Raw genomic sequence first — 57,671 nt, 5'->3', positions numbered from 1 at the left:
CACGCTCGCGTCAACCGGCTAGTGTACGGTGCCACCGAGCCCCGGGCGGGCGTGGTGGAGAGCCAGTTAAAGTTAGGGGAGGCAGGTTTTTTCAATCATAAGATCGCCGTGGAGTCTGGAGTGATGGCGGAGGAAGCTGGAAAACTGGTGCGCGAGTTTTTTCATGGTCGACGCTGAACTGGCTTTTGCATTCCTGGTGAACAGCATCATTGTGGCAATTGTCGTGCTGATTCACCATGAGGTCCTCAACGCTCTGGTCCACTTAGGGCGCTGGTTGCCTGTCCGGCATAATTTCGCCATAGTAATTGGCGTATTTGGAGCCCTCCTGGCTCATGTAGCAGAAATCTGGCTGTTTGCTTACGGTTACTACTTTATGGTGAATTCGCCTTATTTTGGGACTTTAGTGGGCAATTTTAATGGCAGCCTGCTCGACTGTGCTTACTTCTCTTTTACCACATATACCTCGTTAGGCTTTGGGGATATCGAACCCCTGGGGCACTTGCGCTTTACTGCAGGGCTGGAAGCGCTGACAGGGTTGGTTATGATCACATGGACGGCTTCATTTATGTTCCTGAAAATGCAAAGAGTCTGGGATATTTAAACTGATTACAACTTCATTCTCGCAGTGCGACCAGGCCTCTGTTTCGGTTTTTGTGCAGGATAGAAGGCCTGGTAATGCCGCAGTAAATAAATATGTCTCTCGACACTGCGCCACAATTTGCCAAATGGATGTACCCAGTAGAGCCAGCGCGCAACTTTTGCTCGTCCCACATTCGACTTTACGATGCTTGAGGTGTGCGCTGTTTCCCAAAGCAAATGAGGCTCTACACCATACAGTTTCAGATCAAACTGCCAGAAGTGATCAAAGACTTTATCAATCGGCTCGAAAATACGATTGGCATGGCCCAGGATCTTTTCCATACCCTTACGGTTGAGCAAATACCCTTGGGCACCGCACCAGCCGCGTTCAGGGCGAACCAGCTTGTGAATGCCGTCATTCAGTGTCTTGATAATCTTGCGTTTGCGTACTTTAAGCCCCATCAGCCGGATCATTTCAATTTCTTCCGGTAGGCGCTCAAGCTCGGCCAGTATTTTGCCAAAATCCGGCTCCAACTGTACATCATCTTCCAGGATGCAAACCCGGTTGAGACCGGTTTGGTAGGCGAGACGGATAGCGCGCAAGTGGGCTAAGTAGCAGCCAACTTCAGAGTTTTTAAGTGCGCATAGGTGGCGCCAACGGGTTGTACGATTGCAAAGGACTTCATCACCTTCAAACCTGGGAAGGGCAGAGCGTCCATCGACACCGCTGACTAAAGCGGTTCGCAGTCTTTGGGACTTGAGGGTTTCCAGAAGGTTATAGACGGTTCCTCCCTCTGGGTGGAGGCTGATAATCCAGCAGGGAGTTTGGGCTATAAAAAGAGGGATCTTCTGCGGTTTGCGCTGCAGCCTGGGGCGAAGACTAAGCGGAAGGCGCCGTTTTAGGCGGTGTTGGGGGAATAGAGGTTGTCGTAAGCGGACAGGCTTGGTCACAACTACAGCAGGGCTCTCAATTTCGGGGTACACATAGACTCCCAACCCCCAGAGGGAGAAAAGTGACCGTAACTAGAAAGCTTCTGCATAACGTTAACCTCAGTCACTGCAAGCAAACTGGTAGTGTTGGCAAAGCCTTACTTCCATTTAGGCGATCAAGTGGAGAATGGTTTTCTCAATGGATATTAGTGATCGACTAAAAAGTCAGAGCATTACATGCACCGTTACAGCTGGATGGTGCTAGGCCTAAAATAAGTTGCCTTCTAGTCTGAGTGGGTGATTGATTTTCCTCAAAGTGCAAGGGAGGCTTTGGAATGAAAACAGAGCAACAAAAGTGCTAAAGGGAATATGCAAACCGATTTGATATTGGCCAAAAACTATTGGCAATAATTGTTTGATACCACATAAGAATTTTATAGGTACTACGGAAATTTATATGAAGTCAGATTTAATTAAGATGGCGCTGATTCTTGGGCTATTGAGCTGCGTTGGCCCAGTCGCTATCGATATGTATTTGCCGGCATTGCCGGATATTGCAGCAAGTTTTGGTGCCCCTATTGAGGCAGCACAGTACACCCTGATGTCTTATTTCATTGCTTTTGGAGTTTGCCAGCTTATTTATGGGCCGGCTTCGGATATGTTTGGGCGCAAGCCCCCCCTGTACTTCGGGCTACTTCTTTTTACCCTTGCATCAGTTGGCTGCGCTGTGGCCCCGACCATTGAATCGCTAATAGCTTTGCGCTTTTTGCAGGGAGTAGGTGCTGCTTCAGTAATGTCTATTCCACGAGCGGTTATACGTGATCATTATACCGGTGCCCGTGCGACCCGCTTGATGACTACCGTAATGCTGGTAATTTCTATCTCCCCGATGCTGGCGCCGCTGATTGGCAGTATCTTAATAGTACCCTTTGGCTGGCGCAGTGTTTTTATCCTGATTGCCCTGTTAACCCTCGCCAGTCTACTTTTGGCTGTAAGCAGTTTACCGGAGACGCTTGAGCGAAAGCATCGTGTTCCATTCCAGTTCAGTGCCATGTTGGGGGCTTTTTCTACACTTTTCCGCGATCCGGTTTACATGGGATTGACTTGCATAGGTGGCTTGGGCATTGCCAGTTTCTTTTCCTTTCTTGCCACGGCTTCTTTTTTGTATACAGGGTTTTACGGTCTTACTCCGACAGAGTTCAGCCTGGCGTTTGCTTTAAATGCCCTTGGTTTTTTTGTTTCAAGTCAATTTGCTGCAAATCTTGGAATGCGTTTTGGTTCAGTAGCAGTGGTGAAGTGGGCCACTGCCGGTTTTGCCATAAGTTCTCTTGTGATGTGCGCTGTGACTTTTGCCGGTTTTGATGAGTTTGTTTTATTAGTGGCAATGCTACTGGCGACCAACGTGTTTCTCGGCCTGGTAATCCCCACTTCAATGGTGCTTTCCCTTGAGGAGCATGGGCCTATTGCAGGCACCGCTGCAGCGTTGGGCGGAGCCCTGCAAATGTTACTGGGTGCATTGTCGATTGTGTTAACCAGTCTGGTATTTGATGGAACTCCCCAGCCTCTGACTGCTGCCATCGCAACTTGTGGTGTGGCCGCATTGGTAATATCTCGGTTGACCCTACGCGGTATTGCGCACCTGGCGGTACCCTCAAGCTGAGGAGCTCATTAATCCGATAGATTTTTTAGTGGCTCAATGGAGTTATGTAACAATGGAAAATGTATTGGTTTACTCTGACAGTGTTTCCTGGGGCGTCATCCCTGATACCAGGAAGCGTATGGCTTTTCACTTGCGTTGGCCTGGAGTACTTGAGCGAAGCTTGAATGAAAAAGGCTGTGACGTGCGGGTGATAGAAAACTGCCTGAATGGTCGTAAAACAGTGTGGGATGATCCGTTCCGGGAGGGGCGGAAGGGGGTTGATGGCCTGGCGCAAGTGATAGAAATGCACTCACCACTAAAGTGTGTTCTGTTGATGTTGGGAACCAATGATTTCCAGGATACTCATGATAATAAAGCCTGGATGGCCGCTCAGGGGGTGGCAAAGTTGGTGTCAGTAATCAGACAAGCACCCATTGAGCCCGGCATGTCGATTCCTAAAATATTGATTATTGCTCCATTGGCTATCAATAACCCCAAAGGTATTATCGGCCATAAATTTGCGGGGGCTGAGCAGCGCTGTAAGGACTTTCCAGCAGAACTGGAAAAAGTATCCCGGGAGCTAGGCACCCACTACCTGGATGCGAACACTTTAGTCAAGGTTAGTGATATTGATGGTATTCATCTCGATGAAGACCAGCATTCCATTCTTGGCCAGGAAGTTGCTGATTACCTGCGGAAAATAAAAGTCTTAAGTTGGCCCTAGAGGTATACTTCCCAAATAGAAAAGGGCACCGGAAAATCTCTGGTGCCCTTTTCTAACCCAAGCTTTTAAGATGTAAAGTATCAGGTGTAGGCACCGCTACTATAGATCAGCTCGTAGCTATGGCTGTAGAGTTCCAGGATGTTTCCGAAGGGGTCTTCCATATAAATCATGCGATAGGGTTTCTCTCCCGGGTAGTAATACCTGGGCTTGGGCATGCGCTTTTTACCACCGGCGGCGACTATCCTTTCAGCCAGCTCTTCAAGGTTTGGGTCCTGCACGCAAAAATGGAATATACCAGTCTTCCAGTATTCAAAATTATCTTTTGGGTTTTCCTGGTTAGGAAACTGGAATAGTTCTACTCCGATACGGTCACCGGTTGACAGGTGGGCAATGCGAAAGCTACCCCATTTGGCCCCAAAAACATCGGTGCACATCTCGCCAATAGCGCTATGATCTTCATTGATTTCCGTTGGCGGCATAATCAGATACCACCCCATGACCTCTGTGTAAAACTTAACAGCCGCCTCCAGGTCTGGCACCGATATGCCGATGTGAGAAAAATTTCTCGGATAAACATTCTTCATTGGTGGTTCTCCAAAAGTTACGTCCGTTTCTAAGTTACTGTGGATTATCCATTACGTATAATTATGATTTGTGATTATTTTGAGTAATTTTTGTAATGATAAATCCTGTGTGGCTGCGCAGTTTCTGTGCATTGGTAGAATTGGGCAGCTTTACCAGAACGGCGCAGCACCTGCACATGACCCAGTCTGGCGTCAGTCAGCACTTGCGTCGGTTAGAGGACTTTCTAGGGCTATCTCTGATCCAGAGGAATGGAAAGCAATTCACCCTTACCCAGGCGGGTGAAAAGTTATATATCGAAGCCCAAGATATCGTCGATTCTCTCTCTACACTGGGTCAACGCCTTAGTGAAGATCCGGCTTATGAAGGGCAAGTGAGAATCCAGTCTCCCGGTAGTGTCGGGCTAAAGCTATACCCCAAATTACTGAATTTGCAGAAGACATACCCGAAACTCACCATAGACTATCGCTTCGCCCCTAATAGTGGCGTAGAGGAATCCATACTTGGATACAAGGCGGATATCGGGTTTATGACCACCCCCTCGACGCTGACGGAAATATCAAGCCAGCCCGTGGGGAGGGAGGAGCTACTTTTGGTGACCCCTGCGTCAGTTAAGAGGTTGAGTTGGCACTCATTGGTACAGCTGGGATACATCGGCCACCCAGATGGCGCCCATCAGGCGGGCTTGTTGCTGGGCGCTAATTATCCCGACTTTCAACATGTGGATATGTTTGCTCTTAAGGGATTTTCGAACCAAATTAGCTTGATTCTAGAACCTGTCAGTATGGGCTTGGGTTTTACTGTACTGCCTGCCCATGCAGTAAATGCATTTAAGAATTTCGGGCAGATTAAACCCCATCGCTTGGAGCACTCTATTAGTGAGACTTTGTTTCTGGTTACCCGCCGCCACAAAGTGATGCCGGCGCGGATAGAAACTGTGATTGCGCTAACCAAGGAATGGCTTTAATCAATTGGAACGCCTCGGGTATTGTATGTTGCGTTTTATCTCATATTTGTTTTTCGGAATGCTTGCCTTGAGTGCGAAAGCTGAGTTAATACCCAATTCACCTGTCCAGCAGGAAAAAGACGAGATATTGATGTTGCTCGCCTATTCGGTTGCTTACTTGGATTGGGTGGATCCAAAAGAAAAGCAAAAGCGAGGGTACAATATTGCAGCGGTCCTGTATGACAATAAGCAGGACAAAATTTTAGGAGTGCAGCGCAATGCTGTTGGCTTGTGTCGAGATAAAACCCAACATGCTGAAGTGCGAGTAATGCAGCAGTGTATTGGTAGTAAGTGCAGGGGTAAAGAGACTGATTACCTGGCTGATACTACGATTTATAGCACTCTGGAGCCCTGTATGATGTGTGGAGGTATGATGATTTTTCTTGAAGTTTCCAGAGTTGTTTATGGTCAGTCAGATCCGAATTTTGGGAAAAATATAGAAAGACTAAAGCAGGATTTTAAATCCAACTGTGAATATAAAATTGAGTCGAAGCAGCATGTGGAAAATATCTGTAAGATAGATATTCCCGCAACCTATAGAGCCAGGAATATTTCTTCTGGGCCATCTACTTTGCTACAGAGAGCACAGCTTGAAGGGGCATTTTTCAGTTATCGCTTGTTATTTGGTAGTGTAATGACAGATTTTCTGATGAGTGCAGAAGCGAAGAATATTTATCGCACTGCCCACCAGCGTTTGGTGGAGTTCAAACCTAAATATCAAGCAAATAATATTGTACTGTCTGAGAGCCAAAAACAGTTGAAGCAATTAAAAAATACTCAGGGAGATATTGATCGATGTATAGTGGGGGAGCTGCGCTAACACTAATATTATATAATTTTATCTGAAAAATATTGGAGTGTTTACTCCAGAACAATCAGCTAAACTGTTAAGGGAGCGAGTGATATAAGCCAAGCCATAGCTATATACTCGCTAATAGTATTTGAACTCACTGTAATATTAACGGCCAGATCTTTAGAGTTTAAATAAGCTCATCTTGGTGGAAAACATATTGATTTACTTATTGCCTGGCTTGTTTGAACATTGACTTATTTGATCAAGTATTTCTCCAGCGTTTATAGGATTCTTCATATGCAACAACCGTTGAGAATCCCAATGCTTTTGCAATTTGCATTTTATCCATGGATTGGATATCCAGTGAATTCAACTTCTCCCTCCGAGCTAAATCCAGTATACGCCTGAAAGAAGTATTTTGTGCATTTAGGCGAATCTGCAAGGAGCGCTTATTAACTTGTAGTATATCTGCCAAAAAATCCAGACTGGCCGCACCCTCAGGTAAGTAATCTTTGATAATATCTTTGCATCGATTAGGTAGAGACTCATCTGATTTCATCTTCTGGAGCTGTTTTTTGGCAGTCAGTTTATTGAAGTCAAGAGAGGGTTTCCCTGGACTGCATAATTGTTTATCAAGTATAGAGTTGTCAAAACTGATACAGTTTTTGTGATGTCCAAATTCAATGGGAACATTAATCAATGATGCTGCATTGTTCATCAATTCGGAATTATGATGAGTGAAGTGGATGACCGGGTGGCAGCTTTCATAATCGACAACAATATCTGAAATTAGTTTGAAGATGATTCCAATATTCAATTCGACTTGTTGTGTGGTGAATGGTGAAAAGCTGGGAATTAAAATATCAAAGCTGGAGCGCTCAGCCCCCTCACTGAATAATCCCTGATAGCCTTGCGTGCCAAGTTGCTGGAATTGCGTGCCAAGGCTAACAAGATGGCGAACGGTAGGGCAAGCCATTAAGACATGCGCAAATGCCTGAATGCTGGAAATTGATACATCTAGACCGGTACGAAACGCTATGGTGTTATCACTGAAGTAGTTGGATACTTCTTGAAGTGCTTGCCCGGTCAACCTTACTGGTACACGATGTTGTAGGTTCTGTAACTTAGAGTAATGATCATCATATATATTCTTTAACTTATCTCTTGGAAACCCCAAGTTTTGCCAGTATTGTACGTGACGATAAGTGGATGTTGCCAACCCTGTTGGCTCAGAAGCATAAAGTTCCTGGATGTTGGTAGTCATACTGAATTTTTGTACTGCTAATAATCTATTGAACCAGTCATTAAATGATAAATAGATTGTTTTGTGAGTTTCTTAAGCCAATGTATAAAGTAATGCTATTGTAGTATGAATTTAACACTCAAAGTGTGAAATTGAACCATTTTTTTGACCAGTAATTTGGATTTAACAAGACAAGGTTCTTTCTCGGCTTACGAGTGATAACCTTTTGCTGTACTGGTGGGAATGTTCCCAGTTTCAGTGATTATTAGGGAACAATTGATGTCTCAATTTGTCTCATCAGCGGAGATATAACTAACAGAGGGTATTCTTATATTTCCGAAGCATGGGAATAGCTTCTCTATTAGAATATCACTCAAAAGCTTTTAATGATATCCGAAACTCTGAATTATCGGGATATGTCACCATCGCTGTCGAAACGGATAGCTTTTTCAGTGAGCTTATATTTTAAGTGAAACATAGCACCGTCCAGGGATTTGTTAGTATTTATTATCTCTATTTGGCACCTGAATGTTCCTAGATGGATCACTTCATTTTTAGAACGATAATATAAGTCTATAGCTAAGTTTTATCTGTTTGAATTAGTCCTGTTGTAAGTGATATCTCAATTACAAAATTAAATTTTCTTATATTAAGCTGGTAAGTAAGTATATTCTGGATATCTAAGTGGAAGATTATTGCTTTCGAATATTTATCTGGTGTGTTTTCTGTGTAATAGAGATAACCTAACGGCCTAATAATATTTTTTATTTTTTTTTACCATTTTGGCTTGTCGAAACTAGTGGAGTCGTTAGTTCTATTCAGAATTTTTTGTCGACTTTTTAATCTCTTTAGGGTTTCAGTAGGGGTAATCCGGATATTAGTAAAATAGAGGCAGTTCAAAATTTCCTTACTAGAAAATACGAAAAAAATTACTCTTTTTCGTCAATCTATAAGCTGTGGAACTAGTCCTGACTGCATGTGACTGAATTCACGGTCGGTATGTATCTGTGCGATTTAGTATCTGGCCAGTGCTGCATGTTGCAGCCGATTTCTATATGCCCATTAAATTCTGTAATTAGTAAATAATTGTTTGCTTCTAAAGTAGAGAATACTAAAAATGAATAACAGTAGCTTGCCTCTGGCACTTCTGATTAGCGTCGCATTAGCTGGTTGTGGTGGCGGTTCGTCATCAGGCGAATCCGACGATGAGACCACGCCCCCTCCGGCAAATTCTGATATACCTAACCCTGGAAACGGATTAGTAATATCGTCTTTCACCTTGGTCAATTCGCAGGGCAACTCGGATATTGTTTCACTAACCGATGGTACAGACATATATCTAAGTCAGGTTGGAAGTCAATTAAATATTAGAGCAAATAGTGATCAGGCAGAGAGTGTGGTATTTGAGTTAACAGGGGCTCAGACACACAATATGATTGAAAACGTCTCGCCATATGCTCTATTTGGTGATGATCAGGGTGATTTCAATCATTGGACCCCCGTAGTTGGAACTTACACCCTTACCGCTACACCTTACTCCCAGGATGATGGGGCAGGTTCTGCCGGAACCAGTGCCTCAATTACATTCACTGTAAAGCAGAACGATGGAACCGACCCGACAGATCCGGACCCAGATCCGACGGATCCTCCGGGGCCAGTCGACCCGGATGATATTGGCCATAGTGAACATTGTACTGTTTCCGGTACGCTGGAAAAGTGGCACCGTATAACGATTACTTGTGATGATTTGTACGCATCTGAAAATAATGATGCTACGTTTACCGATTATCGATATAACGTGACATTTACACAAGGTGACTTGTCTTACACAGTGCCTGGTCATTTCGCTGCTGATGGCAATTCAGCAAATACGGGTGCTACTGAAGGAACAAAATGGCGTGCCTACTTTTCACCGCCAACTTCAGGTAAATGGTTCTTCGATGTATCTATGAGACAAGGGAGCCAAGTTGCGGTTAATCTAGATACAAATGCAGGCAATGCTATTTCATTTGATGGTGAAAATGGTTATTTCCCGGTATTGCAATCCACGGCGCCTGAGCTTGATATGAGGAGTAAGGGGTTACTGGTACATAAAAAAGGAACCCGCTACTTACAGCATTTGGGGGATAAGTCAGTATATATAGAAGGTGGAATGGATAGTCCTGAAAACATTTTTGGTTATTCAGGCTTTGATAATACAGAAAAACACTACAACGTAAATTCCTGCAAAGGCATATTACACAGTTTTGAGCCCCACCTTGGTGATTGGAATAATGGAGATCCCACCTGGAAAGATGGTAAAGGAAAAAGCCTTATTGGTTTGGTTAACTATATAGCCGAAAAAAATGTCAATGCAATTTATATCATGGCAAATACCGAAAGTGGTGATGGCTGCGATGCCCACCCCTGGACAGTATACGATGGTAACCATCGGGCTTTTGATGTCAGTAAATTAGACCAGTGGGAGGTCGTGATGGATCACATGACCAGTAAGGGCATGTTGATTCATTTTATGACACAGGAAACAGAGAATAATAAAATCCTGAATAACGGTAACTTAGGGCTTGAACGCAAATTATATTATCGGGAGATGATTTCCCGCTTTGGTCATCACCCGGCGCTTCAATGGAATATGGGTGAGGAGACAACTCTTAGTCAAGAGCAACACAAGGCAATCGCTCAATACTTAAAAGACGTGGATCCCTACGATCATCCCACTCTACTCCATACTTATGGTGGCCAATGGGATCAGCACTATCGACCATTGTTGGGAAATAGTAATTTTGATGGACCGAGCATTCAGATTGATAATATTCCTAGCGATGCGAACCATCGCAACGCGCCTTATCAGATGAGTAGAAAGTGGCTGACTGAATCCCAGAATAATAACCATCTTTGGTATGTTACCTTCACTGAAGCTTCCGGCGGGCAAGCGCCTGTACCCTATTCTGAGGTTACCCAAGTTCAGAGGGTCAATTGGATGTGGGGCAGTGTGATGGGAGGCGGTGCAGGATTTGAGTGGTACTTAAAAAATCCTAATTCTGGTCACGCCTATGACTTAGCAGTAGAGAACCTGAGAGAGTTTGATAACCATTGGGAGCAAACAGGCCACTTCGTTAAATTTTTTAACGATATTATGCAAAACCAACTTGAAGTTAATTTACACAGTTTAAATGTGGATAATGAAGTAACTTCAACCAATAACGATTGGGTACTTTCAGATAGCGGTAATGTCTATTTAATTTACTTGCGAGAAGGTGGTACGACCAATATTGAGATTCCAAATGAGGATACCTATAAGGTTTACTGGTTCAATCCAAGAAGCGGCCAGTTGACTCCGGGTAATCAACTTGACGGAATGGGGACTCATAATATTGGCACTGCCCCAACAGAAGCTAATCAGGACTGGGCAGTAGTAATCAAAGCGGAAGGTATAAACAGTAATGTTCACCCGGATATTGTAAAAGTTATACCAATTAACCCTGATGATGTTTTACTCGAACCTCAAACTAGTTGGATGGATAGCTACTCTATTGGTGATCAATGTTTTTGTGAGTCAAATTTTGACCACAATGTTGCCGATATTATGGTTTCGACCGACCATGGAACAATGACGGTTAAAGAAGCTTGTGACCTAATAGGCCCGGGTCCAGGATCGGCTGGCCGTCCCAAGTACAATGATATTCAGTGCGGTAACGGCCCGGCAAATGATGCTGGTGATGAAAACTACTGTCCTGGCCGTGTGGATATAGGTAAAGAAGGATGTGGTCATATCGGTCCGATTTGGAATTTTGATAAGTTAAATCCAGATCAACCTGAAGGTGACTACACAGAACAAAATGGTCTGGTAATTATGGAGGCTGAAAATACCTACTCAAATCTAGATGAATGGATCAAGAAAAATGATATTGGCGGCCATGCAGGGAGCGGTTATCTTGAATTTAATGGCAATACACCACTAAATGGTCCACCTAAATCTCCCCTAGAATATACTTTCAATATTACAAGAAGTGGTTTGTATTATTTGCATCTGCACGCTGCAAAGGAAAACTTAGTGTATGAAGGTGAATTTCGTACAGACCTGGCAAATGACGCTTACTTTCGACTTGAAGGGGATTATGAAGCGGGACCTAATGCCGGGAATAGTCATGGTAAAGATGCCCCTCTGGAGCTATTGAAAAAAGATACAAAGTTCTTTGGTGGAGAACACAATAAATTTGTCTGGGAATCTGGCAATCATTTAGATCCAGGCGGTCATGACAATAAACGTGTTGCTGTTTATAAGCTAAAAGCAGGCGAAACGTATAAACTGGTGATGTCAGGTCGTTCGCAGAAATTTAAGGTGGATAGAATAGTCTTTCGGCATATTGATGTACCTGAATCTGATGCAGAGAATATAAATAATCCAGAAACCGTTGAGTAGTAACTGTTGCAGTGAGAGCCATGGATGGCTCTTTCGGCTGGGATAGTATCGTCATTCAATCGCGACTATTTCATTGCTAAAGGCTGGAAATAAGGCTGTATGAGGTTTGGGGCCTCATGAATTATTGGGTTTCTAAAGTACACTGTTGGTGAATAATGAATTTTCAAATAATAAAAAGTTTATTTTGGTTGTCGATTGCTTTTAATTCTGCCCACACTCAAGGTTTTGAGCCAAAATCGGATTTTTCGGTGAATTTGGAGCGGGTTCGGTATTGCCAGGAATTTTGGTGCCTAAACCAAGACACTCTATCTGAGTATCGCGCCTGGGAGGTAGAGGGCGTCAGTAATAGTCGCCAGCTTCATACTCAGATTGCTAGAGTGCAAGACCCAGTACGTGATAATGTAAAAAACTTGGTATTTATTGCTGCGGGACAACAGCCTCCAGGAAATGGTGCGGAAAGTTCTGTGACAGGCCAGAAGGCTAGCTATAAAAAAGACTGTGGGGTATTAAAGCAATCTTGCTCTCGCAGTATCGATGGCCGCTCGCTTGCTCGGCAGTTGCTAGATTCAGAGCATTTCCCAACAGATGAGACCTTTTTGGCGATTGCTTTTGATACGCAATTTAATCAGATGATTAGTAGTAATGAGAAGTCTCGTATAGAAAGGGCATACCTCAGCTGGCTAAAGTCAAAGGCTTATGCCTCCAATCTTGAGACTATTTACTTGGCGGGTTCTTCTCGTGGTGGTTGTCTCGTGATGAGACTGGCGAAAGCTATGCGAGCTGATCCAGATTTTCGTAATATCCGAACTGTTGTCCACAGTTTTGATGGTGTTTGTAAATGGACTCAAAATGAGTTGGGATTAACTTCTTCATTTTATCGTAATCCCATGAATTCTAGTTACTTAAGCTATTATACTGATCTCCATACACAATTTCCTTATAAAGATAATTTATACCTTCGGCAATTGACTGGCGGGGCTGAGGTCATTGAATTATCTGGGGTTCACTCTTTTGCTTATACAGCTCAAGATACTGACTTGGGGTGGTATTCACAGAGATGGGTAAATTTGGATCATACTACTATCGGTCGGGACATGAGTCAGGACGTGAGGAATCAAACAATAGTACCCTTTTTACAGCACTTAGATGATGTGCTTTAGTTTTAGAATATTTTTTATCCACTTATCTTTAGGCGTTGGTAGCTACTAAGCCACGGCCATGATAACTACATTGAGTAGTTATCATGGTGGCTACACTCTTTTTCTAATCTCCAGCAGTGGATTTTCTTATTTGAAAGTATATTTTGTATGCTTTTCATTCCTATTGCTAAAAAATTTGTACTCACGTATGGAGTGATCTAAGCAGAAATTAAAGCATTGTTAGCATGAAGATATTGGAAGTAATTGAGTCACTTCTAAATAATGTTTATGTCAATCAGGCCCTTTTTGCTTAGGGCTTGGTAGTTTTCTATTGAGAAAGTGCGCTTATAAACCGGGTTTTCAAGCCCTTTAGGGGATGGCGATTGCATCTACTTATGGGTGTACTCTTAGTAGTTCAGTTTCTAAATGAAAATGGATGACACTACTCGATACATACCAAACAATAGGCACAGTAGAGATACATTAAATTGAGGTTGAATTAAGTGACTTTTTTCTAAGATGCATATTACACAATATTGTATGATTGGGTTTTCTCTGTAATATTACACAAAAAAATAAATAGGGACTATTGTCGTAATATTCACTATGTATCAGTTTACTTATGAGCCCACTCCAAAAAATGTTCTGTTGGATCTAATGGGTGTTAATAAACGACATGAGCTGGCGACTAGCCAGCTGGGTTATATATCTGATGCATTTGATATTTCTATCAATAATCTGCGGGTAACATTAAATAGATTGGTCGGTGCCGGTCTGATTACTCAGAATGGGCGAGGCATGTACCGTTTAACGGAAAAGGCTCTGGCCAAACGTGCTTTTATTAACCGTTGGCAGCAAAATACCTTTCACTATGATAATTGGGATTATCGCTGGCTCGCCTGCCATTTGCCCAAAGGTGTATCGCGTGCGGTCCGCGCAAAATCAATACTGGTACTTGAATGGTATGGCTTTGCCGCTGGTCTAGATCACCTATGGGTGCGCCCGAACAATTTAATCATCAATCATGCGGAATTGACCGTAACCCTGATAAGGCTTGGTCTCGAAGAGAGTGCCCATTGCTTTGTGTTGCAGGACGTACCGGACATATTAGTTAGTCACTGGGCGCACCACTTATGGGATATCGAACGGCTCGATAGTGAATATGATGCTCTTATACATTCGCTTGAAAGCAGCCTTACATCCCTGGCAGCAAAGTCTGTTAGTGCTTCGTTGTATGAAACATGTCGCTTGGGTGGTGAGGCGATCCACCGTTTAGCGGTCGATCCTTTACTACCAAAAGTTATTAGACCACAAAAGAAGTATCAGCAACTAAAGAAAATTGTACGTAAATATGATCGTGTAGGCCGCAATATTTGGCTGGAGCAACTGCAGAAATTAGGTGTTGACACATAATCAAAAAAGGTACCCCGCGATGAATATTCCTGTGAGTAAAGAAGAGGTAAAGCCATTTCTGGAGCGCAGTGATGCCAAAGCCTGGTGGGTGGTAGTCAGCACTTGGCTCGGAATAATAGGTATTTTCGTCGTGGCAGCACTACTGCCACACTGGTCAACTTACATTATTGCAGTATTCTTACTAGCGGGGCGGCAGCAAGCTTTGGCGGCTATTATGCATGAAGCGGGTCACAAAACACTTTTCGCAACTCGCTCCTATAATAAATTTGTTGCCAAATGGTTGTCTTCACCATTTTTATTGATGGATGGTGAAACTTATATAAAAAGCCACATGCTTCATCACCGGAGAGCAGGGACAGATCAAGATCCAGATCTACAGAACTATAAAGATTACCCCGTGACCAAATTGAGCTTGGTGAGAAAGTTTACCAGGGATTTTTTGGGGATTACTGGTTTAAAGGCTAATTTATACTTATTTCTAAGTGGACGAGATCTATTAAGCAGAAAAAAGCGGATTAATTTTCAGTTAACACGTGGTTTATTTGTTAACGGTGTTATGTTTTCGATGTTATGGGCTTTTGGCTTTCCACAGCTTTATATATTATGGGTTATAGCCTACCTCACCGTATATATGGCTATTATACGGATGCGCCAGATCGCCGAACACGCAGGTGTTAAAGACCTCTACCATCTGGAACCTAAATATAATACACGTTCGGTTCCAAGGGGTATCTTGGGATTACTGTTTGTTAGCCCCACTGATGGTCTGAGTTACCACTGTGAACATCATGCATTTATGGCGGTCCCCACATATAACCTCAAAGCGCTGCATAAATTGCTGAAGGAGCGCGGTTATTACGATGATGTTGAGTTGGCCGATAATTACCTACGTGTTTTGAAGCAGGTGGTAAGGTAAGGACTAGCGACAGTTAAATTTTCACTTGTACGTTGTTTCTCACCAATTGTATTCCCCTTAGAGCTGACTAAAGGCCATAGTATTGATGATAGTTACCTCGATAAAGCCCGGCACCGGTCTCTCACTGGTGCAGGGCCTTGTGAGCAAACTTTGCAAGGGTATTGGTAATTTGCTTGATCAGAGAGGATTTTAGATTCCATACATGCCAGTACAGCGGAATTTTCAGATGTTGATCTGGGGTGAGCTTTATCAGGGTGCCCCTTTTCAGTAAATCGGCAACTTGAATATCCGGTGCCATTCCCCATCCAAGTCCTAAAGTCAGGAAGTTGAGAAAGCCCTTTGAGGATGGGATTTCGTGTGAGGGATACTGTCCTGCCTCAATTCCCCAAAACTGCTTAAGATAACGGCTCTGTAACTGGTCTTTGTAATTGAACTCGACGGCAGGAGCATAGCGAAATTCATCCACATCTACCGGATCGGAGAAGTACTGCTCCTTGAAGGCCTGAGTGCATACCGGGTAGTAGGCCATATGTCCCAGTAGCAGGGACTGGCATCCCTGCAGATTACTGGTTACAGAACTAACACAGCCGATAACTTCACCGTTCTTCAGTAATTCATGGGTGGCATCCTGGTCATCTACCTTCAGGTCTACGAGCAGGTGCTGTGAGCGGATCAAGGGTGTGATGGCTTTTAAAAACCAGGTATCCAGACTGTCCGAATTGAGGGCAATACGCACCTTGTTTTGGTTGCTATAGCGGGTCTTGCTACCCTCTGGATCGATATCCTCCAGCAGCTCATGTTGCAGCAGGTTCATCTGTTGGTAGTAGCCCATTACTTTCAGGCCGGCTTCCGTTGGACGTAGGGGGGTAGACCTGATCAGCAGGGCCTGACCAACCTGTCCCTCCAGGGCTTTGATACGCTGGGACACCGCAGATTGGCTTACATGAAGCAGTGATGCGGCCTTGTCAAAGCTCTGCTCCTCCACCACAAAGGCGAACGCCTGTAGTTGCTTAAGATCTAGCATAAGATTTTCTTATGATGGCTCAAAATAATTAAATTTACTTATTCTAGCGCCCCTCTTAATCTCTCGCCACTTCCCAGGTCCGCAGGCCCGCGGACAAGACTCAATAGCTACAGGAGGCACCGTGGTTTCGGGTTTGTTACTGGCCCCTATGACAAAGGGCTTTATCACCACTATCAGTTTGATCATGGCGATTGGCGCGCAGAATGCGTATCTACTAACGCAGAGTATTCGTCGCCAGTATCACTACAGTATCGCCGCGCTGTGCGTCTTGATGGACATTGTTCTGATCACCTGTGGTGTTTACCTCGTATCACACCTGGCCCAAGCGGAAGGCAACTGGATGGTCTGGTTGACCTGGTTGGGAGTGGCCTTCCTGGTTGGCTACGGCGCTATGGCATTTCGCTCCGCTTTAACCAATAAAGGGCTTGAGGACAAGAAGGAATGGGTTAAATCGAGACGCTCGGCTCTGATCACCGCGGTAGCGCTGACCCTGCTAAACCCCCATGCCTATGTGGATACCGTAGTGCTGATCGGGTCGGTCGGTGCCCAGTATGCCGGGGAAGGTACTCTGTTCTTCGTGATTGGTGCCTGCAGTGCCTCGGTACTCTGGTTCGCGCTGTTATCAGTAGGTGGCAGTATGATGCAACCGCTGTTTAAGAATCCGAAGACCTGGCGTGTACTGGATGTTCTGGTGGGTATTATGATGTGGTCGATTGCGGCAAGTCTGCTTTGGGCTAGCTAATTTTACAAAAAGTTATCAATCGATGTGAAATTGGGGTCTACCGATTTATCTCGTAGGCCCCTGTATAGGCCCTTATAGAAGCTAGACCAGTTTCAACTCCAGTGAAGGGGCACAGTTGTATGGGCCTTCACTAAATATACGGTTTTTCAGAGTATTGGTGAATGGGTTACGTTCTTATGGCAACCTTCTCACTTTCTTGTTGTTGGGCACTCTCCGCATCTTGAGCACTGGTACTTAAAGAGCGCCCCAACTTGACAAATGGCCTTTCAATAAGCCAGTAAATCAAGGTTGCCAGCGCTATACTGGCCAATGTTGTTACAGACAGATAAACGGATAAAGGGAAGCCTGAAAAAACTTGGCCCCAAGGCTGGGATATAGACCATTTCATCACGTATATCATGCATAAGTGAAATAAATAAATGGAATAGCTGATTGTTCCCAGGGTGGCGAAATGTCGTATGGAATTTAAAGGTAATGATATTACTGAGAGGAAAATACCCAGAGCAATCAGGTGCGACAGTCCAAAGCGAACGGGCTCACTACTAATGGAATTACCGAAAAGGTGCAAGCTTAGCACCAGTATAGGGATAGAGAACGTTGAAGCTATAGCCAATACAGCATAGCGATGAAACCTCTTGGTCTCAAAACAGTAACGGAGTAAGGCTCCACAGCACATTACGGCTATACCATAAGGGATATAAGTGATTGTTACTGGTAGTTGTAGCTGTAAAGCTGGTGAGTGTTCGAAAAGCTGTAGACAGATAAATAAAGACAGCGTCGCCCAACAAAGCAATAAAAGGTTCTTTGGATTCCCTAGTAGTTTAAGGGCAAACATCATTGCACATAGTAAGTAGAAAATAAGCTCTGCAGTAAGGGTCCAGTATAACTTCTGCACATTTTCAAAGCCCAGGAGTCCTTGCAGCATAGTGGTATTTGCCAGGACAGCTACTGGCGAGAAAATGTGACCAGCAAATAACCATGTAAAGCTAACTGCGATAATGAGAGAAACCCAGTACGTAGGGTAAAGTCGAAAGAAGCGTCGTATAGCAAAGCACTTTAGAGGGCGATTCGCTTCAAGCAGACTATGAGGAATTACATAGCCAGATAACAAAAAGAAGCAGAGAACACCTATTCTGCCAAAATCCAACTGGCTAATAAAATTAGCGAGGTCTGTCCCATGCAGGGCAATATTAGGTACTTGAATGAATACTTCGCTACTATGCTGCCAAACAACCAAAAGAGCTGCCAGTCCACGTAGGGTATCAAGATTAAGTAAGCGCTTACTCATGGTTGACAGCCTCTATCCCTGGCCAATCGTAAGAAGTTGAACACTTCTTGTTACTACTCTATTACTATTGCCATAAAATGAATTGACTAAAAGCCAATCAAAAGGCTTATTTTGGTAACTACTTTCCTTTGATACTACCATAAATCAACAAGATGTAGCTCTGTCCAATTTTTTCTTATTGAATGATTATGAGGTTCTCCGATGACTCTTTTTTGCGAAAGAGTTAGTGATAAGAATCAAACTCCTAATCTGATGAATATATTGATAAGTATGTCTCTGACGAATCAAAATTTTCCTTTCGAAATTAAAAAAGAGAAAGTGATGTATGGAAAGAGATCATTTCTTATAACAATATCTTTTCAGCCAAATTTTTAAGAAATTTGAGCCTTTGTTAATCAAAATCGTAGGGGTACAAACTGATTCGTTATTAGAATTGTAAATAGAAGAAAAATAAGGGTACACGCTACCCAAGTGATTGCAATTGAAAGAGGCAGGGTGCGCATTGTCATACCATGTTCTTTATGGTTCTTATCGGTGGGATAGCTTTCAAGCGAGCAGTGTCCTAAATGAGGTGCAGGCCCATCCCGCCCTGGTAAAGTCATACACCCATGTTTCAAGTGGTTTTTAACCAGGTAATAGTTAATAGGGTAAGCGATTATTCCACCGACGATAGTTGCAAGGCTCATTCGGAACCAAAATGTGGCATTTGTGGGTTCTTCTGATCAGGGCCATAGCGAAGCGAGTATTACCATAGTTGGAATCATTCCTCCCATCACCATATTCATAGAAACAGTCTCTGCGAAGAATGTTTTACGTACAGCTTTTAGATAGCTTCCCTGATACATACCACGCATCATCAGTGCTTGGAAAATAAAGAGCCCGCAGATAAAACCGGCAATGTATTCAATAGTGGCATCCCAGCCATTAGTGAGTCCGAAAATAGGAACTATTGATGCTGCAATCACGATTCCAGTTGCATCGCCAGCCAGGCAATGCATCTCACTGTTTACGCTTTGCTTCCATGTTGCCCGAGTAAAAGCATCGTGGGCGCCAGGGAGAGGCCGACGACAAGTAAGAAGATAGAGTATTAATCCGACAACACCGGTATATACCACCACCAATATCCATGCCATACGTTGTACCCAGCTGGTCGGCGCGTTAGTGATGGAATCCCAAACGACAAAGACCACACTTATAGCCGTGAAAATAAACCAGACAAGCATAGCGCCATTTAGCATGCCAGATTCTCTTTAAGGATTAGGCTGATATCTAGTAGTTTAATTGATAGTTACCGGTTTTTGAGAATTTGGATGGGTATTGGCTGTATCCATTCGAAGTTACATATTTATATATCGCACTTACTTTTTCAGGACTATAGTGCAGCAAGATAATCTTGGAAGATATTAGGGTAATACTTGAAGTACTTCATTTGATATAGAGTTATATTTACCTAATTGATCCACCAAATGATTTGGCTTAAGCTTGATCTATTGAAGTTACGTAAGATTAGCTGCTTTTACACTTTGATTTGACCTGGGCTCGTATATTGTTGCTTGGATTATGTTTAGAGAAATTTGATGGTGAGTTATGTGAACAACGCAATAACAGGTCAAAAAAATTGTTTGGACGCTAAGCGGCGATGTAAAAAGCAATCGAAAAACTGCTGTTAATTTCTAAATTAATTGCAGTTTGTAAGTACATAAGTGCTATTTATGTGCTCTACAATTGGTACTAAATGGAGAATAAATGTCTAAAGATCCTAAACTGGTCGCGGAACAGCTAAGGAAGCCATCTGGTGCTTTAGCTTCAGATACTGCACTGCAGATGAACAAGGCTAATAAAGCAACGAACCTGGCTGCACTAGAATTGCTTAATGTGGTAGATCATGACCATATTCTTGAGATTGGGCCCGGCAATGGCAAGTTTGCAGTAGATGTGCTTCGTAAAGGCTCCAGTATTCGCTATACGGGAATCGATTGGTCCAGTGAAATGGTTGCGAGCGCGAAAACTCTCAATTCTAAACACATTGAATCGGGACAAATGGACTTTAAAGTTGGAACCTCGGAGAGGTTGCCGTTTGCCGACAGCCAATTCGAGAAGGCGATTACTGTCCACACCGTCTACTTTTGGGAATCTCTCAAAAAACATTTATCTGAAATACGCAGAGTACTGGTACCTGAAGGAAAATTTTGTTTAGCTTTTGGTGATAAGTCTTTTATGCAGAGTTTGTCATTCACACCGTTTGGGTTTCAGCTTTTTGATGAAAGCGACATTCGAACTCAATTAATTGAAGCTGGCTTTAGGGTTATATGTAGTGAAAAGCATATTGAATATGGAGAGAGCAATACTGGTGATCGAGTAGAAAAATTAATAAATATTATTTTATGTGAGGCTTGAGCCGAAAATTATATAGGGTTACCAAAAAACTTGGTGTTGCTGCTGATTGTTTCGGGTATGATTTCAATGAAAATTTGGCAATGAAGCCTCAAGCACAGAGTTGGTATGTTTTGAGCAGTGGTAAAGTCCATGAAAAGGTTGTTAACGCTTGGTCTCTATTTGATAGAGTACTTGAATGATTACTTATTGGCTTAGCTAATTTTGTGTTGATAGGTATCAGTATCCTTGCTTATATTGATGAATATCTTGTGTGTTCAGCAATGTCCGAGTAATGTCATCCAGTAATTTATCATAGTGCTTTGCATTTCTTTCACCAGACCTCTTCAATTCTTTCAAGTTTTTGGGGGATGCATCATCCAATGCGGGATTAGCATCATATAGATCTGGCTGAATTCGGAAGTACTTTGTATTTTCTACAGTAGATGAAATTTGTTTCAGATAATAATGCGTCATTTGGGCTCCGCCACTCAGTGCGATATCTATCGCTGGTCTCGCCCAGTTAAAAATTCCCCAATTTTTGACTTCTTTGTATTTGTAGCTTATTAGCTGTTTACCAGTGCCAAGAGATACAATAATCATATCCTTAATACCACCCACACCGCTAAACTTAATGGCCTCTGAGTAGGCGCATAATGCAGGGTCACTGGCTACCATACCGCCGTCTACCAGGATATATTTTTTGTTAAGTGGCGGCAGCGAATAAATACGTGCAGGTTCAAAGTAGGTTGGTGCGGCAGTACTGCCTCTTAGTAAATCTCTTACCAAAAAATCTTCATCTCTTATTATGGCGCAGTGTTGCCTAAAGATAACTTGCTCGCGCTTTTTAATATCATAAGAAATGAAACAGGTGGGTTTTAATAGTTTGCTTAGCTTTGTTTTACCAAAATACTTCTTTAATATCTTTTCCAGTTCATGTGTAGAGTATTTTTCTTCCTTAAGTAGTCTCAGCTTGTTCAGGTAAGGCCAGATTCCAGTATCAAACACCTTACCTCCTTCTTTAAGGTAAATATTTACCGCTTCCCGGGCTGAAAATTTGGGCCTTCCCTCCTTGTTTGGACAAATATAGGCTGCGCCTAATATAGCGCCAGTGCTTGTTCCTGCAACCAGATCAAAAAAATCTCCTATTCTGGCGTCGGGATTGCCTGATTTCACTCTCAGCTTATGTTCAAGAGAAACCAATATCTCACCAGGCAGTATGCCTCTTATCCCCCCTCCATCAATAGATAGGATTCTGATCGCCACTGTTCACTCTCCTCGTCTTTACTAATTGTGTGCGATTCTAGAAAGATAGCACTAGGATCAACAGTTAATGCTTTAAATATCAGAGGTGACTACTGCATATCGAAAGAGAATGTCGGTACAAAAAATCTTCTTTTTAGCAGTATTTCTGTATGAATAAAAGGAATGTATAAATTTTAAAGAAGGTTGGTGTATGCACATAAACGGGTTGGTGGGCAACTATCAGCTTCTTTAAAAGCAAAAAATTTACGCTGACTTTTATAGTTACAGTAAAAATCTTAATAGTTCCTTATTGTCCTCAAGGAATGTACAGCCACAGATTTATCCACAAAACGTGAGGCTGTTGGATATGATCACTTGTTTCTTAAAAGACAAATACAAAAGACCATTATTCATGGCAGGTTTGGAATAGCGCGTTTTCCTATTTTTTGAGGCTTAAGGTTATTGGTCCCGTCGCTTAATTAACCATGCAAGTACAGAAGGGCATTTAGACACACATAGTAACTATCTTGGGTCGGACTACAATGATCAGGGCTAAGAAGCGCCGCAGGTGGAGCTTCCCAGATTAAGGAAGGGTACCCATTATGGCTATGAACCTCGCACAGAAACTGATCAAGAGCCATCTCGTGAGCGGTTCATTGGAACCCGGTAGTCCAATAGAGATAAAGATTGACCAGACGTTGGCTCAAGATGGCACCGGCACTCTGGTAATGTTAGAGCTAGAGGCGCTTGGTTTATCGCAAATCAAGACTGAGCTTTCCGCACAGTATGTAGACCATAACCTCCTACAGACGGACTTCAAAAACGCTGATGATCACCTGTTCCTGCAAAGCGCCTGTCGCAAGTTTGGACTTTGGTTCTCACGTCCCGGTAACGGTGTAAGCCACCCGGTACATATGGCTTGCTTTGATATCCCCGGAAAGACGTTACTTGGCGCCGATAGCCATACATGTGCAGCCGGCTCTATGGGCATGCTGGCCATTGGTGCTGGTGGCCTACAGGTGGCCATGGCTATAGCTGGCGTTCCCTTCGCGCTGAAAATGCCGAAAGTGCTCGGCGTAAAGCTTGAGGGTGAATTACCGCCATGGGTCAGTGCCAAAGACATAATCCTGGAAATGTTACGCCGGCAAACAGTGAAGGGCTGTGTGAATAAGATTGTCGAGTATCACGGCCCAGGCCTCGCCAATCTGACCGCGATGGACCGCCATGTGATCGCCAATATGGGGCAGGAGATGGGTACCACTGCCAGTGTCTTTCCTGCCGATGAAGCTGTGAAAGCTTTTCTCAAACAGCAGCACCGAGAAAGCGATTATGTAGAAATGAAAGCCGATGAGGGTGCGAGCTATGACGAAGAGGATACTATCAATTTATCTGATCTTGAGCCGCTAATCGCCTGCCCATCCAGTCCAGATAAAGTGGTAACCGTACGTGAGGTGGCGGGGCGCCCTATTTACCAGAGCTATATTGGCTCTTCCGCTAACCCGGGGCTGCGGGATTTCGCCATACCAGCGCGTATTGTCGCAGGTCGTCGTTTAGCCGACGATGTCTCTTTTGATATCAACCCAACCTCGCGCCAATTGCTCGAAGAGCTTAGCCGGAGTGGCGATCTCACAAAACTACTTGAAGTTGGTGCGCGCTTGCACCAAACAGGCTGTGGCGGCTGTATTGGTATGGGGCAAGCTCCCGCCACTGGCCGTATCAGCCTACGAACTGTGCCACGTAATTTCCCCGGTCGATCCGGCACAGCAGATGACCAAGTCTATTTATGCAGCCCTGAAACTGCCACTGCCAGTGCACTGAAGGGCGTGATCACCGATCCTCGTGACCTGGACATGGACTATCCCAGCTTTAGTGAGCCGGAATATCTGCCAGATATAAGACCATTACTTCAACCACCCCAAGAAATCCCTGTAGCAGTTGAGCTGATTAAAGGTCCGAATATCAAACCGTTACCAAACTTTGATAAGCTTCCGAACATCTTAACGGGCCCGCTATTACTGAAAGCGGGTGACAACGTCTCTACGGATGAAATACTGCCTGCCGGAGCGGAGATTTTACCTTTGCGCTCAAACATACCCGCCATTAGTCGCTATACATTTTCCCGTATCGATGAAAACTTTTACCAGCGGGCAATGAAATTGAATGGTGATTGTTTTGTTGTTGGTGGTGAAAATTATGGGCAAGGCTCCAGCCGTGAACATGCAGCGGTATCTTCACGGTTTCTTGGCGTAAGGTGCATAATCGCAAAAAGCATGGCTCGTATCCATCGCCGTAACCTCATTAACTTTGGTGTGCTGCCACTGCTTTTTGAGAACTTTGATGATTACGACCGACTTGAGCAAGATTCAATTCTTGAGATTGACAAGCCAATAGCACAATTGAAGTCAAACAATTCTGTAAAGCTTTTGATTAAGTCATCTGGCGAGACTATTAATCTGCGCAGTGACCTGTCAGCGGATGAAATCGAGGTGCTAGAGGCTGGTGGCATGATTAATCAAGTACGAGAAAAGTATCTGAGTAACGGGAAGTCGTAGATTTTACTACATCCATAAATTACTCAGATAATTTCAGAGATATTTTTTATATCAAATGGGCTTTTGCGCTAAGTGGCATCCTGTTGTTCTAGCCACTTTAAAATTATCTGATTTGTTTCTTCAGGTTTCTCCTGTTGAATCCAATGGCCGCAGTCGAGGCTGATTATATCAACATTGGGAACGAACTCTTTTAGGTTTTGGGCTTTGGGAATCAAGTCTCGATCGCCGTAAATCATGAGTGCTGGCTTTTTAATGATTGGGTCTACATCTGCCAAGATCTGCCAATTGCGGTCAAGATTTCTGTACCAATTTATACTGCTCATGAACCCTGTTTTCTCAAATGCGGAAATAAAAACAGCCAGTTCGCTATCACTCATTAAGGGCTCGCCAAGTGGCGCTTCTGCTCTGGCGAGATCGATCATCATCATTCCAGGCTCTGGTGGTGCTGGAGGTACGTTCTTGCGGAATATATTGCGAAGGAACTGTGAAGTATTTGCGTCTAACACAGTGTCCGCGATGCCTGGCTGTCGGTTAAAGTGAACGATGTAATAGTCGCTTCCTAGAAATTCCTCCATAAACTCGACCCAAGGCTTTTCTGTGCGAGCCTGGTAGGGTAAGGCCATGTTTATAACTTTATTTACCCGGGTTGGATGTAATAGCGCAAGCCCCCAAACCACCATTGCCCCCCAATCATGGCCGATAAAGGTAGCATCTTTGTATCCATAGTGGTCAAGCAGTGCGACGAGGTCATCCGACAAGTTTTTAATGTCATAGTCAGTTACGTCGGCAGGACGGGATGAATTGCCATAACCACGCTGGTTTGGAACGATAACGTGGTAGCCGGCTGCGGCAAGTACTGGCACCTGATGGCGCCAAGAATAGGCATGCTCTGGCCAGCCGTGACAAAGTACAATTGGGTTTTCCGTACTCTGCTGGCCTGCTTCAAAGACTTCTAACTCAACGCCGTTGATTGAAATAAGAGTGGGCTTAGGGAAATCGGTTAGATTAAACAATTTATTTCTCCTTTCTTGGATGGCTCAAGTAACGCCGCATATACCGGATGGACCCTTTCTTTCCCTTGGGATTACGGGTGTGCGTTGCAATTTCAGAACTCCTTTGCTGAAATGAACGGCCATAGATTAAAATCCAATGGTGCCAAATAATGTCACCATTTAATCATATTCTTACAAAATGAGTGTTCGCCTTCGACAAGACGCCATCGTGCGCAGCCTTCGCCGAAATGGTACTTCTACGATTGCTGACCTAGCAGAAGAGGTTGGTGTATCCAGGCGTACAGTGTTGCGTGACATTAGCGCACTGCGCGATGAGGGCTTTGTTATTCATTCTGAACCCGGTCCTGGGGGCGGCCTGCAACTAGACCCGCAATCGGTTCAAACCACAGCGCGTCTCTCGGTTGCCGAAGTCTTTGCTCTTCTTATCAGTGTTGCATCAATGCGTGCGGCTGGGAATTTACCTTTTTCAGGTCTTGCAGATGCTGGCCTTGCCAAAATAGAGAAAGCTTTGCCGCCGGACAAGGTACGTGACTTACGCCGGTTTTTGGACTGCTTATATATCGGTAAGCTTTCACCGCAGGTAGACATCTCAAATATCCAAGAGATGGAGCCCGCCCTGCTACCCACTTTTGAGGCAGCTTTTCTCCAACGGCTACAACTAAGTTTCCAGTACTGTGATGCAAAGGGGGCTGTAACCAGCAGGGTTGTTGAGCCACAAGCTATGCTCATTTTACCACCACTATGGTATTTGGTAGCTTGGGATCCCGCACGCAAAGACTTCCGTCATTTTCGAATGGACAGAATCAGTAAGCCGGAATATCTTGAAGGCAAAACATTTCGGCGCCGACATGTTTTATTCGAAGATAGTGTCTCCCCAATTCGCCATTTACCTCGCTAATCTTATTCGTTATGAAAGACAAAATGGTGTCTTAAGCCAGACTCATTTTGCCAGAGCTAAGTGAGATATCGATATAAAATGGGTGTATTAATACTCACCACTTAAAATATATTTCAATATATTTTGTCGATTGAGGTCGCTAGAAAATAATTAGTAGCTGTGATTATACCAGCTCATGATTAAGTTAATCGAGTATCAGTAACGAATTTGCAAGGGCATTTATATTGAGTTATTTACATACATCAATATCTTTATTGGTTGCTTTTCCTGCTATCTAATTCCGCTTCGCGGTTGATGATCGGGAAATAATACGAGATTTTTAATAGATGTAACCTGATTAAAGTAGGGGGTTTGTTCAGGGTTCTCTGTATCTATGCTTAATCGGTCAACGACTGCCCAATCACGCGGCTATGGAGCTTGTGCCGGAATCTTATAGATCACATATTGGCGCCCACGGTACTCTATACCTTTTGATAGATAAAGCCATCTAGATACAGCGACTTCCATGGGTTTGTCCCACGCTTTGTTTGAGGAACCTTCGATCTTTATTTTTCTGGGAATGAGTCCTCTACCTTCTGATTTCGGAATCTCTGCTAATTCAAACGAAACCACTATACATGCTGGTAAGTACTTGCCATTACCTTTAGGAAGCACAGGTATGGTCTTTATTGTTGGCGTGGCCTTAGATTCTGGTATATCAAGATCTAAGTTTGGGCAAACATCTACATTCTCAGTTGCTTGAGTAACCATGGAGAAGAGGATTAAACCTGTAATCAGTAAATTCTTCACTTTGTTAGGTCCTTGACTAGAGCGTACTAATCGGTAGTCTGTATGAAGCCAGCTGGAAGTACTTTTTCTTTGTCCTCCAGGATAGAGTTTTATCCTTAAATTACAAAATTGGAAAGGATGTTGCTTTGAGCGCAATTGTTTCAAATGAGTTGCTAATCATATGTATATTTCACATTGAGCAGTTATCGCTTGATGTAGCGTATTAGCCCTCATTAAGAAGAAAAGAACGCAGTAGATGACCACAGGTGCATATGAGAGCCATCTACTGTTTTAGATAGTAATTAGAGTAACAGCTTATTTTCAATTGGGGTGAATTTACTCGCTGCATTAACCAATGAGGCAGCTGTCAACTCTGGTACGCCATATACTTCAACTTTCTTGCCTCGGTCTAATCTAAGTTTATGAGCAAGAATGTCAAAGTCACCATCTCCCGAGACTAAAACTATAGTATCTACCAGGTTTGAATATTCTATGGCGTCAATAGTTATCCCTACATCCCAATCACCCTTGGCAGAGCCATCAGATCTTTGCGTAAAGGGTTTTAATTTCACTTCAAAACCAATAGATCTCAAGATATTTTGAAATTCATACTGTTTTCTATCGCCACGGTCGATGGCATAAGCCGCCGCCTTAACCACTTCTCTTCCACCCGTCACTTCCGACCAAAACTTATTGTAATCAAAGTTTCGTTTATAGATTTGCCTGCATGTGTAATAAACATTTTGCACATCAACAAGTATGGCAATTTTTTCCATTTGAGAATCCAGTAATATTGAGAGGCCTAATACACAAACAGCGATATGACCTGCGGCCTCTTTTGTACACACTTTATGCTGCTAGCTTTTCATATTCAAGCGACGATTATTAGTCAAAATTGGAGTAGGGCTGCTATTGGTTGGAGAACCAAGCCAATGCTGATTGGGCGCTTGTACTAGTATAGGCGGTGATGAATAGTGATCTTGTGAAGAAGGTAAGGTGTACGGAAGATTTCTCCCTATGTTATGGCCTGGATGTGCAGTTATTGACATCCTAAGCCAAAGCTGATTCGCTGTGTCAAATAGAATACCCCCTTTAGGTGCCCGCGTTGCGGGCTTCTGAGGGGCGTAGTCTCAAGGCCAATGTTTCCCTTCCTGGGTGTATACTGGTAAGGAATATCCATTGGAATCTAATACAGAGCTATAAAACCGTAGAGCTATTCGCTATGGAGTTTAGGCTCATGGAGTAGCCCAATACAGGGAGAATCTGCCTCTCAACCATCTCCATTACTTGCCTCTCGCTCTTTCTGGATGCGCATATAAATTTCCTCACGGTGAACGGGCAGGGATTTGGGAGCCTCTATCCCCACTCTTACGTGATTACCTTTAATATCCAAAACTACGATTGAAACGTTTGCTCCAATCCTGAGGTTTTGGCCAATCCGTCGAGTTAAAATTAACATATCCATTTCCTATTGATACTTAAACCATGGGGAGACCTTCCGCTGTGGGAAAGCTAAGAAAGTGACGTTTTGAGGCAGTACAAGGTGGGGCGCGGGAACGATAGGCGTAAAAGTAGAAAAGGCGGATACAACGCTTCCAGAACCTGAAAAAGCCTTTCAAGTTACTGAATGTGCTCCACTTTATTGAAGACGAGCGGGTTTCTAGCGTATCATCCATTACAGCCATTTTGATAGTTCGCGTATCAATTTGGTTAGCTGGCCCCTGGTGTTGGTAGCACCTTGGGTCAGCGCCTTTTACTTACTTTTATGTCACGCTACCGTTCTCCTTTGCGAGATTGGGCCATTTAGAAAGTTTTGAGCCTTTTGATTCCGAGTTGTTCGCTAATTAAAGCTTGCTCAGCTATGGCTAAAAATACCGATAAATATCTATTTACCTTACGCATTTTTGACACTGAAAACAATCTTAATAAATTCCAATAAGATCATTTTGGTGCCTATCTTCCTATACGCATTTGCTATTGCACGGTTTTTAGATTGTTGGTCTGATCCAGGCTTGATTACTACTGTTAGATTTACATTCGGAAGAGGTTGGGTGGACCAAGATAACTGGAATCAGTAATCTAAATTTTAAATGCACTCCATGATTTATTGAGTAGATAAGAATTTATAGAATCTATTGCATAGCTTCTTTTCTTCTGGGTCAATTTATGGCTGCTTGCTATGCAACTAGATTGTGGTCTGCATTTAATGAGGTGTTTAGTGGTTAGCTAATTAAAGTATTCTTATTTCAATTCTAAGTTACCGAAGCTAAAAGATCGGAGAAGGCTTATTCAGCTGCTCAGTTTAAAGTGATGATCCAGCCGATGCTTTCACTTATGAACATTTTAAATATGGAAGAGTTGAGTAGTAGAGAGATAGAAAACTGTTTGTTGAAAGTCAAACAACCAATCAGAAAATTGAGTACTTTGGGTAAAGACTGCTCCCTGTTTGGTGCAAAATGTTGGAAATATGATTTCTGTCTTTTTCAGAGCAAGAAATTAATGGTATCGAACAACAGTACAATATTTTTCTACCGCAGTAATTTCGAGACTTTTTACTAGAGATTGGCATTGGGGAAGTCGGCTGCGGTATTGAATTTATGTTGGTAATTCATGGCCCCATCGTAGGGAAGTGTGGATAACCCGGAGCTACCGTGAACCACAGTCATTCTCTATCAGCTATCTGGGTTAGTATGAAGCTGGCTGGCTAATAGTCTTCAGATGTTAGAGGCACAGTATCCACTTTTAAAGGCTGACCGCCAAAGCGCCTCCAGATGACTAAAGCTAATCCTTTGAGCCTGATAGTCAACCAGACCCACATATTCGAGTATATCTAATCCACCGCACGCCAGGGAGGATTGGACGATCTGATCCATGCACTACTTACTGCTGATTCTTTGGTTAACGCCTATCTGATTATTATTTGAGCAAAAGAGATCGCTGATCAATTTTTGTACTGCACATAGTGGATAACCTGATAAAGGTAACCAGCGCTATTACCTCTACTGCGGCGGAGTATGCGCACCGAGCTACAGACAGCGGCAACTCACTAATGACCAAAATGCCTGGCTAGGCTAGGGCTTCACTGGGAAGAGGGGCACGCGGGCTATCTTGACAGGCCCTGAGCCCTGTATCATATACTGTATGAGTATACAGTATTGTGCTTGGAGGTAGTCATGGGAACCAAAAACATCATTTTCGACGGAGAGCCGATCCGGATATGCCGCTATCGGTCGGACTATGACAACCGACCAATGTACGCCATCTGCATCCTTAACTATACAAAGTACGTACGCAGCTTTTCGGTTTCTGTGGGTGTGAATTTGCGTGAAGAACTGGAGCTGACACTAAGGCAGATGCGGGAAGTTGAGCGTAGTATGGCTTGGTTGGAATCAGAATTTAATGAGTTGAGTGCTTAATCTGGGTCGCTCTAAGCACTATTGAATGGCTAGCGGATGGCCAGGGAAACTTAACCGGAGAAAGGACATGGGAAGAACGATCAATAGGTTTGCAATCTTTGCCGAGCGTATTCATTTAATGAATGGCGGTGCAAAAAGTTTTAGAGGCTCCGCTCCAACTGATGAGGCGGCAATGGAGCTAGCAGCGGAAATTGCTAAATCCGAGAAAGCGGAGTTTTATTCCTGGCTGCAAATCCTTGATATTGTAACTGGGAACTATACCGAGTACTCAATCAAGAGAGGTGGTGTACTGGAGGAGAGGGAGTGCCAAGAATAACAAGTGCTTGCTAATTAGGGGGTGCTGCCCTCGTGACAGTCTTAGACTCGATGAATAAGGAGAAGGGGTGCGAGCGTATCGGAAAAGGTGATTGGTGGATTATAAGAATGGTGAGAGTCTTTTATAGTTTAAGCTAAGGCAGATCCTGGTTTGAAACAATTCTGGATGAATAGCATTGGTTACCAATGGTTAAGTTAACTGGTTCTGCAGCGATGCGGTTAGATAAATTCAGAGTAGTAATTGATTAAAATCAATTCGATATTGGAAAAGTGCTTTACACATAATGAGAAACATAGTGGTGGTAGAATGTAGATCCTATAGTGTTAGGGTATTTGTGGATATCTACAATTAACACACCTGATCGGGTTTTATGAGCAGGTTGCTGGCTATTAATAACCAATCGACTGCGTGTTTACAGAAAAATAATTTCACTTTCGGCTTGCTCTACTCAGGAAGTTGCCATCTAATAGTTTGCATATCCAGAAGGGGCATAACGCGATAAAGCTATGCTGTTGCTGGTATTTATAGGGAGTATCAAAAATGGCAAACCGTTCTTATCTTTACAGTCTTAGCAACCAACCAAAATCCTACTCAGACCGCCCCGACACTATCTCGGGCTTATCTGAATGGCCATACAATATCCCCTTCACTTATCGTGTGCTCATGTCTGGGAACCCAAAACTGTGTGCATCACTGGTATCAGATGGCTTTGATAATGATTCGCCCGATAATAAAACTCAGCTTTATGCTATCAGTAGTGACTTTGAGACAGGATTCGCGCGGTTAAAAAAATTTATTGAGGTTCTGCGAGTGATCGGGAAAGAGATTGATGGCCTGCAGGAATCAATGCTTAATGAAACATTAGAATTTCTTGAAGAACATAAGGATAGTTATCTACTACTTGAGACTATCGAGCTGGACTGCATGGATGAAAGTGAGGAAGCAGTCCTGCGTGGCTACGTTGAAGGCGAAATTAGCGCTTGCCGTGAAGCTGGATCTGCGATTGATGCGCTGCCAGAAGACCCAGAGGTAGCTGCTGGTATTGTAATAAATGCAGCGAAAAACAAGTCAGAGGCTGCCCCAAGTGCATTTTACGGCCTCCAGTTCAATGATAAGTGTGACGATATTGAGAGTGAGCCACCTTTAGGTCTGTATTGGAGTGATATTCTTTATTATGAATTAGAAAATAAAGAGGAATTTGAGGAGGCTCTTTGATAAGTGAGTGGGGGGCTTTAACTCCTTGAGTAGAAAACTTTAGAAGGGACCTTCTGCCACTTGTGTAGCTATCAGGCCTAGGAGATCTTTAGATTGATGTCCAAATTTCTGTAGAACAATAGCGTCACTTCGGGGCGATCATAGAGGGGGCGGTTATCTTTCAAGGCACATACTCAACAAAGGAAATATAGAACTTTCTAAATTTCCTTTACTTTTCCTTGATCATGCACCCAATGATACAAAGGGAAGGTGGCTGTATTTTTAAGTGATTTCATTTTATTGCAGGCGTGGAGGCCTGATAGTGATGTCGAAATGCGCTAAGTGGAGGAAAGAAGGCACTGGCAATCGCACAAACCATATACCCAGCATTTTTTTAGCAGAGAAATACCATACCGCCCCAGCTAAACCTCTAAAGTAGTATTCATAGTTTTGATTTAGATAGGGCCGGTGCTTTGGTGAAATATCCAGCGGCTAAAGGGTAGGAGGAGTATTTCGGGAAACAGTAACTTGCTTCCTAGTATCTAGATATCAACTGCTCCAACCTATTAGCAATAAATAGTGCTCTATATAAAAGGGTAGAATCTTCAGCCCAGTTAAGTGCTCTCCGCCTACAAGCAGTCATAGTTTTTACAGTTTAATGCGTACTTCTCATACCTAACTCTTCAGGGAATGGATTACCTACATCAATAGAGAAGTTAATGCCTGTAAGATTGTTACTTTCAATAATGTTTTTCAGTTCGTCATTACAAAAGTAACCATTAAAGTCAATTTCAGCCTTAAAGATTGAAATTTCTTCTATATTATTTTCGTTAAATTCAATTGAAAATCTGTCATTCAGGGGGTCATGAATACTAAGCTTCTCATCTGTTTTTACTGTTGTTAAGCCGTTAAAAATATACCCTTTTTTACCTTCAAATGTTATGGGTAAAAGCTCCCCAAATTTTGAAAGCTTATCTTTTAATAGGTTGTATGCTTTTTCGCTAAGAAAAAGTTTGCCCACATTTAAGGAAATATCAGGAATTTCTTTTTTCTTTCCACCAAAAGCATCATCAAAGTCAACTTCCATTGGTTGCCATTCATTTTGGTATGGGAATGGCCTTTCATCCATGTAGAAGTCGGTATCTTCCCCAAGGGCTTCGCGGGCTTTGTCACCGTCAAAGGTAACCATTAAATAGTCTTTAATGTTTGGGTGAATACGATAAATCAAGGCTGATACTCCTTTGAGGCTGGAAGCATCACGTAAGGAGGGAAGGAACTTGTTTTTAATGAATTTTCAATCATTGAAAGTTGAAACCTTAAATGGCTTTGATCTTTTGTTATTGACATTTTGATATAGCTGGAAAGCCAGAAGTAATAGTTATTTCTGTGTATTCGGCTGTGCGGAACTGCATCTTTTAAACTCCTTGGCATTAACATCTTAGCAGCGGTGTTTTCCGGTAGCCAACAACCATTATCGGGATCATCAATTCTAACTTTAAATTTTGCCAATACAGCTCTTAATGTGACCGCTTTGGGGTGTGCCCCAGAAACAATGGCATGAGCATGGCATTTGAGGTGGGGCTTGGAATCATTAGATAAGGCCATCCTTTCGCCAAGGTTTTGCGAGATGTGAGCTTCCTTCTCTAATTCAGAACGGCTCATACCTAAGCCATCCAATATATAGCCAAGCATTTTCGCTATTCCATCCTCAACTTGCCCGACTACCAAAACGGCATTCAAATCTGCCTCTGTAGGGTTTTCCTTATTGGAAAATTTTTCAATGGCTAATTCTGTGCGACTCTTAAAAGCATGAGGCTTTTCAAGAAGGAGTCCGTGTGGAGGTAGCATAATCAATTATTCCGTTAATGATTAAGGTATTGTCAGATTATATCTTACTATTTTGTAGTGCAGTTGATAATTTGAGGCAGATTTGAAATGTCAATCAATTGGGACGATTGTTATATATTCCGGCTGGAAGAACTTCTATTGTCGAGATAATTTTAACGATAATGAGACCACGATTGAGAGCAGTATCACAAAATCAAGGAGCGGTAAGGTTCGCTTTTGTTGGTGGCTGGAGTGGAATTTAAACGCGCACGATGATGCATATCATTGTATTTAGAAGCCATCAGAGTTACCCAAACACTAAACAACTTCTATATAAATCAATATTTTGCCTGAAACTTGAACTCCTCTGTGATCCACCAAGGTTTTTCCGTTGACAATACTCGGTCCAATTAGGACTTTCCGCTAGTCGCCACCCTGGCGACTCACTCACACCCTGGTAATGGGCAGAAGCCAACCCAAGAGGCGGCAATTAATGGGTACAAGAGCAGTGCGGATGGGTTGTGTGTTAGCCTTGGGATGGTATTGGGATGAAATAGCATACTTGAAATGGGCACACGCTGGAATGTGCCTATTTTATATGGTTTTATTAGTATGTATAGATACCATCGATTTTAGGGTAGGTTTTTCCATTGTATTCAATACAGTCTCTTACCCATACATCTATTTCTTTGTTAGACATTTTAGAAGCTAGTAATGCACTATATAATTCTGAACGAGAAGGATTCTGCTTTTCTAGAATCAAATAATTAGAAGCAGAACAGTTATCTGGATTGTCCCAGGAACCATTTTCCCTAGCAAATAAAAGTAAGCCATTTGAACTGCCATTAAATAAAAAAGATATTTTTGCTTTACCACTATGGCCTGGCGAATAAGCATCTAAGCTAATACTGATAAAATAATTAAACGAATGAACATTAAATAATCCCAATTATGTTTACTGCTGATAATAGGGGCGAAGAGTAGCGAGATTAGGTTACTACTTCGGAGGTGGATTGCTTGGTTACTCTTTTTCCTAGCTCTACGGTGTTTGCATTATTGGGATCAGAAAAAATATAGTTTAGAGCCTGACTTCTTCCTCTTAACTGGTCAGAAGCTTTCAAGTTTTCTATTCTTCCGTAAAGACTGCCTATACCATTTGTATTCTCGGAGACTCTTTCCTCACTCGCTGACAAGCCTAGCAGTCCATTAACAGTGATAGCGAACGTATCTTGAATCATGTTTAGATTTACACCGGCTAGACCATATTTTTCATAGCTCCGTATCGCCGAAATATTTAAGAGTTGATAAAGTTCCTTTATCTTGTTGATCTGATTTTCGATTTCCTCAATTGAGACTTGCCCAGCGTTAATGAAACTCGTCTCTGCGTCACTGAGGCTTCTTAAGATTTTCATTGCCTTAAGTAAGCTGGACTCTCCTTTGCCTTCGTTTTCTAGTAGTATTTTAAAGTTGGAGATGCAGCTATTAGGGAAACATGCTTTATATAATTCTGTCTTATCCGTGAAAGCAACCCTCTGATCTTGCTCTATTCGTCCGAGTAATTTTTGGTATCTCTCATTATGATCTAGGTAATTTGAATAGGAGCTGTTTCTTTTTTCGTGTTCCCAGAGGCGATTACCATGGTTAATTTGTTTGGCAGTTTGTTCGCTGCGAAAAATTAAGGCAATTATACCGAGTATTGCTAATAACCCTGTGCATAATTGAATGACTGGTGAGAAATATGAAAGTAGATTTTTAATGCCACCTATTGAAATTTGCACTTCATACTGAGGGCTGCTTCCCAATGTTTGGTATGCAAGGATGCCGCTAATGATCAGGGTTGCTAAGAATATTGTTATGGCGCCGAAAAATAGTAGGTCAGTAAATAAAGAATATTCCCATAGGGACGGTTCGTTATCATCTGCTTTATTTTCATTCTTAGGGAGAAAACTTTTAAACTTAATGTATGCTGTCTTTATCATTTCTTTTATTACCCGGTACACCATGAAGCAGGCTAGAACGAGCGCAATAACAAAAATCGCTACCCATAATAATGACATCGCTACTATCCTTGTGATTTGTTATCCAGCGAAATTCTATCACTCCAAGAAGATGCACCAAAACCTGTAGCAGGCATCGACCACACACCAATCAAATTTCAATTCCCTTCAAAGCTTCTTGAAGCAATCAAAACAATCAATTCCTCCCAGGCCCCGTACTTTTTAAGGCGTTCAGACGTGATTGATTAAAAAACATACCGTAAAAATGTCGCCGGTCACTCCTCCCCACGCCTGCCGATTTTGGGCGTTCTTTTAGTTGGGAAGCCTCCCCCCTTAAAGTAGACGCCACCTTATATTCATCTTATGCGGCCATTCTTTCATATTCATCTGGGCTTTTGAACCCAAGTGAACCATGTCTTCTTTTAAAGTTATAGTACCTATCAAGATACCAAGCTAAGTTAACTCTTAGCTCCTTAACGGACTCAAAATTAAATCCTTTAAAACTCTCAGTTTTCAGTATTTGAAAAAATGATTCTACATACACATTGTCATTCATACATCCTGGGCGGTTCATGCTCGGCTCAATACCCAGTTCTTTGAGTCGGTTTTGGTATGCATAAGCACCGTACTCAGACCCTCGGTCGCTGTGAAATATTAGATCTGATTCTATATTTCTGAGAAAGATCAATAATCACAGCTAAATATTGCCACTGCCCATTGATCTTCAGATAGGTTACATCACCAGCCCATTGAGAGTCTGGTTTACTCGGCATACCATGCTCTCTTTGTAAATTTTCAACCTTAATACAAGGATTTCCAAGCAAAGAGCGTCGACGATAGATCCTTCCAGCTTTCCCCACGATTCCTGCCTCTCTCATAAGGCGTTCAACGCGTTTGTGATTTATTCGTTCACCATTAGCTTTCAGCTCTGTGCTAATTCTTGAACTTCCATAATTACCATCATGCTGCGCATAGATAGCTTCGATACACCCTAGAATTCGCCTATTTTCTATGTCTCGAGTGCTCTCATCACGGTTGAGCCACTTATAAAACCCTTGGGGTGAAACATTCAAGTATCTACATAAGTACCTGACACCAAAGTCTGATCGATTAAGAGCTATGAACGAGAATCTTTCGGCTTTGGATCTTTCAGGTACATTTCCCACTTTTTTAGGAAATCATTCTCCTTTTGCAATTTCTCAACCTGCTTTTTTAGACGTCTTATCTCTTTATCATCAGTTTGAGACTGAGTTTTCGTTATCTTTGTCATACTTATTCTACGACTGGGCTTCTCGACAAGCTTGCCTTCTCTACTTTCCTGTCGCCATCTATACACCATTACTGGATGCAAACCAATAATGTTGGCGATTGTAGTCGTATCTACTTTCAGTTGATTAGTGAGAGCTACCACTCTAACTTTGAACTCTGTTGAATATTCAACAACCCGCTCTTCACTCAGTATTTTCGGCATTTTTTCCTACCCTATTCAAAAGGTAGGCGTCTACTCAATGGGGGAAGGTTTCAATAGCCCCAGCTGTGCTTGTCGCGGTGATTACAGCCGCTTGTTATGTTTCTGCTTACCCATTAATTTCGTACCTAATTTATAACTCAACTAGTGAACATCCGCCAAGTTCAGCGTACTTTGCTAACCATGATCCGCCTTTAGGAATAATACACTGATTTGCATTGGCCAATAGTACGACAAGCTCGTCAAGGGTTTGCGGAGAGGCCTTTAAAATATTTAGCGCCTTTGTTTCTATACTTTCTCCTTCCAATTGTAACGGCTCGATTCCTATAAGAGAGTATCTTGAGTTTTTAATGAATCTATTCAAGTCTCCCACATCAATCGAATGCATAGTTGGAAGGATAATGTTGTACGAATTATTAAATTTTGTTACAGCTCTAACCTTATCGATTAACTTTGTAGTTTTCATGAACTCAATGGGGAGTTCTAGAACTTTGGCATAGCTATCTATGACGGAATGATCAACTAAGAATTCTTTGTTGAGCAATGAACATATAATAGGAGGAAGCCAATGACCGTCAGAGGTTGCCTTAACCCTTTCATCTACAGCTAAAGAATTTCGCAACCAATAATAAACCCTCATAGCCCATTGCTCATCACGCTCACTGCAAACACAATCTGATTTACCGGCTAAAAATACTCCAGAATCAATTTCGTTTAAACAAACTCCATAATGATTATCATCGCCTGATATGCTGAAGTCCACTAAGATATATGTTTTGCCAATACTAGGTAAGGATTTTGAGTAAAGATATGGTGGCCAAGTTATATATTCACTAGCCCGCTCACTGGAGAAAACAATATTCATGATATTGCCTGACTTATTTCTCGCCATGGGTCAACGTAAAGACTTTCCCTTACGTAAGACAAATCGCACAAGTAAGAGCTGAGTAGCGTTTGTTGACTTTCTAGAACTCTTATTGCGCGCCCTAAATCGGCTGAATCACCTGGCTTGAATGTGATTCCATGTTTGGCTCGAGCTACTATCTCACTGATTCCGGGAATGTCTGACCCAATTATAAAACAACCGCTGCTATATCCTTCAAGAAGCACGTTGGGAACCCCTTCCGCCAAAGAGGGGATAACAAGAACATCAATATCATTCAATGCGTTCGACACTTCATTTTTAGCAAGAGGGATTAGTGGTGTAATCTCCAGTTCGTACTCAACAGATTTATACATTGATAGCAAACATGGCTCTCGCTCATCTATTTCCCCATATATTGTGAAACTCTTTGCGTACTGGGGGTTATTTTTCAAAAATTCCAGCAACACACTGAAACCTTTTTTCCATTTCCAAAAGCCGATTGCTCCAAACTTTAGCTTAGTTCTTTCCCGTAACCTTTCTTGTCTAGGCCAAATTAATTCGGCACAGCTCTCCTTGGGTGAATTGTTTACAACAATCCCCTTACCCACAGCAGAATCATAACGAGCCTCAATCACATTTCTCAAATGAGATGAAACATAAACCAGTAATTCGCTTGATTTGATACATTCCTCAAGTCGCATTTCCTTTTTAAATACATTCAATGTCGCGTCATTCCCTCGAAAGTTCAACACTAGCTTTGAGTGAGGTTTTGCCCTTTTTAGATTTAGACCAAAATCTGAAGCGAAGGTAACAAAATGAACAATGACAACATCTATGACCTTGAGATGATCTATAAGCTCTGACTCTTTATCAAAAGCAACGGATGTAGTTTGATTTACACAAGGAAAGATTTTGTATGAGTCACCTTTATCGACAGGGACTTGCACCCAAATGGCACTGCGATCCTTTGGTACCTTTGATAAGAGAAACCTAGCGGAACTTGCAACGCCACCTTCGTCGCTAGGTGACACATGAGTACACAGAACTATCATTATCAAATTCCCTTTCGAGAAAATCGGAGGTAACAATGGCACCATTTAGTAACGGTAACGTATTAGAGCTCTGAGTATTATAACCTTTCCTGATACTGCACCACGTGTCGACAACACTTTTTGGTGAGGCTTCTATGTCGATGGTTCCAATATGGTCAAGCTTGCTTGCTAATAAATCAGCACGTATTCGCTGCTCCTGATCAAGGCCGACAATTATTGAGGGTATTCGTAAACTCAATATATCCATAGCTGAATTGTATCCTCCAGACACAATCCAACAATTGGAAAATGGAAGCGGCGAGAATGCAAAATCTGGAGTAAATTCTACAAACCTTACGTCTTTACCCTTTTTGGAATACATAGAACTTTTTATCTCATCACTAAGTTCTAATCCTCGACTTTCATGGATGTAGAGAATTCCAAATTCATCGACTGCATCGAGAAGGAATAACGCTATTTTGTAGACAGAAACTCCTTTCCTTCCTCCTCCTATAGCAACCCTTAAAACCTTTTTTACGTTCGGTATGACGTCGTGCTCGTGCTCGTGCTCTGCGGCTATTCTTCCTACATATCCACTAAAAACATAGTCAACATCATGCGTTAGTAGCTCTATAGGCAAGGCGTTGTTTTGCTTTGAAAATAAGGGGTCGGAATGAATAATTGTCTTAATTCTAAATTTGTTCAGAATACCCGCAATGTTGTCTATATATTGCGCTCTTTCAGTTTCGGCGCTTGGATATATATAGATATCTCTCAAAGATGTATATATTGGCACTGAGTGCTCTCGACATAGTTCTAGCAATGCCATGACCTCTTGCCATAAAGCGTGCCTACCATATGGAAACATTTCCAACACCACGGCATCAGGCATCGCCTGAAAAAAAGTCTTAGTGCATATTTCCATCCTCGTATCCAGCGTGCTGGCGACAGAGGCACCATCCATACTATAAAGTCTGCTGTAGTCCTCTGAGTATAAAAGCTGGGGAAGGTAAGTAGCATGACAAGTATCTTTTATGAAAGCTTGTGCGCGAGCACCACAAACTGCATAACAGTTGAATTTGTCAGCCAACCCCTCTATCAAGCGCGCCGACCTTACTAGATGGCCAACCCCCCACAAAGAATCAAAATGAAATAATATATTGCTGGCTTTTTCCTTATACTGACCCATATATCATTTTCTTTTTCTTTCTAGCCTTAGTCAGGCAAGTCTTTTTGCAAAACTCGCTGAATCCTTTCTGCTCAACAAAAGAGCGCCTAATTTCCCATAGTTCCCCGGAATTCCATATTTCGGAGATCGATGTCGAAAAAGCGTTTCCCAGTCTCATACCAATGTAACCTTCTGCATAACAACATGGGAAACAGTCACCATTTGGATCCACGTATAATTTATCTAAGCCCGAAGGGCAATGTTGGGTATCTGATTGCTTTGCAAGTGGATACAACTCTTCGCCAACCTTATATTCTTTGCTGCGAGCTACACTAGATGAGTATTTTAGTATTAGAATATCTACTCCCAATGATTTTGCGATCTGCTTTGCATCGTCAATTTGATGGAGGTTTGTACTCATCGGAATGTACTGCCAAATTATACGCGTATTGGCTTGTATACTCTTTTTTGAATCACAGCAATCCTTTAAATTGGTAAGTATCTCTTCTAAATCGCCTCCAACCCTATACTGACTAAATACATCTTGAGTGGTGCCATCAATGGCAAAAATTAAATCATCTAGTCCCAGTTCAAGTAGCTTTTTAGTTCTTTTCTTATCTGCCAAGCTCCCATTTGTTGAGATTATGACTTTTGCTTGAGTGTTGGATTTCAAGTATGAGACGATTTCCTCTAAATTTTTATGTACGAAAGGCTCCCCCCTCGTCCCATACAGTGTCACTTCTTCCAAGTCGTGCTGTATAGGCTCAATTATTATCTTAAGCTCATTTACAGTGATTTTGCGCCGAACCACACCATCATCACGATCAAGGGTTCGGCACAATGGGCAGCGGAAATTACATTTGTTGACAATTTCGAGCTGTAACTTTCTTAGCGGCCAGATTGACATTCAGCTATACCACTTCACTGTAGTAGCGGTGTCCTTCACATCGCTTTTTGCTTTGAACTTGATTTTTCCGGATTCATTAACCCCCCCTTTGATGCTTTCGTCTCCATATTTGTTCTTTAAGCCCTTCTTAAGCTTGTCCGCAATTTCAGCAATCTCCTCATCACTAAACGCTCCGTCTTTCAGTTTAACCTTTAGCAGATCCTTCTTCTCTATTTTGGACATTGTAGTCTCCTTTGTGTCAATGAGTCACGATGACCCAAGTTGAAAAACTTCTCTTTTTTAAACATAACGCCGCAATAAAGGGCCGAAATGTAGCAGCGAAGCTGCGGAATGTAGGTCCAGCCACGAAGTGGCGCCTTAGATTGCCTTGTTAAGGTATATTGCTTGAATCCAGCTCCAGCTTTGAAAGCATGCCATCCAGGCTGTTGGATGTAGGAATCTCTGATGACAATTGATGGTCCCACAGGATGAATGCCCCTGAGCTTTTACAAAGAATGAAATTGCCATCAAGATCCACCCCAACAATAGATGCGCTTTTACCACGCCACCAAGGGGCTGCTAAGTGTTTCCAATCTTCCTCTTTTAGGAGTATGGCCAAGCGGATTTCCCTATCCCCCAATTTAATGAGGCGAATCATGCCCAGATTTTTAATCGCCTTATGGAGCCTATTCATGGATTACCTTAACGTCGCAAACAGCGGTCCGAGTAAATTGGCGCAGCCTTTGCGAATGTAAAGGGTGTCACGATTTGCGACGTCCGCTGCTTTGCCTTGTTATGTGTATTCATCTGCCTCTTCATTTATATAAATTTGCAGGCATTTAACGTTATCGAAAATAATACTTGATGGAAATTTATCTGGATATTGGTCACTTTTTCCGTGCCTGACTAAATGCTCACAAGCAAACCTATCATCATTGAGTTGAACTATCACATCATCATTTGCGTCGGTTTTAGCAACTGCCACAGGCTTTAATGGCCATAGCGGATGTTTAGGTCCAATTTCAGATTCAAGCTCTTTCTGTATGCCGGCTTTAACCTGTGTATTTTCGTTTAAATGCCACCAAGGCTCTATCCAATTAATTTCTTCTTTCATAGCTAGATTTCGAGAGACACATAACAGTTTATTAAAGAGCCAGTGGCTCACTATCGATTTGGCCACTATTTCTGAAGTAGACCCTTCAAGCTATGTAAAAAAGCCTTTATTTACAGTAGGTTATAAATTTCCGATCAAATAATAACCATAGATAGTAAGCCATCGGCTCAAGTCGCCTGGTTCCACCTCCTGCTCTTTCGCACATTTTGCCGGCAATTAAATCAATTAGTTTGGGGGGAAACTTTCTGTGGATGTAAGCCATGGCTCTATAATTTGGGGCTTGACACCTATGATAACTGCACCTATATCTGTGTTTATATACAGTTATGGAGCACTACCATGGATGATATTCGTCACAGGCTTCCCAAGCATTCAGCCAAGTTCATCCCCAGCGTTCGACTTCATATTCGCGAGGCAGGTTTAGCCTGCCGGACTGAACAGACATACGTTCACTTGATAAAGCGCTTTATCCACTTTCATAAACTATGACACCCTCGGGAGGTCGGTATTGTCGAAGTCGAGGCGTTCCTAAACCACCTGTCGGTCAATCGTCATTGTTCGGTTAACATCCAGTGGATCGTGCTAAATGCGCTGGTATATCTTTATAAACGGTTTTTGGGAGTCGATATTTCCAACATTGGCTTTACGCCTGCAAAGCAACGTCGTCGCCTTCCAATTGTTTACAGTCGGGAAGAGATTAGAGCCATCATCTCAAAGCTGAAAGGTGTCTATTGCCTTCAAGTTGAACTAATGTACGGCACAGGGCTCAGATGTGCCAAACTCTTATCATTGAGAGTTAAGGACATCGATTTTGGCAGTAACAACGTGTTCGTACGGGGAGGCAAAGGTAATAAAGACCGGACCATAATATTTCCACAAGGCCTGATTCCTGACCTGCACACTCAAATTCAACAGGTCGAAATTACTCATGCATGGGATATCGCAAATGGCTATGGGGATGTCTATATGCCGGATGCATTAGAATAGAAGTACCTCTCTGCTGCCCGTACCACAGCTTGGCAATTCTTGTTTCCAGCCTCGCGTGTTGGCCCTTGCCCCCGTAGCGGCGTGATAAGACGGCATCATCTTCACCCTTCGGCACTTGCAAAACAGTTACGGCGTGCTGTGGGGGAATTTGGCATCAACAAGCCGCCCAGAGCACATGCATTCCGACACAGTTTCGCCACTCATCTATTGGAAGTCGGCTACGATCTTAGGACAATTCAGGAGCTACTAGGGCATGCGGATATATCCACTACGGAGATTTACACTCACGTTGTGAATCGGGGCGGCAAAAGCATATTGAGCCCCACAGACCGTTTGTAATCCTAATGGAAAAGATAGGATAGTAAAATGTTGGTGTTTGATTCTAAACTCTTTAAATGCCTAATCAATTTAATATCGAAGAGGTATCGTCTACTGGGGCAGGCTTTGTGTAAAGCTTGAAGATCTGTGCGGGCAGTACACGATTACACATGTTCAGGTCCGCAAAGCTGCAAATAGAATGCACTAGGAAAGTGGGCAACTTTTGCCACGAGCAAATTATAAGCTCTGTCTGCAAGCTAACTGTTTACCATATAGCCAGCTACGTATTTGGAGAAAGTAAACAGCCGCACACCGTCTACAACACCTGCAAACGGCATGGACTACGCGGCCTTTCTCTTAACCAGTCCCTTTTCTCCATCATCTTCAATGGGTATCAAGTGAGGTCGAATGATTAGCACCCGTTCAGGGTTACGCCCACTGTTCGGCAAGCGCGTTGGTATTGAGTATTTCCCATTTGCATCACGCTCCAAAGCACCACAGGCGGCCAATAGTTGCTTTGCCTTTCGGTCACTGAGCCCCTTGCAAACCTCGGCTTTAAACGTGGCTGGGTAAACGTAGTAAACAGTCTCAGAGCAAGCCTGTCCCTCAAGGGCATTACTGTCCCGTAGCGTTTTCCGGTAGCCGCAACGCTTCAGGGTGCGAACAGTGTGGTCATCGGCTGTGAAGTCTTCTCGATCCCAGCGGGTAAAGTGGGACTCTCCGTAGAGATCAAAGAATAGCCTCAGTGCTGCCAGGGTCTGCCGGTCCTCCAGGTTTCCAACACCGCCATGGGCTGATATCCAAGCGCTAAAGCAGGATTTGGCCGCTTCCATCGCCATGCCTTTTGGCCAATCTGTAATTCCCGCAGTGGAAGCCTGCTCCCTAGCAAAACCAACAAGAGCAAACTTCTCTGCTGCCCTGCGTACCTGACCACTCACATCATCAGACAGCTCTGCGGCAAAGTTCACAAGCTCCCGGCGAATCTGGATTGCCAGCTTTTCCAAGTTGCTAGCGCAAAGCTCTCTGATAAACGTATAAAGGGCCACTCCATGGAATAAGGCCGCTTTCTCAACCATGTAGCGCGATAGCGCAGCGCCGCTAGCAAATCCATGCAGTTCATCAAAGATACCGGCACCACTCCCCGTATCTGAGAGAATAGCCAATAGCCGCACCTCTTGTCCTGCTTTTGCTTTCTTACCCACTTCAGCCATCTGCTGATCAAGCGTGCGCTCTCCTGTAGAGAGGAAGACAAGCCTCCATTCAAACGCATTCCCGCGTACGCCTCCGCGATCATTAGCTCTTGCCTTGCCAGTGCCATTTCCCAGCATATAGGCAACATCCCCCACAATACGGGGATCGCATTGGCTGCGACAGCGAATACCGACAGGTGCGGGAACATTCCGTGGAAGAAGTAGCCGGCGTAAAATAATTGAAGCTCTCGGTGCTTTACGTTTTTTATCCGGTGGCAGCCTGAACTTATCCGTGCTGGATAATCTAAATATGACAACGGCCAGTGATATTAACATTTCAGCGGGCCGCGATTTAAAAGAACAAACTGGCAATATTCTTGAAAGCGTGGCCAAGGCCCGCCAGATTATCAAAGTGAAAGACAGCGGCAAGGTTTGGTTGGGAAGTGAATCTTTAAACGTACTGAAAGTGCTGGAAGATTTAATCGGCGTAGTGTCTGCCCTAGCCGCCACCCTGGCGACGCACTCGCACCCCAGCAATGGGCAGAAGCCAACACAAGAGGCGGCAATTAACGGGCACAAGAGCAGTGCGGATAGTTTGAAATCTCAGCTTAGCGCCATTCGGGCTTAAGCTGGTTGTACACTTAAAAGGAGAGAAGTTATGAATAAAAATGTAAACAGGTATGCCATTTTTGCTGGAGGTATTCACCATAATGAATGGAGGAGCAAGAAATTTCAAAGCCTCAGCCACTACTGAAGAGGCGGCTATGGAAATGGCAAAAGAAATCGCCAAATCTAAAGATGCAAGGTTTTATTCTTGGTTGCAAATTTTTGATACAGATAGTGGGGTGTTTATTGAATATTCCGTAAAAGATGGAGTGTTGATCGGAAGGGGCGGAGTTGATAACTACTTAAGAGCGTAAGACTAAGTACAAATGAAGTGTTTAGCTAGGCATGCTACGGAGGTTAAGAGGGGATATCCCCCCATAAACTAATTAATTTAATTTTCACGCCTCTTCGTGCTGAGTGACTTCTTTCTTGTCTGGTGAGAGGTTAGATGGATAAGAGCTGCCGAAAGCATCTTTTGTGAAAAAACTAAGGTCTATCTCATCTGCAACTACAAAAGCAGGGATGTGCTTTAATAGGGCGTATTTCTCAATAAGTGGCTTAAATTTGTTGTTTTCTAAATATATGCAGTTGTAGAAAAGTATGAGTAACTCCTGCCCTGAAAGTTGAGCCCGGATGATGTTTGTATAGAATTTTTTGTCTTTGGTTTTTGAGGAATCGATAAATTTAAATATATTGTATAGAGACCTAAAGTAGTGACCGAATTCTTTCTCAAATTTGAGCCATGTTTCACCGTAAATTTTCTGTACTTGGGTGTTTCTCATGCTTATGTCTTCAGTTTTTGGTATTGCCTCCAGTCTTCTTTTTAGTAATTTCCAGGCCTTAAAAAAACATCTCGACCTTGATGTGTCTGTTTGCTTAATGTAATGTCGATCTCTGCTAGAAGTTCATTATGAAGTCTCGTCATTTGAAAGAATGTTGCTTCAAAGTTTTGGTGTTCTAGTTGAAGATTCTGATTTTGAAGTTCTTTTTTTTGAGCCTTAATTTCGTCTCTTGTTAATCGTAGTTCTTCTCGCTGTAGGCCGAGTTCATTTTTTTGTAGAATAATAGTGTAAATGAGTCCGGCAAATGCTAGTCCAGAGAATAGGGCGTTTACCGCTCCAAACATATCCCCAAAGGTTCCTCTTTCATTGGTGCTCATGTCGCTGGTGATGAAGAATGAAGTAAGCCAAAGTCCGATAACTAAAGAGAATAGAGCTATAAGAGGCGTGTGGGGTGTACCTTTAATTCTGCTTATTTTTTTGAGTAGGTTTTGAATTGCTTGTGGAGCTTTTTTTAATTTTGGTTGAAGCCAGTTTAGGATGTTCTGGAGTTTGTGCCAGACTGAAGTTAGAAGTACTATTAATTTTTTTCTTGATTTTCATTTTTTATGTGGTTTGTTTGTCTTTTTTGGGGTGATGGGGCGGTGGATCTGAGCAGGGGCTATTATTACCCCTGCACCCCTGCACCCCTGCACCCCTGCACCCCTGCTTTAGTTGTGAGTTATTCAGCGAGTTCTACAGGTTTAAAAACAAGCCCTGAAATATTGTGCTCTTTTATTGCTTCCATTAGTTTTTCCGTTACATATAGTTTGCTATGTATCTCGGGGAGCTGGAATATCTCTTCATTTCCAAGTTTTGACTTTGTGAGAGCGATCTTTATCAGCCGCCCGCGCTTCCCTTGGCGATTTATGCGCCACTCTGTTTTTTCTTGATCTATACAGTCAATGATGGCTGTTGGGTTGAATGCGTAATACATCTTTCCGTCAACGGGAAGTTTAAGTAATTCGCCAAACTCTTCTATTAAAGGACCTAAGGCTCCTATGGCCTTATTGCTGAAGGCGTAAAATCCAGGGTTGATCCTTGCTATATCTGGTGCGAGCTCGCTCTCTTTTTCTTTTTCAGACCATCGCATTGTGGGGGCGTGCCACGATGATAGTTTAAGTTGGCCATTAACCCATAAGTTGCTTCCGTCATAATCGTTTTCGTCGACGGGAACTAAAATTTGATAATGGTCTATGTCTGCACTTATTTCATAAATATTCATATTGTCTACCTGATAGGGTAAGTTCCATCCTCTAGGTCTTCACCAATTTCGCGTAAGGTGTCGATACAGGTCTCTCTATCATGTGCTTCAGAAAGCTGGTCAACTATATTGAGATAATATACCTTAGTGTGAACTTTTTTATGTGGATAGGCATTAGGTAGAGATTTTACCGGAACTGTTGATTTTGTTGGAAGGGCAACTCCATTTGCTTCGTGATTTATCGGTATACCCCACCGACGAAGAATTGCTCTAGCGGCTTGGGCGTAATCTTTGGCCCATGCTCTATTTTCTTTGGCTGGAACAATGTGGTGTGCATCTGTATTGTCAGGCAGTGGTCGTTTGGCGTTAACCATGTTTTCTCTCAAAATCTGAGAGTCAGTTTTTTTCTTTATTTCGCGAGCTAGTTCATGAGGATTTATTGGTTGAGTTTCAACACCCTCAAGTGTGTTCATACATTGTCTAGTTGTGTTTAGTACAACCTCAGTAAATAATTTGTCTTTTTCCTTTGGCAGCTTTACTCCTTTTGCTTCCAGCTCGTTGAGGCCAAGCATAAATTCATGGCTAGTTATTGATTCATAGTCTTTACTCATATTGAGTATTTCCTCCTTGTTGATGTGTCCTTGACTATAGCTACACGCTATTTTGTTAGTGGGCGATAGAAAGCCCTGTTTGATTTATCTTTTTTGTACTCAATAAGTCCCTTGTCTTCTAAAATTCTAGCGAGGATCGCAAACAGCCATCCTTTCGGTCTATGCTGCTTATTTGCTCGCGGCACAGCTATAAAATTGAGGTTTAGATCGCGCTTTATTTCGGCAGCTGGAACCCAGCCGTCTTTAGACGATTTTGTTTTTTCATTGATATGTTGAAGTGCTAGAAAAGCAATTGCTTCGATTAAATCTCCTATTACCTCTTTTGGGTTCATTGTCGCTCCCTCATGAATAATATGATTTAAGGTTTTTATCCTTTGATATGTGCGGCTGTTCCTTTCGTATCTTTAAAGGTCAAAAGTACCAAATGAGGTGGTTTGCTCATACATGTGTGGTACAGAGGATTCGGCATGCGCGTATAGCGGTATTCCGCCTCAAACGAGGGCATTGTGACTGGTTTTTGTTGAAGTGCGAAGCCCTTAATAATTGATGAGATGGCTATCTGTGGGCAGTATTTGGGTGACAACCTTTTTCATTTTTGTTCATTCCTGAATGGCGGAGGTGGGGAGAGCTGGGATGGCATAATCCCTTTATAAATAGTGGATTTTCTAGTGGTCTCAGCTCAACCTGGTTGTTTTTTGATCGCTCAAAATGCCTGCCGGTCACTCCTCCCCACGCCTGCCGATTTTGGGCGATCTTTTGGTTGGTGAAATGGCAAAAGCGGCCAGGGCCTAAGCTGGTGCGGGAAGTGAATCCACTTTGGATTTCACACTTTGAAGAGTTGTGAAGAAAAGTGAAAGGAAATTGCACAGCCTGAAGGCTTGTAGGGTAGCGAAGTATCAATGTGATTTCACGTTGATACTTTGGCGCTAAAACCAACAAAAATATCTTTTACAAAGTTGTCAGCTCAGAAATAAAAAACCCGCGAAAGCTAGGGCTGACGCGGGTTTGAGAGATGGTACCAGAGGCCGGACTCGAACCGGCACGCTTTTAAGGGCGGGGGATTTTGAATCCCCTGTGTCTACCAATTTCACCACTCTGGCACTTTCGCTGCTCGACCTTGGGGTCGGTGCGAAGAGGGCGTGATTATAGCAATGCTTTGGTCTGGGTCAACCAGTGATTTCAATGACTTACGGCATTTTCTGTCGCGCCAGTTAACAGCTCCTAAAATTTCCTATAACCTTCGCGACCTCTCCATAGTTTCTAGATTTCCAGGATTCCATGCAGCGTCAGGACTTTGACTTTCATCTGCCCGATGAGCTGATCGCCCGCGCGCCTACTGAAGAGCGCCGCGGCAGCCGTCTTTTGTGTCTGGATGGGCCCAGCGGGGCCATTACACATCGGCAGTTTCCAGATATTCTCGACCAGGTACAGGCAGGTGACCTGATAGTCTTTAACGATACCCGGGTGATTCCGGCACGTTTGTTCGCGCAGAAGGAAACCGGCGGTAAGCTGGAAATCCTGGTGGAGCGGGTGCTCAATGAGACGAATATCTGGGCCCATGTGCGCTCCAGTAAGTCTCCCAAACCCGGTTCCAGCATCGTTCTTGAAGACGGTACCCGTATAGAGGTTACTGGCAGGAAGGATGCGCTGTTTGAGCTGTCCTTCCCAAAAGAAGAGGGCGTGCTGGCGATTTTGGATCGCCTCGGCCATATGCCGCTGCCTCCTTATATTGATCGCGAAGACGATGCCAGCGATCGCGAGCGCTACCAGACGGTATACGGCCGCAACGCGGGTGCCGTGGCGGCGCCGACGGCGGGGCTGCACTTTGACGATGAAATGATCGGCGCGCTGCGGGATAAAGGTGTCGAGGTTGTGTTCGTTACCCTGCATGTGGGTGCCGGGACTTTCCAGCCGGTGCGCGTGGATAATATTTTTGAGCACCAGATGCACAGCGAAGTGCTGGATGTTTCCCAGGAAGTGGTGGATGCCGTAGCCGCTTGCCGCGCTCGCAATGGCAGTGTGATTGCGGTGGGTACCACCAGTGTGCGGGCACTGGAAAGTGCGGCGCGCGGTGGCGAATTGCAGGCCACGGTGGGGGAGACGGATATCTTTATTTATCCCGGCTATGAATTTCAGGTTGTGGATAAGTTGGTCACCAACTTCCATCTGCCGGAATCCACCCTGTTGATGCTGGTGAGTGCCTTCGCGGGGTACCAGCATACGATGGCCGCATATAAAGCTGCTGTTGAGGAGCGTTACCGTTTCTTTAGTTACGGCGACGCCATGTTTATTACCCGCGATCCCAATGCCAAAAAAGAAGAAGTCGCATCAGCGAAAGGAGATACCCAGTGAGCCGCGAATGTTTTATGCAGTTTGAAGTGGATAACACTGATGGCAAGGCCCGTCGTGGCCGTTTGCGTTTTCCTCGCGGTGTGGTGGAAACCCCGGCGTTTATGCCGGTGGGTACTTACGGCACTGTTAAAGGTATGTTGCCGAGAGATATCGAGGGCATTGGTGCACAAATTATTCTGGGCAATACCTTCCATCTGATGCTGCGCCCGGGTACTGAAGTGGTTAAAGCCCATGGCGACCTGCACGACTTCACGCAATGGTCTGGCCCTATCCTCACCGACTCCGGCGGCTTCCAGGTATTTAGCCTGGGTGAACTGCGCAAGATTACGGAAGAGGGGGTTTCTTTCCGTTCACCCATTGATGGCAGCCCGGTATTCCTGGACCCGGAAGAATCCATGCGTGTTCAGCGGGACCTGGGTTCGGATATTGTGATGATCTTCGATGAGTGCACGCCTTATCCGGCCACTACCGATGAAGCGCGCAAGTCTATGGAGCTGTCCCTGCGTTGGGCGGAGCGCTCCAAGAAAGCCCATGGCGATAGCCCGTCTGCGCTGTTCGGCATTGTGCAGGGTGGTATGTACCCGGAATTGCGCGATGTGTCCCTGCGCGGCCTCACTGAGATTGGTTTCGATGGTTATGCCATTGGCGGCCTGTCGGTGGGTGAGCCGAAAGAGGAGATGATCAAGGTATTGGATCACCTGGCGCACAAGATGCCGGAAGACAAGCCGCGCTATCTGATGGGCGTGGGCAAGCCGGAAGATATTGTTGAAGCGGTGCGTCGCGGTGTGGATATGTTCGACTGTGTCATGCCCACGCGCAATGCGCGCAATGGCCACCTGTTTACCTTTGAAGGTGTGGTGAAGATCCGCAATGCCAGGCATCGCCACGATACGGGCCCCTTGGAAGAAGAGTGCGATTGCTACACCTGTGAAAATTTCTCCCGCGCTTACCTGCATCACCTGGATCGCTGTGGTGAAATTCTCGGTGCGCAGCTGAATACGATTCATAATCTGCGCCACTACCAGCGCCTGATGCAAAAGCTGCGCGATGCGATCGCCGCCAATGAGCTGGAGGCGTATGTCGCGGAGTTCTACCGCGGTCTGGGTCGTGAGGTTCCAGCGCTAGAGGCCTGATAGCGCGGTACTTTTATCCTATCTGGGGCACAGTCGATCGCACGATTGTGCCCCTGTCATTTGTCCGTTCATCCGATCCCCGTATAATCAGCCCCCACTTTTATTGGGGGCGGTGTACCTTGCATTCTGCGTATACTGCCCGCATATCCAGGCAAATTGCCAAGATTTACCGGCCCTCGGGGTCACACTAGAACAATGAGAACAGCATGAATCGCTACCCGATCTGGAAGTACTTTCTGATTCTCGCGGTTGTGGCCTTTGGCCTTATCTACGCCGCGCCCAATCTCTATAAGCCGGACCCTGCAGTGCAGATTTCCGGGCAGTCCAGTGCCATGGTGATGGATGAGAATGTCCTCACCAAAGCACAAAAGGCCCTGGATGAATCGGGGATTGCGCACTTTGGCGGAGAGGTGGGCGATAAGGCGATATTGATTCGCCTCGAGTCCCAGGATGAGCAGTTGCCGGCCAAGCGCGCGATTCAGGAGGCCCTGGGCCACAGTGATTACGTGGTTGCCCTGAACCTGGCTTCCACCACGCCTCAGTGGTTGAGCGATATTGGCGCAAGCCCGATGAAGCTGGGCCTCGACCTGGCTGGCGGTGTGCACTTCCTGATGGAAGTGGATACCAACACCATCGTAAAAACCAATATGGAAGGCTATGCGCAGGATGTGAAAACCAAACTGCGTGAAGCCAAGGCCCGTTACCGCAGTGTTGACCTGATCGACGATCGCGAAATCGTCGCCCGTTTCCGCAGTGATGAACTGCGCAACCTGGCGCTCTCTACCATGCGTAAGGAATTCCCGCAGCTGCAGCTGCGCGAATCCGGCAGTGGTGAGAACCTGGAGATCCGTGCCACCCTGTCTGAGCAGGAGATCAAGCAGCTTGAGGACTACGCGGTTAGCCAGAACCTGACCACCCTGCGCAACCGGGTGAATGAGCTGGGCGTGGCAGAGCCGATCGTTCAGCGCCAGGGGCGCAACCGTATCGTTGTAGAGCTGCCCGGTGTGCAAGACACCGCCGAGGCCAAGCGTATTATCGGTAAGACCGCCAACCTCGAGTACCGTATGGAAGCCCGCCCCGATGAGCTGGTTACCAACAAAGAGTACTTCGAGTACCGCAGCGAGCAGACGCAGCAGATGTACGGCGGTGCCTGGCTCGAGCGCAAGATTATTATCAAGGGTGACAGCGTTACCAACGCTCGTGTCGGCTATGACGAGAGCGGCTTCCCCCAGGTAAATATCACCCTCGACTCCCGTGGCGGTGAACTCATGCACCGTGCCACCTGGAAAAATGTGGGCCGTCGTATGGGCACCCTGTTTATCGAGACCCGCTTTACCCCGCAAACCAAGATCGATGCGGAGGGCAACGAGATCACCGAGCAGATCAGGACTGAAGACAAGAAGATTATCAGCCTGGCTACCGTGCAGAGTGCCCTCGGCAAGCAGTTCCGTGTTACCGGCCTGGACAGCCCCGCAGAGGCCCAGGAACTGGCCCTGCTGCTGCGCGCCGGTGCCCTGGCAGCTCCCATGTATTTTGTGGAAGAGCGCGTGATTGGCCCATCTTTGGGTGCCGATAACATCAAGGTGGGTATTCAGTCGGTAGAGTACGGCTTGTTGGCGGTACTTATCTGTATGCTGATTTCCTATCGCGTATTTGGTCTGGCTGCGAACCTGGCCCTGGCAGTCAACCTGATTCTGCTGGTGGCGGTGATGTCGATTCTCGGCGCTACCCTGACGCTCCCGGGTATTGCCGGTATCGTTCTGACCGTGGGTATGGCGGTGGATGCCAACGTGCTGATTTTCTCGCGAATACGGGAGGAACTCAGGAATGGGATGCCTCCGCAATCGGCGATTACCGCCGGCTTCGATAATGCTTACAGCACCATTGTGGATGCGAATATCACCACCCTGATTGTGGCGGTTATTCTGTACGCTATTGGTTCCGGTCCGGTTCAGGGCTTCGCGGTAACCCTGTCCATCGGTATTCTCACCTCCATGTTCAGTGCCATTATGGGTACCCGTGCAATCATTAACTTGTTCTACGGCGGTCGCCGTGTACAGAAACTCTGGATTTAAGGAGACTGGCCATGAGTGAGACCAAAGTGGAAAACGGTAAGATCACCGAGTACATGGGCAAGCGCGTTTATGACTTTATGCGCTGGCGCAAGATTGCCGCGGTTGTTTCTGTCATCCTGGTACTGGCATCGATTGGCATACTGGCGGCCAAGGGCCTGAAGTTTGGCCTGGACTTCACCGGCGGTACCCAGGTTGAAGTGGGTTACGAAGTTGCGCCGTTTATTAACGATGTGCGCACCCAGCTGGAAAATGCTGGCTATGATGGCGCTACGGTAGTGAACTACGGCTCCGAAACCGAGCTGATGATCAAGCTGCCGCCGGAGGTAACTGAAGAGGAAACCCAGATCAGTGCTACTGATCAGGAAGCCGTTACACCGATTGGCGACAAGGTGGTAGAAGTGCTGCGTGCAGGCAGCGATGGTACTGTCACCCTGCGCCGTGTGGAAATGGTGGGTCCTCAGGTAGGTGCCGAGCTGCGCGATGATGGCGGCTTGGGCATGCTGGTGGCTCTGGCCCTGGTGATGATCTACGTGGCCCTGCGCTTCCAGTACAAGTTCTCCGTTGGTGCCGTAGCGGCATTGGGGCACGATGTGATTATCGTGCTGGGCTTCTTTGCCCTGCTGGGGCTGGACTTCGACCTCACTGTACTGGCGGCGGTGCTGGCGGTGATCGGTTACTCCCTGAACGATACCATCGTGGTATCTGACCGTATTCGTGAGAACTTCCGCAAGGTGCGCAAGGCTGAGACTGAGGAGATTATTAATATCTCCATTAGCCAGACTCTGGGCCGTACCTTTATGACCTCGTTCACGACCTTGCTGGTGTTGTGGGCGCTGCAGTTCTTCGGCGGGGAGCTGATCCACAACTTCTCCCTGGCGTTGATCGTCGGTGTGGTTGTAGGTACCTACTCTTCTGTGTATGTGGCAGCAAACGTGCTGATGGGACTGAAGATCTCCAAAGAAGATCTGATGCCGCCAGTGAAAGAGGGTGCTGAGCTGGAAGAAATGCCCTGATCCAGGCTAACCCTTAAATTAAAAAGGCCGCTTTAAAGCGGCCTTTTTTGTGCTCCCGGTTTCTCAGTCACCATTAATCAAGTGTAATTAAGTGCTGAAGTCGGGGCCTTTTGTTGGGCTAAATTGGGCTAATTAGTGAAGCCAGTTACGAGCGGTTTAGCTGCGAGGCTTCTTACCCAGGGTGATGTGCTTGGGGCCGGAGGTGTTGGTCTGGCCGCTCACACCCTTGGGCACCTGCTCAATCTCGCCACCCTTGGCCAGGAAAGCCTGCACCTGCGCTTCAATGCTCTCGCTGGTCTCTAACGGAGCGCTCTGCTTGCGACTGGAAGACGAGGATGCTTTTTTGGCCACGATAACTATCCGGTTTATGGGTTGGCCGGACATCATACATTGTTTTGAACAAAAAATCACCCAAACGCCTAAGCGCTGCACATAGCGGTCAGTTTGCCGCCGGGTGCAGCGGCACGGTGTGTCACACAGAGGTAATTTCTGGGGCTATTCCACTTCCTGCTCTGCAGGTGCCTCGGTAGCCAGTGGCCAGCCGCCCATTTCCCGCCACTTGTTTACGATTCCACAGAACAGGGTTGCGGTTTTCTCCGCATCGTACTCTGCGGAGTGGGCGCAGCTATTGTCGAACTCGATACCTGCGGCCTGGCAGGCTTTGGCCAGAACCGTTTGGCCATAGGCGAGCCCGGCGAGACTGGCGGTATCGAAACAGGAGAAGGGATGGAATGGGTTGCGCTTGATTCCGGTCCGCTCAACGACGGCGTTAACAAATCCCAGATCGAAATGGGCATTGTGAGCAACCACGATGGCGCGGGTACAACTGTGTTTTTTCACCGCACTGCGGATTTTGCGGAACAGCTCTGGCAGAGCAATTTCTTCAGGCCAGGCATCGCGATCGGGGGACTCCAGGTCGATACCGATAAAATCCAGGGCCGACTGCTCTACGTTGGCGCCCTCAAATGGTTCCAGGTGGAAACTGTGGGTCTCATGGGGGACGAGGTTGCCCTCCGCATCCATATCCAGAATAACCGCCGAAATCTCCAGCAGGGCATCGGTACGCGCGTTAAAGCCGCCGGTTTCCAGGTCGATAACAACCGGCAGGAAGCCGCGAAATCGCTGGGCGAGGGGGCTCTTGGGTCCTGTTGGTTCTTCCGCGGGGGTCACTTTGGGTCCTTGTAAATCTCAATTGTGCCGGGGTTGCTTGGCCCCGGGCATGAGCGGGCTTGCTATTGGCCCGCAACAGTTCAAACCGGAATTATACGAGTTTCCAGTTCAGGGTTTCACCGGCATTCAGGGGTATCAGGTTCTCACCGCCCATATCCAGGCTTTCCGGCAGGGTCCACGGTTGTTTGACCAGGGTGATGGTGTCCTGGTTGCGTGGCAGACCGTAAAAGTCGGGCCCGAAATTACTCGCGAAACCTTCCAGCTTATCCAGCTTGCCGGCGCGCTCAAAAGCTTCGGCGTACAGCTCTATGGCGGAGTAGGCAGTGTAACAACCGGCGCAGCCGCATTCGTGTTCTTTTTTATGGTGAGCGTGGGGGGCCGAGTCGGTGCCGAGGAAAAATTTCGGGCTGCCGCTGGTGGCCGCTTCGATCAGAGCTGACTGGTGATCGCCGCGCTTGAGGATTGGCAGGCAGTAGTAGTGCGGGCGAATACCACCAACCAGCATATGGTTGCGGTTGTACAGCAGGTGGTGGGCGGTAATGGTCGCGGCCACACCATCGCGGGCATTCTGTACAAACTCAGCGGCATTCGCAGTGGTAATGTGCTCAAAAACCACTTTCAACGTGGGAAAATCTTCCACCAGGCGCGACAGGGTTTTCTCAATAAATACCTGCTCGCGATCGAAAATATCGATATCGTTGGTGGTTACCTCCCCGTGCAGCAGCAGCTTCATGCCGCAGGACTGCATTTCCTCCAGGGCGGGGTAAATATTGGCGATGTCGGTTACCCCGGAATCGGAATTCGTGGTTGCTCCGGCAGGGTATAGTTTTGCTGCGATCACACCGGCAGCGTGCGCCTGGCGGATTACTTCGGCATCGGTCTTATCGGTCAGGTAAATAACCATCAGCGGCTCAAAAGCGCGGCCGGCCGGAATATGCGCGCGGATACGCTCGCGATAGGCCAGGGCCATATCGGCGTTGGTAACTGGTGGTACCAGGTTGGGCATCACTATTGCGCGGTGAAATTGTTGGGCGGCATCGCCTACTGTGCGTTCTAAAGCGGCGCCATCGCGCAGGTGAATATGCCAGTCGTCAGGGGCGCGAAGAGTGATTTGCTCCGTCATGGTACTCCGTGGTCTTGGACGCTGTAGTGAGTCGTTGTGCGGCGCGCATGCTACCCGATGCGGGGTGAAATTGCGATGCACAAAAGGGTTAAAAATTAATCAATTGTGTCTACAAGTGTCTTGGCGCTAGTCGATTGCGAGCTGAGGCGCTACAATCGCGCCCCGATAAACAGTGTGGGTATTATTGTGCCCATAATACCGACCCTGGGTATACCTCCAAGAATAACTCCCCCAGACCGACATTAATTCGCGCAGAGGCGATCCATATCGCCGTGCCTAATGTTGTGACGGCGTGTTCCCGGCAGCAGAGGATAGCAATGAGCAAAATCGAGAAGGTAGTACTGGCATATTCCGGCGGACTGGATACGTCGGTAATTGTGCGCTGGCTGCAGGAAACTTACGGTTGTGAGGTGGTAACTTTTACCGCTGATATCGGCCAGGGCGAGGAAGTGGAACCCGCCCGAGCCAAGGCTGAGGCCCTGGGTGTAAAAGAAATTTA

The 57,671-nt window shown here is 44.8% G+C and carries 57 protein-coding genes, 1 tRNA gene and 2 pseudogenes (2 of these 60 only partly in view); 25 read left to right on the top strand and 35 right to left on the bottom strand.

Translation table 11 applies throughout. The features are described from left to right. Positions 1-177, top strand: partial view of a tRNA adenosine(34) deaminase TadA gene (gene tadA, locus ABWV76_RS17940; protein ID WP_020412242.1) — the final stretch only. It extends 279 nt beyond the left edge of the window; only the last 177 of its 456 coding nucleotides appear in the window; the start codon falls outside the window, past its left edge; the stop codon is at positions 175-177. After that, positions 164-601: an ion channel gene (locus ABWV76_RS17935; RefSeq protein ID WP_020412243.1), complete on the top strand. Its 438-nt coding sequence runs from the start codon at positions 164-166 to the stop codon at positions 599-601. Before tadA ends, ABWV76_RS17935 begins: the two co-directional genes overlap by 14 nt. A gap of 5 nt (positions 602-606) precedes the next feature. Here ABWV76_RS17935 and ABWV76_RS17930 read toward each other — a convergent pair whose 3' ends face one another. Then, positions 607-1,563: a glycosyltransferase family 25 protein gene (locus ABWV76_RS17930; protein WP_282951415.1), complete on the bottom strand. Its 957-nt coding sequence runs from the start codon at positions 1,561-1,563 to the stop codon at positions 607-609. Between the two features lie 403 nt (positions 1,564-1,966). On the opposite strand from ABWV76_RS17930, the gene ABWV76_RS17925 reads away from it, so the two are divergent. After that, the gene (locus ABWV76_RS17925) at positions 1,967-3,169 is read left to right on the top strand and encodes a multidrug effflux MFS transporter (protein WP_353376839.1); all 1,203 of its coding nucleotides are present in this window, start codon (positions 1,967-1,969) and stop codon (positions 3,167-3,169) included. A gap of 52 nt (positions 3,170-3,221) precedes the next feature. Then, a complete protein-coding gene (locus tag ABWV76_RS17920) occupies positions 3,222-3,872 on the top strand; it encodes an SGNH/GDSL hydrolase family protein (protein WP_353376838.1) in 651 nt (216 codons plus the stop codon). Between the two features lie 80 nt (positions 3,873-3,952). Here ABWV76_RS17920 and ABWV76_RS17915 read toward each other — a convergent pair whose 3' ends face one another. Next, complete coding sequence (locus tag ABWV76_RS17915) at positions 3,953-4,456, bottom strand: lactoylglutathione lyase family protein (protein WP_020412247.1); 504 nt, start codon at positions 4,454-4,456, stop codon at positions 3,953-3,955. A gap of 95 nt (positions 4,457-4,551) precedes the next feature. Here ABWV76_RS17915 and ABWV76_RS17910 point away from each other — a divergent pair, with 95 nt between their 5' ends. Together ABWV76_RS17910 and ABWV76_RS17905 are read left to right on the top strand one after the other, a co-directional pair. Next, positions 4,552-5,421, top strand: coding sequence for a LysR family transcriptional regulator (locus tag ABWV76_RS17910; RefSeq protein WP_353376836.1), 870 nt, complete (start codon positions 4,552-4,554; stop codon positions 5,419-5,421). A gap of 67 nt (positions 5,422-5,488) precedes the next feature. After that, entirely contained in the window at positions 5,489-6,280 is a 792-nt protein-coding gene (locus ABWV76_RS17905) for a nucleoside deaminase (RefSeq protein WP_353376835.1), read from the top strand. Positions 6,281-6,515: 235 nt separating this feature from the next. Here the strand turns inward: ABWV76_RS17905 and ABWV76_RS17900 are convergent, their stop codons facing one another. After that, the gene (locus ABWV76_RS17900; protein ID WP_353376834.1) at positions 6,516-7,517 is read right to left on the bottom strand and encodes an AraC family transcriptional regulator ligand-binding domain-containing protein; all 1,002 of its coding nucleotides are present in this window, start codon (positions 7,515-7,517) and stop codon (positions 6,516-6,518) included. Between the two features lie 1,096 nt (positions 7,518-8,613). Here ABWV76_RS17900 and ABWV76_RS17895 point away from each other — a divergent pair. From ABWV76_RS17895 to ABWV76_RS17880, 4 genes are all read left to right on the top strand, one after another. Then, a complete protein-coding gene (locus ABWV76_RS17895) occupies positions 8,614-11,919 on the top strand; it encodes a DUF5060 domain-containing protein (RefSeq protein ID WP_353376833.1) in 3,306 nt (1,101 codons plus the stop codon). A gap of 155 nt (positions 11,920-12,074) precedes the next feature. Beyond that, positions 12,075-13,079 (top strand): hypothetical protein, encoded by a 1,005-nt coding sequence (locus tag ABWV76_RS17890; protein WP_353376832.1) that lies wholly within the window; start codon positions 12,075-12,077, stop codon positions 13,077-13,079. Between the two features lie 585 nt (positions 13,080-13,664). Further along, positions 13,665-14,471, top strand: a complete 807-nt coding sequence (locus ABWV76_RS17885; RefSeq protein WP_020412254.1) for a hypothetical protein — start codon at positions 13,665-13,667, stop codon at positions 14,469-14,471. Between the two features lie 19 nt (positions 14,472-14,490). Next, positions 14,491-15,387, top strand: a complete 897-nt coding sequence (locus ABWV76_RS17880) for a fatty acid desaturase family protein (protein WP_353376831.1) — start codon at positions 14,491-14,493, stop codon at positions 15,385-15,387. A gap of 121 nt (positions 15,388-15,508) precedes the next feature. Here ABWV76_RS17880 and ABWV76_RS17875 read toward each other — a convergent pair whose 3' ends face one another. Next, positions 15,509-16,411 (bottom strand): LysR family transcriptional regulator ArgP, encoded by a 903-nt coding sequence (locus ABWV76_RS17875; RefSeq protein ID WP_020412256.1) that lies wholly within the window; start codon positions 16,409-16,411, stop codon positions 15,509-15,511. A gap of 121 nt (positions 16,412-16,532) precedes the next feature. On the opposite strand from ABWV76_RS17875, the gene ABWV76_RS17870 reads away from it, so the two are divergent. Then, complete coding sequence (locus ABWV76_RS17870; RefSeq protein WP_020412257.1) at positions 16,533-17,153, top strand: LysE/ArgO family amino acid transporter; 621 nt, start codon at positions 16,533-16,535, stop codon at positions 17,151-17,153. 166 nt (positions 17,154-17,319) lie between these two features. Here ABWV76_RS17870 and ABWV76_RS17865 read toward each other — a convergent pair whose 3' ends face one another. Continuing rightward, a complete protein-coding gene (locus ABWV76_RS17865; protein WP_353376830.1) occupies positions 17,320-18,441 on the bottom strand; it encodes an acyltransferase family protein in 1,122 nt (373 codons plus the stop codon). 395 nt (positions 18,442-18,836) lie between these two features. Next, positions 18,837-19,574 (bottom strand): annotated as a pseudogene (locus ABWV76_RS17860) (DUF4396 domain-containing protein). 613 nt (positions 19,575-20,187) lie between these two features. Here ABWV76_RS17860 and ABWV76_RS17855 point away from each other — a divergent pair. Continuing rightward, entirely contained in the window at positions 20,188-20,838 is a 651-nt protein-coding gene (locus ABWV76_RS17855) for a class I SAM-dependent methyltransferase (protein ID WP_020412260.1), read from the top strand. A 216-nt stretch (positions 20,839-21,054) separates the two neighbouring features. Here ABWV76_RS17855 and ABWV76_RS17850 read toward each other — a convergent pair whose 3' ends face one another. After that, on the bottom strand, positions 21,055-22,080 hold the full coding sequence (locus ABWV76_RS17850; RefSeq protein ID WP_353376829.1) for a patatin-like phospholipase family protein: 1,026 nt from the start codon (positions 22,078-22,080) through the stop codon (positions 21,055-21,057). Between the two features lie 581 nt (positions 22,081-22,661). On the opposite strand from ABWV76_RS17850, the gene ABWV76_RS17845 reads away from it, so the two are divergent. Further along, complete coding sequence (locus ABWV76_RS17845; protein WP_353376828.1) at positions 22,662-24,611, top strand: aconitate hydratase; 1,950 nt, start codon at positions 22,662-22,664, stop codon at positions 24,609-24,611. A gap of 68 nt (positions 24,612-24,679) precedes the next feature. Here the strand turns inward: ABWV76_RS17845 and ABWV76_RS17840 are convergent, their stop codons facing one another. After that, entirely contained in the window at positions 24,680-25,624 is a 945-nt protein-coding gene (locus tag ABWV76_RS17840) for an alpha/beta fold hydrolase (protein WP_353376827.1), read from the bottom strand. 178 nt (positions 25,625-25,802) lie between these two features. Between ABWV76_RS17840 and ABWV76_RS17835 the strand changes: the two genes are divergently transcribed. Further along, positions 25,803-26,522, top strand: coding sequence for a helix-turn-helix transcriptional regulator (locus tag ABWV76_RS17835; protein WP_020412265.1), 720 nt, complete (start codon positions 25,803-25,805; stop codon positions 26,520-26,522). 408 nt (positions 26,523-26,930) lie between these two features. Here the strand turns inward: ABWV76_RS17835 and ABWV76_RS17830 are convergent, their stop codons facing one another. The 3 genes from ABWV76_RS17830 to csrA form a co-directional block, all read right to left on the bottom strand. Beyond that, positions 26,931-27,455, bottom strand: coding sequence for a hypothetical protein (locus ABWV76_RS17830; RefSeq protein ID WP_353376825.1), 525 nt, complete (start codon positions 27,453-27,455; stop codon positions 26,931-26,933). 137 nt (positions 27,456-27,592) lie between these two features. Further along, entirely contained in the window at positions 27,593-28,066 is a 474-nt protein-coding gene (locus tag ABWV76_RS17825) for a LabA-like NYN domain-containing protein (protein ID WP_143728921.1), read from the bottom strand. A 494-nt stretch (positions 28,067-28,560) separates the two neighbouring features. Beyond that, positions 28,561-28,749 carry a carbon storage regulator CsrA gene (csrA, locus tag ABWV76_RS17820; protein WP_353376824.1) on the bottom strand — a complete coding sequence of 63 codons (189 nt, stop codon included), beginning with the start codon at positions 28,747-28,749 and terminating at the stop codon, positions 28,561-28,563. A 1,714-nt stretch (positions 28,750-30,463) separates the two neighbouring features. Here csrA and ABWV76_RS17815 point away from each other — a divergent pair. From ABWV76_RS17815 to ABWV76_RS17805, 3 genes are all read left to right on the top strand, one after another. Continuing rightward, positions 30,464-30,706, top strand: coding sequence for a hypothetical protein (locus ABWV76_RS17815; RefSeq protein WP_353376823.1), 243 nt, complete (start codon positions 30,464-30,466; stop codon positions 30,704-30,706). 67 nt (positions 30,707-30,773) lie between these two features. Continuing rightward, complete coding sequence (locus ABWV76_RS17810) at positions 30,774-31,022, top strand: hypothetical protein (RefSeq protein ID WP_020412273.1); 249 nt, start codon at positions 30,774-30,776, stop codon at positions 31,020-31,022. A gap of 540 nt (positions 31,023-31,562) precedes the next feature. Next, positions 31,563-32,237, top strand: a complete 675-nt coding sequence (locus ABWV76_RS17805) for a DUF7822 domain-containing protein (RefSeq protein WP_353376822.1) — start codon at positions 31,563-31,565, stop codon at positions 32,235-32,237. A 634-nt stretch (positions 32,238-32,871) separates the two neighbouring features. On the opposite strand, the gene ABWV76_RS17800 is transcribed toward ABWV76_RS17805, so the two are convergent. The 14 genes from ABWV76_RS17800 to ABWV76_RS17735 all read right to left on the bottom strand — a co-directional run bounded on the left by ABWV76_RS17800 (position 32,872) and on the right by ABWV76_RS17735 (position 42,572). Next, positions 32,872-33,444, bottom strand: a complete 573-nt coding sequence (locus ABWV76_RS17800; protein WP_353376821.1) for a hypothetical protein — start codon at positions 33,442-33,444, stop codon at positions 32,872-32,874. Beyond that, a complete protein-coding gene (locus ABWV76_RS17795) occupies positions 33,441-34,064 on the bottom strand; it encodes an AHH domain-containing protein (protein WP_353376820.1) in 624 nt (207 codons plus the stop codon). Before ABWV76_RS17795 ends, ABWV76_RS17800 begins: the two co-directional genes overlap by 4 nt. Before the next feature lie 586 nt (positions 34,065-34,650). Continuing rightward, positions 34,651-34,992 (bottom strand): hypothetical protein, encoded by a 342-nt coding sequence (locus ABWV76_RS17790; protein WP_353376819.1) that lies wholly within the window; start codon positions 34,990-34,992, stop codon positions 34,651-34,653. A 40-nt stretch (positions 34,993-35,032) separates the two neighbouring features. Beyond that, positions 35,033-36,100, bottom strand: a complete 1,068-nt coding sequence (locus ABWV76_RS17785) for a hypothetical protein (RefSeq protein ID WP_353376818.1) — start codon at positions 36,098-36,100, stop codon at positions 35,033-35,035. A gap of 301 nt (positions 36,101-36,401) precedes the next feature. Continuing rightward, a complete protein-coding gene (locus ABWV76_RS17780; RefSeq protein WP_353376817.1) occupies positions 36,402-36,728 on the bottom strand; it encodes an integrase core domain-containing protein in 327 nt (108 codons plus the stop codon). Then, complete coding sequence (locus ABWV76_RS17775; protein ID WP_353376816.1) at positions 36,670-37,113, bottom strand: IS3 family transposase; 444 nt, start codon at positions 37,111-37,113, stop codon at positions 36,670-36,672. Before ABWV76_RS17775 ends, ABWV76_RS17780 begins: the two co-directional genes overlap by 59 nt. Positions 37,114-37,157: 44 nt before the next feature. Next, complete coding sequence (locus ABWV76_RS17770; protein WP_353376815.1) at positions 37,158-37,511, bottom strand: transposase; 354 nt, start codon at positions 37,509-37,511, stop codon at positions 37,158-37,160. Between the two features lie 130 nt (positions 37,512-37,641). Beyond that, positions 37,642-38,373 carry a hypothetical protein gene (locus ABWV76_RS17765; protein WP_353376814.1) on the bottom strand — a complete coding sequence of 244 codons (732 nt, stop codon included), beginning with the start codon at positions 38,371-38,373 and terminating at the stop codon, positions 37,642-37,644. After that, a complete protein-coding gene (locus ABWV76_RS17760) occupies positions 38,370-39,425 on the bottom strand; it encodes a glycosyltransferase family 4 protein (RefSeq protein WP_353376813.1) in 1,056 nt (351 codons plus the stop codon). Before ABWV76_RS17760 ends, ABWV76_RS17765 begins: the two co-directional genes overlap by 4 nt. Continuing rightward, entirely contained in the window at positions 39,394-40,593 is a 1,200-nt protein-coding gene (locus ABWV76_RS17755) for a hypothetical protein (RefSeq protein WP_353376812.1), read from the bottom strand. Before ABWV76_RS17755 ends, ABWV76_RS17760 begins: the two co-directional genes overlap by 32 nt. Beyond that, a complete protein-coding gene (locus ABWV76_RS17750) occupies positions 40,580-41,479 on the bottom strand; it encodes a radical SAM/SPASM domain-containing protein (protein ID WP_353376811.1) in 900 nt (299 codons plus the stop codon). The genes ABWV76_RS17755 and ABWV76_RS17750 overlap by 14 nt, the downstream gene beginning before the upstream one ends. Further along, the gene (locus tag ABWV76_RS17745; protein ID WP_353376810.1) at positions 41,480-41,701 is read right to left on the bottom strand and encodes a hypothetical protein; all 222 of its coding nucleotides are present in this window, start codon (positions 41,699-41,701) and stop codon (positions 41,480-41,482) included. Positions 41,702-41,849: 148 nt separating this feature from the next. Then, entirely contained in the window at positions 41,850-42,152 is a 303-nt protein-coding gene (locus tag ABWV76_RS17740) for a hypothetical protein (protein ID WP_353376809.1), read from the bottom strand. Positions 42,153-42,251: 99 nt separating this feature from the next. Beyond that, positions 42,252-42,572, bottom strand: a complete 321-nt coding sequence (locus tag ABWV76_RS17735; RefSeq protein ID WP_353376808.1) for a hypothetical protein — start codon at positions 42,570-42,572, stop codon at positions 42,252-42,254. 501 nt (positions 42,573-43,073) lie between these two features. Between ABWV76_RS17735 and ABWV76_RS17730 the strand changes: the two are divergent. Then, positions 43,074-43,898 (top strand): annotated as a pseudogene (locus tag ABWV76_RS17730) (integron integrase); the annotation flags it as partial. 320 nt (positions 43,899-44,218) lie between these two features. Here the strand turns inward: ABWV76_RS17730 and ABWV76_RS17725 are convergent. Next, positions 44,219-45,403, bottom strand: coding sequence for a DUF927 domain-containing protein (locus ABWV76_RS17725; RefSeq protein WP_353376807.1), 1,185 nt, complete (start codon positions 45,401-45,403; stop codon positions 44,219-44,221). On the opposite strand from ABWV76_RS17725, the gene ABWV76_RS17720 reads away from it, so the two are divergent. Both ABWV76_RS17720 and ABWV76_RS17715 read left to right on the top strand, forming a co-directional pair. Continuing rightward, a complete protein-coding gene (locus tag ABWV76_RS17720; RefSeq protein WP_353376946.1) occupies positions 45,360-45,695 on the top strand; it encodes a hypothetical protein in 336 nt (111 codons plus the stop codon). The genes ABWV76_RS17725 and ABWV76_RS17720 overlap by 44 nt on opposite strands. Before the next feature lie 52 nt (positions 45,696-45,747). Further along, positions 45,748-45,987, top strand: coding sequence for a hypothetical protein (locus tag ABWV76_RS17715; RefSeq protein ID WP_353376805.1), 240 nt, complete (start codon positions 45,748-45,750; stop codon positions 45,985-45,987). An 84-nt stretch (positions 45,988-46,071) separates the two neighbouring features. On the opposite strand, the gene ABWV76_RS17710 is transcribed toward ABWV76_RS17715, so the two are convergent. The 6 genes from ABWV76_RS17710 to ABWV76_RS17685 form a co-directional block, all read right to left on the bottom strand. Then, positions 46,072-46,455 (bottom strand): putative phage abortive infection protein, encoded by a 384-nt coding sequence (locus ABWV76_RS17710; RefSeq protein WP_353376804.1) that lies wholly within the window; start codon positions 46,453-46,455, stop codon positions 46,072-46,074. 41 nt (positions 46,456-46,496) lie between these two features. Beyond that, a complete protein-coding gene (locus ABWV76_RS17705) occupies positions 46,497-46,832 on the bottom strand; it encodes a hypothetical protein (protein WP_353376802.1) in 336 nt (111 codons plus the stop codon). Between the two features lie 341 nt (positions 46,833-47,173). Next, complete coding sequence (locus tag ABWV76_RS17700; protein WP_353376801.1) at positions 47,174-47,716, bottom strand: imm11 family protein; 543 nt, start codon at positions 47,714-47,716, stop codon at positions 47,174-47,176. 5 nt (positions 47,717-47,721) lie between these two features. After that, complete coding sequence (locus ABWV76_RS17695) at positions 47,722-48,306, bottom strand: AHH domain-containing protein (protein ID WP_353376800.1); 585 nt, start codon at positions 48,304-48,306, stop codon at positions 47,722-47,724. Positions 48,307-48,353: 47 nt separating this feature from the next. After that, positions 48,354-48,638 (bottom strand): hypothetical protein, encoded by a 285-nt coding sequence (locus ABWV76_RS17690; protein ID WP_353376799.1) that lies wholly within the window; start codon positions 48,636-48,638, stop codon positions 48,354-48,356. A 681-nt stretch (positions 48,639-49,319) separates the two neighbouring features. Continuing rightward, positions 49,320-49,406: transfer RNA gene (locus tag ABWV76_RS17685), tRNA-Leu, on the bottom strand. 178 nt (positions 49,407-49,584) lie between these two features. Between ABWV76_RS17685 and queA the strand changes: the two genes are divergently transcribed. The 4 genes from queA (at position 49,585) to secF (ending at position 54,879) form a co-directional block, all read left to right on the top strand. After that, positions 49,585-50,658 (top strand): tRNA preQ1(34) S-adenosylmethionine ribosyltransferase-isomerase QueA, encoded by a 1,074-nt coding sequence (gene queA / locus ABWV76_RS17680; RefSeq protein WP_353376798.1) that lies wholly within the window; start codon positions 49,585-49,587, stop codon positions 50,656-50,658. Positions 50,659-50,672: 14 nt separating this feature from the next. Further along, positions 50,673-51,791, top strand: a complete 1,119-nt coding sequence (tgt, locus tag ABWV76_RS17675; RefSeq protein WP_502914813.1) for a tRNA guanosine(34) transglycosylase Tgt — start codon at positions 50,673-50,675, stop codon at positions 51,789-51,791. A gap of 206 nt (positions 51,792-51,997) precedes the next feature. Further along, positions 51,998-53,866: a protein translocase subunit SecD gene (secD, locus tag ABWV76_RS17670; RefSeq protein ID WP_020412283.1), complete on the top strand. Its 1,869-nt coding sequence runs from the start codon at positions 51,998-52,000 to the stop codon at positions 53,864-53,866. An 11-nt stretch (positions 53,867-53,877) separates the two neighbouring features. Beyond that, on the top strand, positions 53,878-54,879 hold the full coding sequence (gene secF / locus ABWV76_RS17665; protein WP_020412284.1) for a protein translocase subunit SecF: 1,002 nt from the start codon (positions 53,878-53,880) through the stop codon (positions 54,877-54,879). 156 nt (positions 54,880-55,035) lie between these two features. Here the strand turns inward: secF and ABWV76_RS17660 are convergent, their stop codons facing one another. The 3 genes from ABWV76_RS17660 to pyrC all read right to left on the bottom strand — a co-directional run bounded on the left by ABWV76_RS17660 (position 55,036) and on the right by pyrC (position 57,172). Continuing rightward, positions 55,036-55,290: a PFL_1563 family small protein gene (locus ABWV76_RS17660; protein WP_425411204.1), complete on the bottom strand. Its 255-nt coding sequence runs from the start codon at positions 55,288-55,290 to the stop codon at positions 55,036-55,038. Positions 55,291-55,374: 84 nt separating this feature from the next. Then, the gene (gene rnt, locus ABWV76_RS17655; RefSeq protein ID WP_020412286.1) at positions 55,375-56,049 is read right to left on the bottom strand and encodes a ribonuclease T; all 675 of its coding nucleotides are present in this window, start codon (positions 56,047-56,049) and stop codon (positions 55,375-55,377) included. Positions 56,050-56,140: 91 nt separating this feature from the next. Continuing rightward, positions 56,141-57,172, bottom strand: coding sequence for a dihydroorotase (gene pyrC, locus ABWV76_RS17650; protein WP_020412287.1), 1,032 nt, complete (start codon positions 57,170-57,172; stop codon positions 56,141-56,143). Positions 57,173-57,489: 317 nt separating this feature from the next. Here pyrC and ABWV76_RS17645 point away from each other — a divergent pair, with 317 nt between their 5' ends. Continuing rightward, a protein-coding gene (locus ABWV76_RS17645; RefSeq protein WP_353376796.1) for an argininosuccinate synthase crosses the window boundary here: on the top strand, positions 57,490-57,671 show its 5' portion. It continues 1,039 nt past the right edge of the window; the window shows 182 of its 1,221 coding nt (coding positions 1-182); it begins with the start codon at positions 57,490-57,492; its stop codon lies off the right edge, out of view.

This window comes from Microbulbifer sp. NBRC 101763, from assembly GCF_040371615.1.
GTDB lineage: Bacteria > Pseudomonadota > Gammaproteobacteria > Pseudomonadales > Cellvibrionaceae > Microbulbifer > Microbulbifer variabilis.
Note: the sequence above shows the minus strand (reverse complement) of the source record. Positions and strands in the feature narration are given on the sequence as shown.

Bases quoted from the DNA above. Each gene is read 5' to 3' on its own strand.
- queA (WP_353376798.1), top strand. From the start codon at position 49,585: ATGCAGCGTCAGGACTTTGACTTTCATCTGCCCGATGAGCTGATCGCC.
- ABWV76_RS17715 (WP_353376805.1), top strand. From the start codon at position 45,748: ATGCCATTTTTGCTGGAGGTATTCACCATAATGAATGGAGGAGCAAGA.
- ABWV76_RS17910 (WP_353376836.1), top strand. From the start codon at position 4,552: ATGATAAATCCTGTGTGGCTGCGCAGTTTCTGTGCATTGGTAGAATTG.
- ABWV76_RS17755 (WP_353376812.1), bottom strand. From the start codon at position 40,593: ATGGGTCAGTATAAGGAAAAAGCCAGCAATATATTATTTCATTTTGAT.
- ABWV76_RS17705 (WP_353376802.1), bottom strand. From the start codon at position 46,832: ATGAGCACCAATGAAAGAGGAACCTTTGGGGATATGTTTGGAGCGGTA.
- ABWV76_RS17750 (WP_353376811.1), bottom strand. From the start codon at position 41,479: ATGTCAATCTGGCCGCTAAGAAAGTTACAGCTCGAAATTGTCAACAAA.
- ABWV76_RS17795 (WP_353376820.1), bottom strand. From the start codon at position 34,064: ATGCTACCTCCACACGGACTCCTTCTTGAAAAGCCTCATGCTTTTAAG.
- ABWV76_RS17915 (WP_020412247.1), bottom strand. From the start codon at position 4,456: ATGAAGAATGTTTATCCGAGAAATTTTTCTCACATCGGCATATCGGTG.
- ABWV76_RS17710 (WP_353376804.1), bottom strand. From the start codon at position 46,455: ATGAGAAACACCCAAGTACAGAAAATTTACGGTGAAACATGGCTCAAA.
- ABWV76_RS17925 (WP_353376839.1), top strand. From the start codon at position 1,967: ATGAAGTCAGATTTAATTAAGATGGCGCTGATTCTTGGGCTATTGAGC.
- ABWV76_RS17835 (WP_020412265.1), top strand. From the start codon at position 25,803: ATGAGTGTTCGCCTTCGACAAGACGCCATCGTGCGCAGCCTTCGCCGA.
- ABWV76_RS17725 (WP_353376807.1), bottom strand. From the start codon at position 45,403: ATGTTAATATCACTGGCCGTTGTCATATTTAGATTATCCAGCACGGAT.
- ABWV76_RS17920 (WP_353376838.1), top strand. From the start codon at position 3,222: ATGGAAAATGTATTGGTTTACTCTGACAGTGTTTCCTGGGGCGTCATC.
- ABWV76_RS17745 (WP_353376810.1), bottom strand. From the start codon at position 41,701: ATGTCCAAAATAGAGAAGAAGGATCTGCTAAAGGTTAAACTGAAAGAC.
- secD (WP_020412283.1), top strand. From the start codon at position 51,998: ATGAATCGCTACCCGATCTGGAAGTACTTTCTGATTCTCGCGGTTGTG.
- tgt (WP_502914813.1), top strand. From the start codon at position 50,673: ATGCAGTTTGAAGTGGATAACACTGATGGCAAGGCCCGTCGTGGCCGT.
- ABWV76_RS17890 (WP_353376832.1), top strand. From the start codon at position 12,075: ATGAATTTTCAAATAATAAAAAGTTTATTTTGGTTGTCGATTGCTTTT.
- ABWV76_RS17805 (WP_353376822.1), top strand. From the start codon at position 31,563: ATGGCAAACCGTTCTTATCTTTACAGTCTTAGCAACCAACCAAAATCC.
- ABWV76_RS17900 (WP_353376834.1), bottom strand. From the start codon at position 7,517: ATGACTACCAACATCCAGGAACTTTATGCTTCTGAGCCAACAGGGTTG.
- secF (WP_020412284.1), top strand. From the start codon at position 53,878: ATGAGTGAGACCAAAGTGGAAAACGGTAAGATCACCGAGTACATGGGC.
- ABWV76_RS17845 (WP_353376828.1), top strand. From the start codon at position 22,662: ATGGCTATGAACCTCGCACAGAAACTGATCAAGAGCCATCTCGTGAGC.
- ABWV76_RS17815 (WP_353376823.1), top strand. From the start codon at position 30,464: ATGGGAACCAAAAACATCATTTTCGACGGAGAGCCGATCCGGATATGC.
- ABWV76_RS17895 (WP_353376833.1), top strand. From the start codon at position 8,614: ATGAATAACAGTAGCTTGCCTCTGGCACTTCTGATTAGCGTCGCATTA.
- ABWV76_RS17765 (WP_353376814.1), bottom strand. From the start codon at position 38,373: ATGAATATTGTTTTCTCCAGTGAGCGGGCTAGTGAATATATAACTTGG.
- ABWV76_RS17760 (WP_353376813.1), bottom strand. From the start codon at position 39,425: ATGATAGTTCTGTGTACTCATGTGTCACCTAGCGACGAAGGTGGCGTT.
- ABWV76_RS17700 (WP_353376801.1), bottom strand. From the start codon at position 47,716: ATGAATATTTATGAAATAAGTGCAGACATAGACCATTATCAAATTTTA.
- ABWV76_RS17855 (WP_020412260.1), top strand. From the start codon at position 20,188: ATGTCTAAAGATCCTAAACTGGTCGCGGAACAGCTAAGGAAGCCATCT.
- ABWV76_RS17690 (WP_353376799.1), bottom strand. From the start codon at position 48,638: ATGAACCCAAAAGAGGTAATAGGAGATTTAATCGAAGCAATTGCTTTT.
- csrA (WP_353376824.1), bottom strand. From the start codon at position 28,749: ATGTTAATTTTAACTCGACGGATTGGCCAAAACCTCAGGATTGGAGCA.
- ABWV76_RS17885 (WP_020412254.1), top strand. From the start codon at position 13,665: ATGTATCAGTTTACTTATGAGCCCACTCCAAAAAATGTTCTGTTGGAT.
- ABWV76_RS17735 (WP_353376808.1), bottom strand. From the start codon at position 42,572: ATGAAAGAAGAAATTAATTGGATAGAGCCTTGGTGGCATTTAAACGAA.
- ABWV76_RS17770 (WP_353376815.1), bottom strand. From the start codon at position 37,511: ATGCCGAAAATACTGAGTGAAGAGCGGGTTGTTGAATATTCAACAGAG.
- ABWV76_RS17935 (WP_020412243.1), top strand. From the start codon at position 164: ATGGTCGACGCTGAACTGGCTTTTGCATTCCTGGTGAACAGCATCATT.
- ABWV76_RS17825 (WP_143728921.1), bottom strand. From the start codon at position 28,066: ATGGAAAAAATTGCCATACTTGTTGATGTGCAAAATGTTTATTACACA.
- ABWV76_RS17880 (WP_353376831.1), top strand. From the start codon at position 14,491: ATGAATATTCCTGTGAGTAAAGAAGAGGTAAAGCCATTTCTGGAGCGC.
- ABWV76_RS17695 (WP_353376800.1), bottom strand. From the start codon at position 48,306: ATGAGTAAAGACTATGAATCAATAACTAGCCATGAATTTATGCTTGGC.
- pyrC (WP_020412287.1), bottom strand. From the start codon at position 57,172: ATGACGGAGCAAATCACTCTTCGCGCCCCTGACGACTGGCATATTCAC.
- ABWV76_RS17740 (WP_353376809.1), bottom strand. From the start codon at position 42,152: ATGAATAGGCTCCATAAGGCGATTAAAAATCTGGGCATGATTCGCCTC.
- ABWV76_RS17875 (WP_020412256.1), bottom strand. From the start codon at position 16,411: ATGCTAGATCTTAAGCAACTACAGGCGTTCGCCTTTGTGGTGGAGGAG.
- ABWV76_RS17785 (WP_353376818.1), bottom strand. From the start codon at position 36,100: ATGTCATTATTATGGGTAGCGATTTTTGTTATTGCGCTCGTTCTAGCC.
- ABWV76_RS17865 (WP_353376830.1), bottom strand. From the start codon at position 18,441: ATGAGTAAGCGCTTACTTAATCTTGATACCCTACGTGGACTGGCAGCT.
- ABWV76_RS17810 (WP_020412273.1), top strand. From the start codon at position 30,774: ATGGGAAGAACGATCAATAGGTTTGCAATCTTTGCCGAGCGTATTCAT.